Raw genomic sequence first — 51,182 nt, forward strand, 5'->3', positions numbered from 1 at the left:
TGCCTTCGGCCGCCAGCGACAGCGGGAACAGCCGGTCGGCGGATGCGGCGGCGTTTTGGATGTCGGCCAAAATACACCCGGCTTCGACGGTAATTGTGTCGTTGGCGGCATCGAGGCTGCGGATCTTGTTGAGGCGCTGCAGCGACAGCACGATCTCGGTGCCGGTTGCATGCGGGATACCGCCGCCGACCAGCCCCGTATTGCCGCCCTGGGGGACGACGGCAATGCCCGACGCGTTGCATTCGGCAAGAATTTCAGAAACTTGGGTCAGGTCTGCGGGCCGCAGCACGGCCGCCGCCCGGCCCACATAGAGGCCGCGCTCTTCCTTCTCGAAACGCACCATGTCGGCACGATTTTCGATCCAGCCGCTGGGGCCGACGATGGCGCGCAAGCGCGCCAGATTGTCGTGCGAAGGTGGGAGAGAAGCGCGGCGGGAATCGTCGGGCGGCGGGCTCATAAGAATCTCGCAGTCGATTGCATTTCACACTGGCGTATCGCGGTACGAAAAATTATACTCTTTTTTATCGGCGAGCCAGTCCGCGTTCGGATTTCGCCGACCTCAATCTCTTTCGTGCGCATGTTGGCTTTCGAGTCGACGGCGCGCGATCTGGGCCGTCGCTCCGGGGGGTGCGACGGCCCTTTGATTTTCAGCCGCTGTTTTTTCGACCCGCGACGATGTGTGCCACGAGCGTGATGCTCGCAAGTGCGGCCAGGGTCAGCGGCAGCCCGTCGCGCGGGGCGATCTCGAGGGCGGCCCCGATAAGCACCGGCCCCAGCGTGCCGCCAACCGTGTAGCCGAAAACGATCGCGGACGTCGCGCGCATCAAAGCGGCCCCCGAAAAACCGTGGCCGATTTGGATCATCGCGAGCGTGTAGAGCATGCCGCCGACCCCGCCCCAGATGACCGCGACCGTCAATGCGCCGATCGCATCGGTCGCGAGCACGGGGGCCGCAAACGACACGACGATCAAAAGCCCCAAGCCGCCGCGCACGACATGCGCAAGCTTCATATGGTCGGAGAGCCAGCCGGCCGGATACTGGGCCGCAAACGAGCCGAGCCCCAAAGCGGCCGAAAACATCGCAGCCGCATTGGTGCTGAGACCGAGTGTGACCCCCCAATAGCTGCCGATGCCGGAAAGGCCGACTTCGAACGCACCGCCGACCGTAGCGGCAATGAGGGCAGCCGATGCCACCGCGAGCACCGGCCCGAAGCCCGGCTCGTTGCGCCGTCCGTCATGCGCGCGCGGCGTGGGCTTGAGGCCGATCGAAAACAGCCACGCCGCAAACCATAGGCCGCAGCCGGCGAAGGCGGGTAGGTCGCTCGCGGGATCGAACAGCAGCAGGATCAGCGGGCCGGTCGCAAACGACGCCCCCATGAAGGTTTCGTAGAGCCCGACCACGCGCCCGCGCCGGTCGGAGGGGGCGATGTCCGCAACCCAGGCTTCCGACACGATCCAGCGGAAGGCGCCGGAAAAACCCATCGCGAGATTGGCGACACACCACAGTGCGTAATCGTCGCTGAACGCGAACACGAGCGGCATCGGGAAGGCGACGAACGCCCCGCCCACGAACAGCCGGTCGCCGCCGAAGCGCTTGACGCATGTTTCGACAAAGGGTGCGGTCAGCAGCACGGCAAGCCACGGCAGAGCGGAGAACACGCCGATCGCGGTCGCCGAATAGCCGAGCGCCTCGAGCCGGATCGCCGTGTAGGGGATCATCGAGGCGAAGCCCACGACCGACGCCACACCCGAAGCGCCGATGCGCCAGATATCTTTCGAGACCGGTTGCGGGGGGTGCGCGGACATAGGCCGCCTTGTAGAGTGCGTTGCGGGCAAACAGAAGGATTCATTTATGGCAATTTGGCGCGCCATGACAGCAGCAGACGCAGCGTTCGCAGCCAAGCTCGGGCTTGCCATCTATCCACATTTGCCCGAGAGCGAGGCTTCGTTTGCCGCCAAGTTTGCGGCTGTACCCGAGGCGTGTCGCGTTGCCTATGGCGACGACGGCACACGCGTGGGCTACTGCGTTGCGTTGTGGGCCGAGCTTGGTCGGCCGCCGAAACTCGACGATGCGGCATATGTGCCGCGCGCGCGCGAGTGTCTGCATCTGCACGATCTCGCTCTCGCCCCGTCCGCGCGCGGGCAGGGGTTGGTGGCGCAAGCCGTTGCGCATCTGCGCGGTGTTGCGGGTGCTTTGCCGCTCACGCTAGTTGCGGTCAACTGCTCGGCCAAGTTGTGGCGCCGCTTCGGCTTCGTGGAAATTCCGGGCGCTGCTGCCAGCTACGGGGCCGATGCGCTCTATATGCGCCGCGATTCTTAGCGCGGGGCCGCCGCACGCGCGAGGCGGTCGCGGATTGCGGCACCCAAGCCCGTCGCCGGGATGGGGGCGACCGCAATGGTCCTCACATGCGCGCGGTCGAGCGTTTGCAGATAGCCGAACAGATTATGCGCGGCCTCTGCCAAATCGCGCACCGGCGACAGGCTCAAGGCCGGAATGTCGGCCGCCAGTTTCGGCAATGGTCCAAAACCGAGATACGCTTCGCCTGGCCGCGCGTTCCCAGCGTCAAGGCGCAAGCGCGCGCGCGGCGCATAGTGGCTTGCGAGCATGCCCGGCGCTTTGATCGCCGACCCGCGCTGCGCCAGCTTCCCGATCAATTTTTCGATCGCGGCACGCGCGATGCCGCCTTCGCGCAGCAATGTCGCCTGCGCGCCGCTGAGATCGACAATCGTCGACTCAAGCCCCACATGGCATTGCCCCCCCTCGAGGATGAGATCGACGCGGCTCCCGAGCCCCAAGCGCACGGCTTGCGCGGTCGTCGGCGACAGGCGGCCCGAGCGGTTGGCACTGGGGGCGACGATCGCACGGCCGAAGTGCTGCAACAGCGCCAACGCCACGGCGTGGTCGGGGATGCGTACGCCGAGCGTGTCGAGATTGGCGCGGGCCAGCGCGCACACGGCACCGCCCGCCGTGCGCGGCAGCACCAAGGTCAGCGGCCCGGGCCAAAATTCTTTGGCGAGAATTTCGGCGCGCGCATCGAAGCGCACGAGGCGGCGCGCGGCCGCGATGTCGGCCACGTGCGCGATCAGCGGATTGAAACGCGGTCGGCCTTTGGCGGCATAGAGGGCGAGGACGGCGCGCGCATCGTCGGCGGCCGCCCCGAGCCCGTAGACCGTCTCGGTCGGAAACGCCACAAGCCGCCCGTGCGCCAGCAGGGCAGCGGCACGCGCAAGGGTGCGGGAGGAGGGCTTGGCGACCGTCATGATGGGCTTGCGCTATAGCATGCGGCCTCGTGCGGGTGCTATTGAAGTACGCATGGGCGGCAAGGTCGTAACGGTGGCGCAGCAGAAGGGCGGGGCGGGCAAAACCACGCTCGCCGCACATCTGGCCGCCTATTGGTCGCAAAGCGGGCGCAACGTCGCGGCCGTCGATATCGACCCGCAAGGCTCGTTCACGCACTGGACGGAGCTGCGCTTCCAAGCGCGCCCCAATAGCGGCCTCGGCTTCGGCTTTGCGCGCCTGTCGGGCTGGCGCCTGCCGCACGAGCTCGACCGGCTCGCACGCGAGCACGACGTCGTTGTCGTGGATTCAGCGCCGCATGCGCAAGCCGACTCGCGCACCGCGATCCGCTATTCGCATCTGGTGCTCGTACCGGTGCAGCCGTCGCCGATGGATCTGTGGGCGACCTTGCCCACGCTCGAATTGGCGCGCATGGAAAAGCGCCGCGCGATGCTCGTCATCAACCGCATGCCGCCGCGCTCGCTGCTGGCCGCCGAGATGGCGCAGAAACTCGCCGAGATCGACGTGAAGGTCGCCAATATCGTGCTCGGCAACCGCACGGGCTACGCGGCGAGCCTGGGCCACGGTCTCGGCGTCACCGAAGCCGAACCGGGTACGACGGCGGCACTCGAACTCTCCCGTCTTGCCGACGAAGTGGCACTCTACGCCGGCCTCGATTGATCCCAAGCACCCGTCGCGACGAAGTCCGGGTTCTTGAATCCCTTTTTGCCGTAATCGAGCAGGCGGCCGTCGGGGCGGGCCATGCGGCCGCCGGCGGCGAGGAGAACGGCTTCGCCCGCGCAAACGTCCCATTCCGACGTCGGCCCAAAGCGCGGATAGAGATCCGCCGTGCCCTCGGCCAGCAGGCCGAATTTGAGGGCCGAGCCCAGGCGGCGATGGTCTTTGATGCGGTAGCCGTCGAGGAACGCATCTTCGGCCGTGCTGCCGTTGCTGCGCGACGAAACAACGACAAGCCCGCCCGCCGGTTGTGGCCTTGCACGTATCGGCGTTTCGAGGCCGTCGCGCACTTGACGATAGGCACCGACACCGACCACGCCCGACCACAGGATCGCCTCGGCCGGGGCGAGGACAGCCCCCAGCACCGGTCGGCCTTTCGACACAAGGCCGATACAGACGGAAAACTGGCCGTTGCGCGCCACGAACTCGGCCGTGCCGTCGAGCGGATCGACGAGCCAGAACAGCGGCGGCGGCGCGCCATGGAACGCGACATGCCCTTGCGCCACCGCCTCTTCGGCGACGATCGGCACGCCAGGCGTGAGCTTGGCGAGTGCTGCTGCGATCAGCGCTTCGGCCGTCTCGTCGGCAAGCGTGACCGGCGAGGCGTCCTCTTTGCGGCGTACCTCGAATTTGCTGTCGTAGATCGCCATGATCGCGACCGCCGCGTCGCGGGCAATCGCACAGATAGGCGGGCGCAAAGCGGCAAGGTCGGAGACGTTCATCCTTTTTCTCGTAAGCGCAAGCTGGGCGATTTACAATAGCGCCATGTGCGGACGCTACACCCTCACCAGTGCCGTCGAGGCCTTGCGCCAATTGTTCGATTTTGCGGGGGCAGCCCCCAATCTCGAGCCGCGCTACAACATCGCCCCCACTCAGCGTGCACCGGTGATTCGCCTGGGTGCGGATGGCGGGCGCGAGATGCAGATGCTGAGCTGGGGCCTCGTGCCCTATTGGGCCGAAGACATCTCGATGCAGAGCCACATGATCAACGCGCGCGGCGAGACCGTGGCCGAGAAGCCCGCGTTTCGCCAGGCCTTCCGCCAGCGCCGCTGCTTGGTGCCCGCCGACGGTTTCTACGAATGGCCGACCGTGGGGGCCAAAAGCAAACAGCCCTTCCTATTTCGCCGCCAAGACAAGGTGCCGTTTGCGTTTGCGGGCCTGTGGGAGCGGTGGGTGCCGCCGCAAGGCGAAGTGTTGGAGACCTTCACGATCGTCAACATTGCGGCCAACGCGACGATGGCGCCGTTCCACGACCGTATCCCTGTGATCCTCGATCCGCTCGACTATGCGGCGTGGCTCGATCCCAAGATCGACGCGCGCGCCCTGGTGCGCGCTCCTGCCAACGAGGCCCTTGGTTATGTGCGCGTGTCTTCCTATGTGAACAATGTGCGCCACGACGATGCGGGCTGCCTCGAGCCAGCGGCTGCCGACGAAGAACCCGCATTGCCCAAACCCAAGCGCGGTCCCGACACCCGCCAGGGGAGCCTGTTTTGAAGAAAGCCTTTTCGGCATTGGCACTCGGTGCGGCGGCGTTCGCGGCTTGGCTTGCATGGCCGGCGGCACCCAAAGCGCCCGCGCCGCCGCCGATGGTGCTGCAGGCAAGCTTTGCGCCGGCGGCTGCGCTTGTCGTGTCGAAACTGTCGTTCGACGCCAAGTTCGAAACCGACACGAACCGAGCCGGCGAAAAGCTCGGCTTTCGCAGCTTCGTGACAGTACCCGTGACCGCACAAGCCATCCTCGATTTCGCCGAGCAGCCGTTGCTCGCCACGCGCACCGGCAATCGGCTCGAGATCGTGGCCCCGCTGCCGAAGCTCGATGCCGCACAGACGGCGGTCGCGATCGACGCCGCACGCGCCTTTCCGGTTCAGCGTAGCTTCTGGCAGATGCTGTTTTCGAACGAACGGCGCGTACTGGCCGAGGCGAGCTTGGCCGTTGCGGGCCCGGCCGCAGCACAAGCACAGTCGCATTTCGAAGCGAACCGCGCCTCGGTCGAGGCGGCGGCGCGCGCGGCGCTTGGCGATCTGATCGCGGCGGTCGCCCGCGAGGCTGGTGTTTCGCTCGAGGGCGTCGACGTCGCGTTCCGCGCCCTCACGCCCGAAGAGCGCGCCGCATTCGCGACCGCCCCTTCGCTCGATCGGCTGTTGCGGCCGGGTTCTTGAACGTGGCTGGCGCCGTGGCCATCGATCCGATCGAGCTGCGGATTTCGACGACGGACCAGCTGTTCCAATCGCTCGATCCGTTTCCGTTTCGCGAAAAGGATCTCGACGCGGCGGCCGAAGACTATATCGTCGGCTGGGCGCGCGAATTGCCGCGCGATGGGCCTTTGCGCATCGTCGTGCATCTGCCGCAGGGCGAGGCCCTGCTGCCGCGCGCGGCCGAGATCGGCGGGGCGTTTTCCCGTTTTTTCGCCTATCGCGCCGACCGCCAAAGCCGCGACTTGGCCGAATTGTTTCGCGTCGGAAGGATCGCCCTCGGCGTCGGCATTGCGATCCTGGTCGCGTGCCTGCTGCTCGCCCGCCTGTCGGCCGACTATGTGGCACCCGGCCCGCTTGCGAGCCTCGTGCAGGAGAGTTTTTTGATCTTGGGCTGGGTCGCCAATTGGCGCCCGCTCGAGATTTTTCTCTACGATTGGTGGCCCGTGGTACGCCGCCGCCGCCTCTATCGCCGCCTCGCCGAAGCGAAGGTGGAACTCGTCGGTTATTGATCGACCGGGCTATTGATCGCTCGGGCGGCGCAAGCCCGGCAGCATGCGCGTGAGGATCGGGTCGCGGCGTTTGAAATGGTGGTAGAGCGCCGCCCCGATATGGAGGGCGAGCAACGCCGCCATCGTGTAGGCGCACCACGCATGCGCCCACAAAAGCCAGCCGCCGAGCTTTTCGTTTTTGCCGATGGGATCGGGCAGTTCGACGAGGTTGAACCACACGACCTTGAAGCCGAACGCATTGGTGCCGAGATAGCCCAGGATCGGCAGCACGAACAGCAGCACGTAAAGGGCCGCGTGCACGGATGCGGCGGCCATCTCCTCGATCCAGGGTGTGGGCGGCAGCGGCGGGGGCGGGCGCAAGCGGCGCCAAATCAGGCGCAAGCCTGTGGCCACGAACACGACGAGGCCCGTCCATTCATGCCAGGAATAGACTTTGACCTTCCAGTCGGAAAACTCGAGCCGCGTCATGTAGAGGCCGACACCGAACAGCAACGCCACCAGCACGGCGGTCACCCAATGAAGGCCGCGTGCGACGGGCGTGTAGGCGGGGGCGTCGTGCTTTGTTACCATGGCGGCGATATCTGGAGGCAAAATGGGCGAGATCGTCAACCTCAAACGCGTTCGCAAATTGCAAGCGCGCGACGCGGCGGCGGCCGAGGCCGAGGCCAACCGCGCCAAGCACGGCCGGACGAAGGAACAGCGGCTTCAGGCCGAGGCCGAAGCCGCGCAGATTGCCCGCACGCTCGACGGGGCAAAGATCGGCGACGACCGCTGAAGATGCGCGCCGCCGCGAGGATCGGGACCGTCCCCGCGGCGGCAGCGTGTCGCGACTAGATCTGCGCGAACCCGCCATCAACGGCGATTTCCGCACCGAGCACATAGGTGCTGCGCGGCCCGGCTAGAAAGAGGGCGGCTTGCGCGACCTCGTCGGCCTCGCCGAAACGATGCAGCGGTATTGCACCCGCAATCCGCTCGGCAAAAGCCTTGAGGGCATCCGGCGCCATGCCGTTCTTGCCGTGGATGGGTGTTGCAATCGCACCCGGGCTAACGGCATTGACGCGGATGCGACGGTCGAGCAATTCGGCCGACATGGTGCGCGCAAACGACCGCACAGCGGCTTTGCTCGCTGAAAGCACGCCAAGCCGCGCCGTGCCCACGTCGGCAAGCCACGACGTGTTGAGAACGATGGAACTCCCCTCGGGCATTAGCGGCAGCAGCGCTTGAACCGTGAAAAACACGCCCTTAACGTTGATGTCCATCAGCGTGTCGTAGGTCGCCTCGTCGGTGGCGCCGAGCGGCGTGGCAAAGGCAACGCCGGCATTTGCAAAAAGAATATCTATCTTACAAAACGTCGCCTCGGCCTGTTTGCGCAAGGCATCGAGGTCGCCTCTCTTGGCGACGTCGGCAACGAAGCTTTCGGCCGCCGAACCGAGTGTGGCCTTGGCTTCGGCTAAGGCTTTGGCATCGCGCCCCACCAGGCCCACGCGGGCTCCTTCCCTTATAAAAAGGCGTGCCGTGGCGAGACCAATGCCGCTGCTGCCGCCCGTGACGATCGCTGTTTTTCCGGCGAGTTCCATGGTTCTGTTTCTCCGCTTTGAGGTTCGCGGATCGAGATTTGCGCTTCCGCAAGGCCATCGCCAACGCGTAAGATTGACCTTCACAGAAAAGAAAAACTATCTCATATGCGCGCTCTGTCTCGGCTGAAATCCCTGCAGGCCTTCGAGGCGGCTGCCCGATATGGCAGCTTCATCGGTGCCGCGCGCGAATTGAACGTGACCCCGGCTGCCGTCGGCCAGCTTGTGCGTACCCTCGAGGCGTGGATCGGAATGGCGCTGTTTTTGCGCCGTCGCTCCGGGGCCGCGCGGCTTGTGCCGGTGGCGCAAGCGCGTGCCGCCCTCGACGATCTGGCCGAAGGGCTCGATCGGCTCGATCGCGGCCTAAAGCGCCTGCGCGAACCCCAAACGGCCAATGTCGTGCTTGTGAGCGCTTCGCAGGCCATCATGGCGCGCTGGCTGGTGCCGGGGCTGCCGGATTTCTGCGAACGCTATCCGCAGATCGACATACGCCTTGACGTGACCGATCGCGTCGTCGATATCGCGGGCGGGGCGGCCGATATAGGCGTGCGCTGCGGCCCGGGACATTGGTCCGGCGTTACGGCCACACGCCTGATGTCCGAAGAACTCGTCGCCGTGTGCAGCCCGCGCCTTGTCGGGGCGCGCGGGGTTATACCTTCGGCCGACTGGCTGTCGCGGCAAACTTTTATCAACGACACGTCGGTAGCGGCGTTTCCCGATTGGGCAGCCTGGCTGCGGCGCGCAGGGTTTGGCACTTCTGTCGTCGCAAAGCGGCTCGACATCAATTCTTCGTCTTCTGCCATTCAGGCCGCAATTCGCGGCAGCGGCGTGGCTTTGGTTCGGCTGGGCTTGGCCGCGCCGGAAGTCGAGCGCGGCATATTACTGCGTCTTTATCCGAAAATTAGCCTGCCGCTTTCCTGGGCCTATTACGTGGTGGCCGCACCCGCTGCCTTGCGCCGCCCGGAGATCGCAGCGTTCCGTGCTTGGCTGATCGCGCATTGGCGCAGCCAGCGTTCGGATCCTGCGGCGGCGATCAGTAAAACGCGAGCGCGTAGTCGGCGACGGGTTTGAAGCCGAGGGCTTGGCTGCTGCGCAAAGCAGCCACGTTGGCTTCTGCCGCAAACAGCACGGCGCGTGCGACACCCTTCGCGCGTGCGGCCAGCAAAGCGCCGTGCAGCACGATGCGCCCGTAGCCGAGGCCGCGTTCCTCGGGCGGGCAATAGAGGCCGCCGACTTGCACGATCTCGGGCAAGGTCGCGTTGAAGGCAGCCGTCGCCAGCGCATTGTCGCCCATGCACAGGAGATAGAGGCGGCCCGCATCGATCGCGCGGTCGATTTCGTCTTGCGCCTGCGCAAGCAAAGCCGGACTTTCCTGCGCCCCCAGCGTTTCGCACAGATAGGCGTGGCGCCACGCGGCGACCGCGTCGCGGTCTTTGAGATTGGCGGGGCGCACGCGCGCGGTGTGCGCCGTGGGCGCGGGCAGGTGTGCGAGGTCGCAGGCGAGCAGCACCTGGCGGGCGGCCACGCGCAGATGCCGGTCGGCGAAGGCGGGCAGGCGCAGCACCTCGGCGACCGCGTCGGGTGCGCCCAGCACGCCCTGGCAGCTGCGCGTCGGCCGAGCGGCGAGGGCGGCGGCGGCCAATTCGGCCGCATGGTCCGTGGGGGCGTGCAGCATTACATTGCCGTTCCAGCAGAACGCGGCCACACCCACCAGCGCGTTGCCGTCGAAAGCGCCGACATAGGTGGCTTGATAGGGCTGGTCGTTGTCGGCAAGGCCGGCGGCCGCCAAATTGGAGCGCAGGAACATCGCCGTTTCCGGCGTCTTCGCCAAAAACGCCGACAGGGTCGCTTCGTCTTCGGGAGCCAAGATGCGCATGCGGCCTATACTACCGCCGCAAGCACCTTCGCTACAGCGGCTTTTTGAGCTTGGCCGCGATCTCGCCCACAATACCGCGGCGGAAGGCGAGCACGCACACGACGAAGATCACGCCCTGTACGACCGTAACCCACGAACCCAATTCCGCCAGATAGTTCTGCATCGCGATGATGACGGCAGCCCCCACGATGGGGCCGAACACGGTGCCGAGCCCGCCCACGAGCGTCATCAGCACGACTTCGCCCGACATGGTCCAGTGCACGTCGGACAAGGAGGCGAGCTGGAATATCTGCGATTTGACCGCCCCTGCGAGCCCGGCAAGAGCTGCCGACATCACGAAGGCGGCGAGTTTGTATTGGTCGACGCGGTAGCCGAGCGACACGGCGCGCGGTTCGTTTTCGCGGATGGCTTTGAGCACCTGGCCGAACGGCGAATGCACGATGCGGTAGATAAGCATGAAGGCGGCGAGGAAAATCGCCGCGACGACGTAGTAGAGCACGAGGTCGTTGCGCAGATCCAAGAACCCGAACATCGTGCCGCGCGGGACCCGCTGCAGCCCGTCTTCGCCGCCCGTGAAGGGCGCTTGCAGGGCGAAGAAATACGCCATCTGCGCAAGCGCCAGCGTGATCATCGAGAAATAGATGCCCTGGCGGCGGATGGCGAGTGCGCCCACCACGAGGCCGAGTACGGCACCGCACGCCATCCCCGACAGGATCGCGAGTTCCGGCGGAAAGCCCCAGATTTTGGCGGCGTGCGCCGAAACATAGGCGGCCCAGCCGAAAAACAACGCGTGCCCGAACGACAGGAGGCCGACATAGCCGATCAGCAGATTGAAGGCGCAGGCGAACAGCGCGAAGCACAGCACCTTCATCACGAACACGGGATAGAGCAGATGCGGCAGCACGAGCAGGACGGCCACCATCGCGACGACGATCGCGCGCTGGTGCGCGGGCATGCCGGTTTCTTTGGTGTGCGGGGCGGGGGAGCCTGCCATCAGCGGGCCCTCCCGAACAGACCGGCGGGTTTGATCAGCAGCACGATTACCATCACGACAAAAATCACCGTGGACGAGGCTTCCGGATAGAACACTTTGGTGAGCCCTTCGACGATGCCGAGCCCGAAGCCCGTGAGGATGGAACCCAGGATCGAACCCATGCCGCCGATTACGACGACCGCGAACACGACGATGATGATGTCGGCCCCCATCAAGGGACTCACCTGGTAGATGGGGGCGGCGAGCACGCCCGTGAAGGCGGCAAGGCCCACGCCGAAGCCGTAGGTCAGCATTACCATGCGCGGCACGTTGATGCCGAAGGACTGCACGAGCGCCGGGTTCTCGGTCGCGGCGCGCAAGTACGAGCCGAGCTTGGTCTTCTCGATCACGAACCAGGTGCCGAAGCACACCACGAGCGACACGACGACGACCCAGCCGCGATAGTTGGGCATGAACATGAAGCCGAGATCGGTGCCGCCGCGCAGTTCGGCCGGGATGCGGTAGGGCAGGCCTGTCGAGCCGAACTGGTCGCGGAACAGGCCCTGCACGATGAGGGCGATGCCGAAGGTGAGCAAGAGACCGTAAAGATGGTCGAGCTTGTAGAGATGGCGCAGCATCGTGCGCTCGATGAGGATGCCGAAGGCGCCGACGACAACGGGGGCGACGAGAAGCGCCCACCAATAGCCGAGGCCGAGCCAGTTCAGCAGCATCCAGGCGACGAAAGCGCCCATCATGTATTGGGCACCGTGCGTGAAATTGATGATGTTCAGCAGCCCGAAAATGATCGCAAGCCCAAGGCTCAGCTGCGCGTAGAACGCGCCGTTGATGAGGCCCAGCAGAAGCTGGCCGAACAGGGCTTGCGGCGGGATACCGAAAATGTCGGGCATGAAGCGGGGGATCCGGAGGGGGAGAAAGAAGAGGGGGCGACCGGCGGCCGCCCCCCTTTAGGCGATCAGCTGCCGGCGATCGGGCACTTGCCTTCGGCCAGCGGACGGAAGGCTTCGGCGGCCGGGATCGTGGCGCGTAGCTTGTAGTAATCCCACGGGCCTTTCGATTCCGACGGCTTTTTCACTTCGTAGAGATACATGTCGTGGATCTTGCGGCCGTCGGCACGAACGGTACCCTTGCCGAACAGCGGATCGTCGGTCGGCATGGCCTTCATGCGGTCGACGGTGGCTTTGCCGTCGGCGGCCGATTTGTTGGCCTCGACCGCCTTCAGATAGTGCGTGACCGCACTGTATACGCCCGCATGCACCATCGTGGGATGGATGCCGCGATTGGCAGCCGCCTGCCGGCGGGCAAAAGCGCGCGTGCCGTCGTTGGCGTCCCAGTAGAAGGCGTTCGTGAAGACGAGGCCTTGGGCGGCTTCGAGGCCGAGGCCGTGCACGTCGCTGATGAAGATCAGCAGACCCGCGAGGCTCTGGCCGCGGCGCACGATGCCGAACTCACCGGCCTGCTTGATCGTGTTGATCGTGTCGCCGCCGGCATTCGCCACGCCGATGATCTTGGCGCGGCTTGCCTGCGCCTGCAGCAGGAACGAGGAGAAGTCGCTGCCGTTGAGCGGATGGCGAACGCTGCCCACCACGCGACCGCCGAGCTTGTTGACGACGGCCGACGTGTCGGCTTCGAGCTGGTGGCCGAACGCGTAGTCGGCCGTGAGGAAGAACCACGTGTCCCCACCCTGCTGCACGATGGCTTTGCCCGTGCCGTTGGCAAGCGCCCACGTGTCGTAGGTCCAGTGCACGGTGTTGGGCGAGCATTGCTCGCCCGTCAGCGCCGAGGTGGCCGCACCCGACACGAGGAACGCCTTGTTCTTTTCGCGCGCCACGCCGTTGACGGCGAGGGCCACGCCCGAGTTCGGCACGTCGACGATCACGTCCACGCCGTCGCGGTCGAACCATTGGCGCGCGATGTTGGAGCCGACGTCCGCACGGTTCTGGTGGTCGGCCGACACGATTTCGACGCGCATGCCCTTTGCAGCCGCGTTGAAATCTTCGATCGCCAGGCGCGCGGCTGCGACCGAGCCCGCCCCGCCGAGATCGGCGTAGAGCGAGGACATGTCCGACAGCACGCCGATCTTGACGTTGACCTGCGCTGCCGCAGGCAGCGCCAAGCTTGCCAGTGCGACCGCACCCAGCAGCATCGATTTAAGGTTTCTCACGTTTGTCCCTCCCGGTTTTTGGGTTTTCAGACGCCCAGATATTCGTGCAGCTTGTCCATGTTCGCGTCGAGATCGCGGTTGGCGAACTCGTCGACGATATGGCCGTGTTCCATCACGTAGTGCCGGTCCGCGACGGTGGCCGCGAAGCGGAAATTCTGCTCGACCAGCAGAATGGTGAAGCCGTCTTTCTTGAGACGGCGAATGGTGGCGCCGATCTGCTGCACGATGACGGGGGCAAGCCCTTCGGTCGGCTCGTCGAGCAGCAGGAGTTTCGCACCCGTGCGCAGGATGCGGCCGATAGCGAGCATCTGCTGCTCGCCGCCCGAGAGCTTGGTGCCCTGGCTCGACAGGCGCTCGCGCAAATTCGGGAACAATTCGAAAATCGTGTCGACGCTAAGCCCGCCCGGGGCCACTTGCGGCGGCAGCATGAGATTCTCTTTGACGTCGAGCGAGGCGAAGATGCCGCGCTCTTCGGGGCAGAAGGCAAGGCCCAGGCGCGCGATCTTGTGCGACGGCATCCCGATCGTCTCGGTTCCTTCGAACGCGATCTTGCCTTTGCGGTTCGAAACGATTCCCATGATCGATTTCATGGTCGTGGTCTTGCCGGCCCCGTTGCGACCCAGCAGCGTGACCACTTCGCCTTTGGCGATGTTGAATTTCACGCCGTGCAGGATATGGCTCTCGCCGTACCACGCGTGCAGATCGTCGACCGCAAGCATCGGCGCCACCATCGTCTCAGCCATGGCCGGCCCCCATGTAGGCCTGGACGACGTCAGGGTTCTTCGAAACCGTTTCGTAGTTGCCTTCGGCCAAAACTTCGCCGCGCGCAAGGACGGTGATCGTGTCGGAGAGATCGGCCACGACCGAGAGATTGTGCTCGACCATCAGCACCGTGCGTCCTTGCGCCACGCGCTTGATGAGAGCGGCGATGCGGCCGACGTCTTCGTGGCCCATGCCGGCGGTGGGCTCGTCGAGCAGCATCATTTCGGGATCGAGGGCGAGCGTGGTCGCGATCTCGAGCGCGCGCTTGCGCCCGTACGGCATTTCGACGGCGATCGTGTCGGCAAATTCCGAGAGGCCGACCCAGTCGATCAATTCGCGCGCGCGGTCGTTGTACTGGTCGAGCACGCGCTCGGAGCGCCAGAAATCGAACGAGCTGCCGCGCTGGCGCTGCAGCGCCACGCGCACGTTTTCGAGCACGCTCAGATGCGGGAAGACGGCCGAAATCTGGAACGAGCGCACGAGGCCTTGGCGCGCAATGTCGGCGGGTTTGAGACGCGTGATGTCGCGGCCGTTGTAGCGGATGACGCCGCGCGTGGGATCGAGGAATTTGGTGAGCAGGTTGAAGCAGGTGGTTTTGCCGGCCCCGTTTGGGCCGATCAGCGCATGGATCGAATTGCGCTTCACCTGCAAGGAGACGCCGTTCACGGCGACGAAGCCGCGGAATTCCTTGGTCAAGGCTTCGGTTTCGAGAATGAAGTCTGCCACGTGGGGGGCGTCCGTTTCCCTGTGTGTCGTCCGCGCTTGCCTGTTATCCCGCGCGCGGTCCCATCGTGGTATCAGATGGCGGGGGCGCCATGCAATCGTGATAGACGCCTAAAAAATGGACAATCTTTCAAGCTGTAAAGAAGATTTGCGGCAAATTAATCTAATTTTAGACTTTTTGCGCTATTTGACGTTTAGACTGTCCTGATTCTTGGAATGGCAAAGGGAAACGAGGGCATGCCGCCGCAGTTCGAGACTTGCCGCGTCGGGCTGGTTCAGATCAACAACAGCTTCTCGGGCCAGAATTATCTGCCCTATGCGGCGGGGTTGCTCGAGGCCTATGTGCGCAAATATGCGCGCGCACCCGAACGTTTCGAATTCATGTTGCCGCTCTACAAGCGCCAGCGTGTGGAAGAAGCGGTCGATGCGCTGATCGCGGCCGACGTAATCGGTTTCTCGACCTATGTCTGGAACTTCAAATTGTCGCTGGCGATCGCCAAGCGCCTCAAGGAACGCAAGCCTTCGATCTTGATCGTGTTCGGCGGTCCGCACGTGCCCGATCGCTGCGAGCCTTTCTTGCGCGAGCATCCTTACGTCGACGTTGCGGTGAACGGCGAGGGCGAGCTTGCGTTCTTGAAGCTGCTCGAAGCCTGGCCCGCGCGCGAATGGGCCGGCATCGCCAACCTCTCCTACATCGCCGACGGCAAATTCACGGTCCAGGCCAAGGGCCCGCGCATCCGCGAATTGGCGGACGTGCCTTCGCCCTATCTCGAGGGCACGTTTGCGCCGCTGATGAAGGCCAAGACCGACGAGAACTGGATCGTGCTGTGGGAGACCAACCGCGGCTGCCCGTTCCAATGCACCTTCTGCGACTGGGGCTCGGCTACACAGGCCAAAGTGTTCCAGTTCGATTTGGCGCGTCTCGAAGCCGAGATCGCGTGGTTCGCCGAGGCCAAGATCGAGTTCATCTTCTGCTGCGACGCCAATTTCGGCATCCTCGCGCGCGACATCCAATTGGCCGAAGCCTTGGCGCGTTCGAAAGCGCAAGTGGGCTATCCCAAAGCCGTGTCGGTGCAGAACACCAAAAACGCGACGGATCGCGCGTATCTCACGCAGAAAATCCTGTCGGATGCGGGCATGAACAAGGGCGTCACGCTGTCGATGCAGTCGCTCGATCCGGGTACCCTCAAAGCCATCAAGCGCCAGAACATCGCGCTCGACACCTACGAAGAATTGCAGCGCCGCTTCACGCGCGACCGCGTCGAAACCTATTCGGATTTGATCCTGGGCCTGCCCGGCGAGACGTTCGACAGCTGGGTCGACGGCATTGTGTGGCTGATGGACAACGGCCAGCACAACCGCATCCAATTCAACAATCTCTCGATCCTACCCAATGCCGAGATGGGCGATCCCGCCTACCAGGCCAAGTTCGGCATGCGCACGGTCGAAACGCGCATCGTGAACATCCACGGCGCACTCGAAGTCGATCCCGACGGCATCTACGAAGTGCAGGATCTCGTCGTCGAGACCGGTGCGATGCCGGCGGCCGATTGGCGGCGCGCGCGCAGCTACGCCTGGATGACGGCCCTTGTTCACTACAACAAGCTGCTGCAGATCCCGATCCTGGTTGCGCACGAAAAATGCGCGGTCCCCTATCGGCGCCTGCTCGACGCGTTTTTCGAGGCCGACCGCGGTCTCTACCCGACCTTCGGCGCCATCCGCGCCTTCTTCGACGATTACGCGCTGCAGATCCAGAACGGCGAGGTCGAATACGTCTATTCGGCCGAATGGCTCGGCATCCATTGGCCGGCCGACGAATTCGTGTTCATCGACCTCGTCAAAAACGGCAAGCTCGACGCGTTCTACGAGGAGGCCGAGCGGCTGATCTTTGCGGCGATCGCGGGCAACCGCGCCCTTGTGCCGCGCGAGACGGTCGCCGATGCGCTGCGCCTCAACCGGGCCCTCGTCAAAGAACCCGGCGCGCTCGCCGACCTCGATGTGCGCCTCGCGAGCGATCTCTATCCCTATTACCGCGCGATCCTTGAAGGACGGCGCGAGGATCTTGCGGACGAGGCGGTCGTCTACCGCATCGCGCGCTCGCAGGAAACGTGGCCGCGCTTCGAAGATTGGTGCCGCGAGGTCGTGTGGTACGGCAACAAGAAGGGTGCTTATCTCTACGGCAACAAGGCGATGGCGCGCCATTTGGCAGGACATTTCTGATGCCGCATCTCGATCCCGAACAGGCCCTGCATCTCTTGGGCAAAGCACCCGAGGCCGAGGCCCTGCTCGATCTGCGCGGCCTCGAACTGCCCGAAGCGCTTGAAAAACTGCAGCGCCTCATCGTCGAGCCGGTCGCACCGGGGCCTACGCGCTTTGCCGTGCGCATCGATCCGCCGGTTCCGGGGGCGGGCGAAACGCTGTTCCTGCCGGTCGGTCGCTATCTGCTCGAGGCCAAACGCGCGGGCCGGATTTTCGCCTTTTCGCCGCTTGCGGAACCCGCCGGCGGTGGCTTTTTCGTCGATTTGGGTTTGGGGTGAGTTTGGGGAAAGTTTAACCACGGCGCATTCGGGTGTATGCTGCGCGCCGACCATGCCGACCGACACGCCGCTCCACGCGCTAGTTGCGCCCGAGATTCTAGCCGAGCTCAACCGCACGCTCTATTCGGTGTGGCGCTTCGGCTCGAACGCGCTGGTGGCGTGGCGCCCGACCTCCACGGGCTTTGAAATTCTGACGGTTCCGAAAATCCGCCTGTTCGAGGTCGCCGAGCCGCCGCGGCGGCTCTATTTCGGCGACCGGCGCATGGGCGACAAAGCGTTCGACGAACTGGCCGAACTTTTTCAGGCGCACCCGCTCGACGTGCGATTGTCCCAACCCATCGGCGACGGGCCAGGCATGACGCCGATGGCGCTTGTCGAAGCGTTGTTTGAGCCGTTTGCGGTCACCAAGACCGACCAGCGCGCGGTGCTGCTGCTCGACATCATCGGATTTTCGAAGCTGTTGCCCGAGCAGCAGGCAAGCCAGCTTGCCACGCTCGAATTCGCGCTCAACATCGCGGCCGAAACCGCCAACGCGCACGGCATCAAATTCGATATGCGCCGCTCGACTACCGGCGACGGGTTCTACGTGTGGAACAGCCGCGAAGGCCTCGAGGCCGATGTCGATCTCGTGCTGGGCTACGTGCTGTTTGCGATTTTCCATGCCGCCCTCAAGCGCACGGTTGCCTCACCCGTGGCCGTGCCCGAATTGCGCGCCGCTATAGGTATTGGCAGCCACTACAATTACGGCCAGCCCGAGCGCACCGGCGGCAGCCGCAACGATTTCATTGTCGGCGACGTAACGATCCAGGTCGCGCGCCTGGTCGCACAGTGCCGCACGCACCAGATACTGCTCGGCGCTTTCCATCGCTGGGACGCCGAGAACAATGTCTGGCTCGACGAGGAGCAGTTCGTCGAACGCGTGGCGACGGGCCTGCAGAAGCTGATCGGGCTGCCGGTCATGGGCAAGCGCATCGAGCGCACCGCGCTCTATCTCACCGGCCGTCGCCAGCCCGAGGGCCGCTTCCAGCGCCAGAAAATCCGCATCGTCGACAAACACGGTTTCGAGCATTTCTGCTTCAATTTGAAGATCAATGCGTTCCTCGACGGCGTCGAGCCCTATTTTTGCGGGCTGCAGCACATGGAACTGATGCCGGCCAAACCTGCGGGCTGACGCAAGCGCGTCTTCGGCCTTGATTGCGCGCCATGCGCGATGTATCGATGGCCAATGCACGGATTGCGACGCCGTATTCCGATTCTGCTGGCTCTTCTCCTGGCTTTTCAAGGTACGCTTCTGTCCTTGAACTACCCGGTGCTTTCGTCGCCGTTGCAGCATCCGATTCTCGACTATTCGGTCTGCGTTTCCGATCCCGACCAACCGCCGCTTGTCGCCGACGGCACCCAGCCGGCGCACGACAGCCGTCTCGACGTCGCCGGCTGCTTCGACTGCCATGGTTTGCCCGGCGGTCCCGTTCCGGTTCCGCCGACGGTCGGACTGCGCGTGGCCGTCGTTGTACGCGTCGCGGCCGTCGACGCTTTGCTGCTCGCACCGCACGCACCGCCGGCGGCCTACGCTTCGCGCGCTCCTCCCATCCTGGCCTGAACGCATACCGTGTTCGCGGGTGCGTTCTGGCACCCGCGTGTTGCCCGTTCAATCGCGCGCGTCGCCCAGAGTGCGGCACGCCCGTCGCCAGGAGTCCCAATTCATGTCCATGACCCGTCGCCACCTGCTCGGCGCCGCCGCCGCCGCGTCTTTCGCCGCACCCGCAATCGCCCAGTCGCCGCGCATCGTTGATGTGCTCGGCCGCGAGGTGCGGCTTACCGCACCGCCGCGCCGCGTCGTGACGATGTTCAACTACGAGGAATTCACCGCGATCGCCGGCGTCGAAGGCTGGCGGCGCGTCGTCGGCATGAACCGCTTCGTGTGGGAAGGATGGCGACCCGCGATATTCTCGCGCTACAGCGCCGTCATTCCAAATCTCGGCGGCCAACCCGACGTCGGCAGCACAGACGAGGGCACGTTCAGCGCCGAGAAGGTGATCGCATTGCGCCCCGATCTGCTGATCGTGCCGCAATGGAGCTGGGCGTCCATGGAAACCGCGCGTGCACAGATCGAGGCGGCCGGCATCGCGATCCTCGTCATCGACTACAACGCGCAGATTGTCGAGCGCCATGTTGCATCGACCTTGGCGATTGGGGCTGCGATGGGAACGCCCGAGCGCGCAGCAGCCTTGGCCGAGCGCTACCGCCGGAACATGGGCGACATCCAGACCCGCGTCGCGCGCGTCAACACCGGCGCCAAGCCGAAGGTCCATTTCGAGCTTGGGCAGGCGGGAGCGGAGATCATCGGCAATTCCTACGCCGGAACGATGTGGGGCAAGCTTGCAACCGACATCGGCGCCCAGAACATCGCCGAGGGCAAGCTCCCCGGACCTTGGGGGCCGCTCGCTGCCGAAACGACGCTCGCGGCCAATCCCGATTTCATCTTCATCGCCGGTTCGTCGTGGGTGAACCGCCCGAATGCGGTCAAGACGGGCTACGACGTGGCGCCGGAGGAGACGCGCCGCAGCCTCGCACCCTATGCAGCACGGCCGCTGTGGCAGAATCTGGCGGCGATCCGTCGCGGCGAGATCCATGCGATCGAGCACGGGCTGTGCCGCACGCTCTTCGACGACACGGCTGCGCTCTATATCGCCAAGCGGATCTGGCCAGGGGCCTTCGAAGGCATGGATCCAGTCGCGGTCTTTGCCGACTACCATGCCAAGTATCTGCCGGTCGCGTTCTCCGGCACGTGGATGCTGCCTTGGCGCGCCTAGAAGGGGCGAGCGCGGCGCGTGCGGCTTGGCGCGCTCTCGCGCTGCGCCGCACGGGGTTCTTCGCCGCCGGTGCGGGTGCGCTGGCGGCGAGTTTCCTGCTCGACGTCGCAACCGGTCCTGCGATGCTGTCCGTCAGCGACGTGGCGGCATCGCTGCTGGGCGCCAGCGCCGACCCTACCGCGAACGCGATCGTCTGGACGATCCGGCTCCCAGTCGCGGTCATGGCGCTGCTGGTCGGGGCGGCGCTCGGCATGACGGGTGCGGTCATGCAGACCATCCTCAACAACCCGCTTGCATCGAGCTACACGCTCGGCGTGTCGGCGGGTGCGGGCTTTGGTGCCGCCTTGGTGATCGTGATGGGCGCTTCTTTGCCGGTGCCGGAAGCCTACGCCGTACCGGTCTCGGCCTTCGTGTTTGCGGGCGTTGCGTGCGCGTGCGTGTGGCTGCTCGGCGGCATTCGCGGTGCGACACCCGAAACGCTTGTGCTGGCCGGGATTGCGCTCATGTTCCTGTTCCAAGCGCTCCAGTCGCTCCTGCAGTTCCTCGCGTCGCCCGAAGCGCTCCAGCAGATCGTGTTCTGGCTGTTCGGCAGCTTACAGCGGTCGAACTGGCAGAAGCTCGCGATCGTCGGTGCGACGCTCGCCGTGGCCGCACCGCTGCTGATGCGCGACGCGTGGGCGCTCACGGCTTTGCGCCTCGGCGACGAGCGGGCGGCCGCACTCGGCGTCGATGTGCGCGGCGTGCGGCTGCGCGGTTTCCTGTTCGTGTCCGTGGCGACCGGAATCGCCGTCGCGTTCGTCGGCACGATCGGGTTTGTCGGGCTCGTGGCGCCGCACGTGGCGCGCATGCTGCTGGGCGAGGATCAGCGCATCTTCCTGCCGGGTGCTGCCCTTGTCGGCGCCATCCTGCTTTCGGCCGCTTCGGTTGCGAGCAAGACGGTGTCGCCGGGCGCACTGTTTCCGATCGGCATCGTCACAGCTTTGGTCGGCGTGCCGTTCTTCGCAGCCCTGATCTTGACCGCGCGACAGGCCAGGTTGTGATGGCGGACGCCTTCGCCGCGCGCCTGCATCTCGAAGCGGTCGGCGTTCGCTACGGCGCCGAACGCGCGGTCGATCGCGTCGATTGCACGGCGCGCGCGGGCGAGTTCGTGGTGCTGGTCGGGCCCAACGGCTCGGGAAAGTCGTCGCTGCTGCGTGCCGTAGCCGGGCTGCAGCGGCACGAAGGCCTTGTTCGGCTCGAGGGCGCGCCTGCTGCCGCGATCGGCTTCATGCCGCAGGACAACGGCGCGCACGCAGCGCTCACCGTGCTGGAGGCGGCGTTGCTCGGCCGCCTGCGCGCGCTCGGCCTCGCGGTTCCGCCGGCCGAACTCGACCGCGCGGTCGCCTCGCTCGACCGGCTTGGGATCGCGCATCTTTCGGCACGCCGCTTGACGGAACTCTCGGGCGGTCAAAGACAACTCGTGTTTCTCGCGCAGTTGCTTGCGAGCGAACCAGCCGTTCTGCTGCTCGATGAGCCCACAAGCGCGCTCGACATGCGCAACCAGCTGTTGCTGCTGGACATGCTGGCGAAGCTTGCGCACGCGAACGGGCTCATCGTCGTCGCCGCCTTGCACGATCTGAATGCCGCGGCGCGATTTGCCGACCGGGTACTGGTGCTCGATCGGGGCCGCCTCGTTGCCGACGGTCCGCCGGCTGCGACGCTGACTTCGGAACTGATCGCGAGAACGTACCGTGTGCATGCAGAAATAGCGCGATTGCCGGGTGACGGGATCGCGATCATTCCTGTTGCGGCACTCGATGGGAGCGAACCGCGCTAACCGGGCCTGCGTGCCGGCGCGTCGTTAAGTTAAGGCAGCCGCGCGCCTTCGGTCGCGGCTTGCGACATGTCGAAGCCTTTGACCTTTGCGCCGGTCATGTCGGCGCCGACGAAGCTCGTGGGCTGCATGCGTGTCGAACTCGAGCCGTCGGCATTGGCGATCGGCAGCGGCAGGGCTTTGGCGCCTGCGAATTCGACCTCGCGTAGCTTCGCCCCGTCGAACATGGTGCCGTGTAGCTTGGCGCCGCTCAGATCGGCATGGAACATGTCGACGCCGCGCAGGTTGGCGAGCAGCAGCACCGCCCCGGCAAGATTGGCGCCGACGAATTTGGCGTTGCGCAAAACGGCGCCCGACAGGTCGATGCCGGAGAGGTCGAAATAGCTGAAATCGACTCCTTCGAGCAAGGCTTGGCAGCCGCTGCGCCCGACGCTTGCAAGCCACGCCGCATGGCCGTCGAGCGCGGTTTTCAGATTTGCGGGCAGCTGGTTGCGGCCCAGCAGCGGGGGCTTGGCCGACATGATCGAGCGCGCGAGATCGAAGCTTTTAGTGTCGACGTTGGTCATGTTGGCGCCGGAGAAATTGGCGCCGTCGGCTTTGGCGTTCGCGAATTTGGCGTTGGAAAGATCGGCGCCGATCAGCGAGGTTTTGCCGAGCCGCGCATCCGACAAGTCGGCCCCGCGCAGATTGGCGTAGGCGAGATTCGTGTTGGCGAGATTGGCGCCGAACAGGATCGCCCCTTCGAGATTGGCGCCCTGGAAGCTCGCCCCCGACAGATCCACACCCGTCATCTGCGCGCGCGAGGCGGTGGCGTAATCGGCAAGGCAATCGGTGAGGTCGGTGATTTCAAGCCCGACGCGCCCCGTACCCGATTGGCCCATCATCACGCCGCCGCGAAAATCGGCACCGGACAAGTTGGCGCCGTTCATGTTCGCGCCGCGCAGCGACGCGCCGCGCAGCACCGCATTCTGCAGATTGGCGCCGTTCATGTCGGCGTTGGTGAGATTGGCGCCGAACAGATCGGCCTCGAGCAGATCGGCGCGCGCCATGCGCGCCTCCGAGAGGTCCGTGCCCATCAGGCGCGCGCGCGCCATCGAGCGCCCTTCGAAATTTACTTTGGCAAGATTTCGGTGCGACAGGTCGTGCGGCTTGTTGGGCGCGCCGACCAATGCCTTTTTCGTCGCCGCGAGATATTTCCGAACGTCTTCGAGTTCGGTCTCCGAGCTCGGCGTGGAGGACATAACGCTTTAACTTCCGAATCTGGCAATGAAGAAGTGTAGATTGCCCTTGTTGCGCTGCACTGTCACGCACATTGCGTTCGCAAATCGCGAATCTATCGAGAATGTAGCGATATCGGGCGGCGATTTTTGCGCCTCCGGCAACGGGCAAAAAGGGGCCATTCAGCGGCCTGAATTTCGGTCACGCCCTAGGGGCGCGTTTGCGCAAGAATCTTAGGCCGCACTCGCACCGGTGCCGATCGGGCAGGAAACGCCCGTGCCGCCGAGCCCGCAATAGCCGTTCGGGTTCTTGGCGAGATATTGCTGATGGTAGGCCTCTGCATAGTAGAATTCGGGGGCGGACAGAATTTCGGTCGTGATTGCGCCGAAACCGGCTTTGGCCAGCACGGGTGCGAATGCCGCCTTGGCACGCTCGGCTGCCGCCTGCTGGGTCGGCGAATAGGTGTAGATGCCCGAGCGATACTGGGTGCCCACGTCGTTGCCCTGGCGCATGCCTTGGGTCGGGTCGTGGCTTTCGAAAAAGACCTGCAGCAGCCGCTCGTAGGCGATGCGCGCCGGGTCGAACACGACATGCACGACTTCGTTGTGGCCGGTCGCCCCGCTGCACACTTCTTCATAGGTGGGGTTCGGCGTGTAGCCGGCGGCATAGCCCACGGCCGTGACATGCACGCCCGGCAATTGCCAGAATTTGCGCTCGGCCCCCCAAAAACAGCCGAGACCGAACATCGCCGTCACGCTCCCAGCCGGATAGGGCGGCTCGAGCGCTTGGCCGTTCACGAAGTGCTTTGCCGGCACTTTCATGCGCGTGTCGCGCCCCTTGGGGGCTGTGTCGGGCGACGGCATTTCGGCTTTTTTGCGCGTGAAAAACATGGAGCTGCCCCCTCGGGTCGGCGTGTGACTTCGAGTTCGAAGTTGGGGCGGTCGAGGTTACGCGTCAAGCGCCAAGCGCCGGGTGCTCAGACCCGCAAATGGCGCTCGATGCACATGCGGTCGCCCGGGGTCAACGTGACTTCCAAGCCATGGCGAATCTGCATCATCGTTTCGAGCTGCTTGAGCGAAAAGAACAACCGCCCGCCGGTCAGTTTGCGGGCCACGATATTCATCTGTTTGGGCGCATCGACGAACACCTGATGAGCGATCAGGCACGGTTTTCCCTCGGACTGGCCCAAGGTCAAAAACCATTGGGCGACGGAATTGGACCCGATATAGATGCGGTCATTGATCAGTGTTTCGGACATTGTGGGCGACTCGCTGGCTGTTCGACGCAGTGATCTTCGCCGATAGGGGTGAATCATCGGTTAACTCGAAACAGAAAAATTTGCGGTGTTTAGGCGCGCCAGCTCGAAATTGGAGTAAAGCCGATGAAAGAGCCTGTAAAAGCCTGCGTTTTCGACGCATACGGAACATTGTTCGACGTCCACGCGGCAGTGCGCGCGTACGCGGGCCGCGTCGGTGCAGCGGCCGAGGCGGTTTCGGTCCTGTGGCGCACCAAGCAACTCGAATACACGTGGGTGCGCAGCCTCATGGGCCGCCATGCCGATTTTGCGCAAGTGACCGGCGAAGCGTTGGACTATGTGCTGGCCCGACACGCCATCGCCGATCCGGCCTTACGCGCCGATCTGATGGCAGCCTATCGCCGCTTGGCCGCGTATCCAGAAGTCGGCGCAAGTCTCGACGTTCTGGCAAAAGGCGGGCGGCGGTTGGCGATCCTGTCGAACGGCACACAAGCTTGGCTTGAAGATGCGGTTTCGGCCGCACGGCTCGGCGGGCGCTTTGCGGCCGTTTGGTCGGTCGAGGCGGTCGGCATCTACAAACCCGATACGCGCGTCTATCGCCTGGCGACCGATGGGTTCGGCTTGGACGCAAACGAGATCGGCTTTGTGTCGTCCAACCCGTGGGACGCGGCGGGGGCCGCCAATTTCGGGTTCCGCGCCGTGTGGGTAAACCGCACCGGCTTGCCCGGCGAATATGCGAGCGTTGCCGCCGTCCCGCAGGTCGCAAGCCTTACGGACTTGCAGGCGCATTTCGGCTAGCAATCGACCGCCGAAGATTGCTTTCGCGGCCGAATACCCCGACTTCGTATCCACGTTTTTTCACATATCTTCGGAATCAAGCTGGGGACGCCATGTCGCGATCGCCGATAGGTGCGATTGTCGCGTGCCTATTTTTCGATTGCGCCGCCGCGGCAAAGTGGATTCTAGGGGGGATGGTGGGCGCTGTAGGGATTGAACCTACGACCCCGGCCGTGTGAAGGGCGCGGGCTTGCGCCGCAAGGTTTTGTTTTTGCGCGCATTATCCGTTTGCGCGGAACGGCTGCACGGATGCTGCACGGGTCGCGGCGTGGTCGGTCTCCCACATGTCCGGGTGTGCAGCGCCCCACACTTGCGCAATCGCGGGCACGATCTCGGACGTCGCCAGATGCGCGTAGCGCTCGACCAGCTGCAGGCCCGACCAGTCGCCGCGGTGCATCAAGCGCAGCGCATCGCGCGTCGTCGCGTAGTACCAGGTCGCCCAGGTGTGGCGCAGCCCGTGCGGCGTGATCGCGGGCCGCCATTTGACGGCCGTAAACTCCGCACCCGCCGCCGCTGCAACGAGATCGGCCGAGGGCACCGCACGGCGCCAGCCGCCGAGGCCCGCGCGCCTGCACGCCCCCCGCCACGCGGTTTTGAACTGGCCGCCCTCTTGCCGCTCTTTGTCGGCATAGGGCTCGCCGTCCGGCCGGCGGAAAACCGCCCCCTTGCGGCCGTCGAGATTGGCGAGGGCGGCGACTGCGGCTGGGGCCAGGCGCACGATGCGGTCACGGCCGTTTTTGGTTTCGCGCAGCACGCAGGATCCGCGCTGCAGATCGACGTCGGCCCAATCGAGCTCGAGCGCTTCGGCCACGCGCGCACCCGTGCAGACCATGAACATCACGAGCGGGCGCAGCGCTTCGCCGGCGGCATCGTGCAGCCGCGTGGCTTCGTCGGGCGTGAGCCACGCCGTGCGGCCCTTGGGCTGGCGCGGCCGCTCAAAGCCGGGCCGGTCGCACCAGCCGCGCTTGGCGGCATAGGTCAAGATCGCGGTGAGCGGAATCAGCACGGCGCGAAGCTTCGTGCCCGGGGCCGCGTTCGGCCGGCAGATCGAAGCGACCGCGCGATCGGCGGCGACTTGGTCGATCTTGTGCAGCATCACGCCGCGGAAATGTTCGACGAGCCGCGCCACGCGCTTGGCGTCGCGCGGGCCCGGCGTGCGGTGCTCGAGATAGCCTAAGGCAGCTTGGGCGAAGGGGATTGCCGCGCGCTCGCCAAAGACAGCACGTTGCCACAGCTCGTGCTCGCGTTTCGCGCGGTACGCCTCGGCAAGGTCGCGCGCACCAGTGCCTGCACTTTCGTAAACAGTCTGGCCTCGGACGGTGCCGCGCACGTACCAGACGGCGCCGCGGCGCTTGAGCGTGAGGGGCATGGAGCGGATGTCTCCGAAAGGCTGACCTTGAGGGCAGCGATGTGATCGGCATCGAACCGATAGACCCGGCCGACCCGGCGATAGTGCGGGTGCGCGGTCAGGTGTTCAAGCAGCTTCGTGCGCCCGCAGCCGAGCGCGCGGCAGGCCTCGGCGAGGCCGAGCGGGGCGGTAGGTGGCGGCGATACGGGCGCGGCAGGCATCACATTCCAAACAGCATAGCGATGAAACGCGCGGCCCCTGCAATCGCAGCGCAGCACGCGGCGGCGCACACGACGGAAAAGAAAATGGACCAAAGATAGTTCTGGTGCGCCGATAGCTCGTCGTCGGTCACGTTCCCTCTCCCGTTATCGCATTTCATAAAACAGTTTCCGCTCTTTAAGAGACCATGGCCAATTCGGGTGCGACAGCGGGTTAGGCACCCATTTGATCTTGTTGGTCACGGCAAAACCTCGACCTGTTCGACCTCGATCGCGATCGGCGGGTGCGCTGTGCCCCAAACCGAAACGCGGACGCAGGCGCCGGCGGCAAGGGCCGCCAACTCGGCCGGGGTCGGCTTCCACATCGACTGCAGCAGCGCGCCACCGTCTGCATCGCGCGATGCGCGGATCGGCAAGCCGCCACATTGAACCTTGTCGGCGCTCTCGTTGAAGCCGCGTGGCGGGCCGAAATGGTGGGTCTGCCCGGAAAACTCGACGGGCCTCATGCTGCGACCTCACGTTGGTCAATTATCTTGTCAATATTGCCGCGCACCACGCGGAACGACACGGCGACGACCCACGGGTTGAAGTAGGTCGCACCTTCGCCGTGCAGACTGTCCCACAGCTGCATGAAGGCCGCGTAGTGCCGGTCAAGCGGAACGCCAGGCGTTCCCAGGACGGGCTCGACGCCCTCGGCCTGCGCATCGGCCTCGCTGATGTCGGTGAGACGTTCAACCTTCACGGCCTCGACGATCAGCGTGAGGCGGCTCGCCCAGCGCGGCATGTGGATCGATGGACAACTTTTAAAAGATTCTCCATCGGGCGATTGAAAGCCTTTTCCCGATTGCTCGTTGCCCACCGACGGCACGAAGGCGGTCTTTGTTTTAGAAATCCAGCCGCTCTCCCGCACCCACAGCCGGTCGCCGGGGGCGTAGCGCAGTTTCACATGTCCTTCGCCTGCAAAGCCTGGCTTGAAGGCAAACACTGTTCCGTCGATGATCTCGCGGACATCCCAAGTCGAGGGCAGATTGGGTAGAACGCGCCGGGTTTGCGTCTTGCGGCCGTCGAGCAGGGCGACGATCATCGGCGCGGAGAAAAGGATCGGTCGATCAGTCATGGCACGCCTCTCGGAAAATGCGCTTGCGACGCTGGACGATCTTGCCGCGACGGGCACGACCGGGCTGCGCGTGCGCTGCTTGGCCTGCGCGCGCGAGACGATCCTGCCAATGGCGGATCTGCTGGTGCAGCACGGCGGGGCCGCGACGGCCGTGCGGGTTGCCGAGCGCATGTGCTGCGCCAAATGCGGCGGCCGCCCGGCCTGGTGGTGGGAGCGCAAGACATCGAGCGGCACGCAGCAGGCCTACGGCTATCCGAAGGGCTAAGGTCATGCTTTCACGTCCTTCGGTTTCTTGAACCAATGCAGCGAAAAGCCGAGCAGCTTGATCTGCGCCTCTTTCGGTGCCGTGACTGGCGACCACGGGGTGTGCAGCACAAAGCCGAACGGCACAAAATAGACCAGCAGCCAGCCGGGATGCCGCAGGCCGCCGAATACGCTCGGCCACTTCATGGGCACACATAGGTGTCTGGGGTTGCGGGTGCAGCATCGTCCGGGGCGGCGGGGCGTTTGGCGGCGAGGGCTTGCGGCTGGCCGCGCGCGTCCCAGACGATCTCGACGTCGGCCCAATCGTGAGGGGCGCCGGCGGCATCGAGCGGCCAGGGCAGTACGCGCAGCAGCCCCGCCTTCTGCTTGGCGCGATCCCACTCGGCGAGTGCATGGCCCGGCGGGCATTTGGCGTAGATCGACCAGCCGTTGTTCTCTTCGCGGTTCTGCCGCAAGACATGGCCGGTCCAGAGGGCGGTGCTCATGCGGCCGCACTCTCGGCCAAAGCCTCGATCACTTCGTCGAACGAACCGCAGATATGGTTCGCCATCAGCGCCATCAGCTCGGGCTCTTCGTGGTCGCGCGTCAGGATGATCAAACGCTTGCCGCGACCGGCAAACCATCCGGCCTCAAGATGCGCGCTGCGCCCGCACGGCAGCACCAGCACGCATGTGTCGGCCCACTCCATTGCGCGGAAGTCCGACAGATACCCGGCCGCTGCGACCGGGTGCGCGAGCATTTGACGGTACTCTGCCAGCGTCGGCTGCCGATCCGCCGGCCCGCCGACTTGCTTCCAACTGAAGCCGGTGCGGCCCTCGGGGTTGCGAAAATCGTAGACGGCATGATTGCGTGCCCGCAGGCCGGCGACGATCTCGGGCTGGTAGGGGTTGCGCCACGACGACGCGACGTAAATGCGAGCCATTTCATTCTCCCACGTGTTCGATTGGGTTGCAGGTTCAAATCCCGACCGCTTGGCGGTACAGGTCGAGCAGTTCGTCCTGTTCCTTGCGGTCGGGTTCTTCGAGCTTTTTGAGGGCAATGATCTTTTTCATGATCTTCGTGTCGAAGCCGTTGCCCTTGGCCTCGGCATAGGTCTCGCGGATGTCGGTCGCGAGGTCGGCCTTCTCGGCTTCGAGCCGTTCGATCTTGTCGATGAACGCGCGTAGCTTTTGGGCCGCGATGCCGCCGACTTCGACGGGCGGCGGCGGTGCCGCCCCGCTGTTGTGGCCGATGTCGCTCATTCCTCGTGTTCCGGATAGGACAAATCGAAATCCGTCGTGTCGATTTCGATCTTGGTGCCAGCGGCGCGCATCATGAAAAGCTGCCGTTCGAAACCATAGACATGCCCGAAAAACAGCGTCTTTTTGTCGCCGATTTGAGCGATGCGCAGGCCGTGGACGGCGCCGTCGTCGGAAAGGTGAATGCGAAATTGGCACTCGTATTTCGACTTGTTGGCGCGCGGGTCCAGATGAAGCCAATAGGACCCGTAAGAGCCTTTTTCCAAATCGACGGTGATTTCGTGGTCGCTGTCGCGGCGGTCGATATCGCACGCTTGTTTTTTGAACTGCTCGACCAGATCGCTGATCTTGATCGTCGCGGGCACGTCGCCGCCCAGCAGCTTCTGCACTTGCTGCGACAATTCGGTGCGCGCGACCTTGTCGACGATGCCGGCGATTTGGCTTTCGAGAACTTCGAGCACGATATCGTTGTAGCTCCGCAGATTGGCGGTCTCGAAATCGATCGCCAGCTTCTGCTGCAGATGCGCTTTGAGCGACTTGCCGAAGTCCGAATACGGTTGCAGCAGCTCGCTCACCGTCCGCGTGACCGTCTCGGTCAACTGCTTTTCGATTATCGCGGCGCCTTTGCCGTTGGTGTGCAGTTTCGCGTAAGCGGTGTCGATCGCCGATTTGAAGTCTTCCATCACTCGGTTCTTTCCGGGGTTAGGGTTGCGGGGTGGTTTGCACGCCGCTTATGCGAGCCGCCTTATTTCGCGCGCGAGTTTGTCGGCGACGGCACTCGGGTTCGGATAGGCCATGCCGATTTCGTTCATCAGGCGCATCGCCTGCGGGCGGTTGAAAGCCGCTTCGGCTTCGGGCACGCCCAAATCCTGCGGGCGTTCGAACAGCACCGAGGCTTCGAACACGAGCGCCAGCCGGTCGATCTTGGCCACGGTCGCGACGATCGGCGTTGTGGGCATCGGGATGCGAAACGACGTGCAGATCGCCGCATCCCAGCGCGCGGCCAGGGCGGCGCGCACCTGGCGGAACGCGTCGGCCGGCAGGCCGGGGAATTTTTCGGCAAGCACGATGTCGAAAGCGTATTGCTGCGGCGTGGTCTGGTCGCCAATGAGCGCTTCGTGCGCATCGTGCAAACCAATGTAGAGATCGGCAGCGGGGTCCGCGTCGATCGCGCGCGCGATGCGCAGGCACAAGAGCGTGTGCTGGGCAACCGACCAGCACGCGCGGCCGAGCCCGTTGTAGCGGTTGATCGACGCCAGGGCTTCGCAGATTTCGTTGAGATTGATGTCGCCGGGGCGCGGGTCGGCGAGATTGTAGAGCCCGCCGCGCCACGTGGCGGTTTTGCCCTGGCGCGGTGTCGACAAGGGGATTGCGGCGAAGGACGAAAGCGGGCCGCTCATGCGCGCACCCACATCGGCTCAAGCGCCGGTTCCCAGCGATAGCCGTTGCCGACCAAAAAGGCGTGCGCATCGCGCAAGCCCAGGGCGGCGATCGGCTGCCTTGTGCCCGCATCGCGCAGCTCGACGCCGAGGCGCTGCGTGCGCGTGGCGGGGTCGTGCGCTTGCGCATCGAAGAACAGCACGATCGCCGCGGGCAAACGCTTGGCATCGGGCAAGGCGAACAGGCGGGTCATGCGGACTCCTGATCGGTTTCGAGTGCTGCGTGCGACCGTGAAGCATGGGTGGGGGCAGCATGATTGGGGGCGGGGCCGCGCGTGGTGTGCGTGCAGCCCGCATAGGCGGGCGTGCCGGCAAGGGCGCGGGCCATGTCGGCGGCCTGGGCGCCCGCCAGGCGCGGCGGCTCGCCGTGGCGGTCGAGCAGCAAGCGCACCTGCTCGTAGGAGAGGTTGAAGGCCCGCGCGAGCTCGTCGAAGGTGCGGCCGATCGCGCGATGCACCAGAAAGCGCGACAGCTGCTGGCCGATATCTGGGCAGGGCGGGTCGTTGGGATCGGTTTCGGAATCGGGGTCTGCGAGAAGCGTCTCCGTGCGACCGTCTGCGGCGGTCCACCAACGTCCCGGCGTCATTTTCGAGGCGCTCATGCGCGCACCTGTCGGGCCGCGCGCAATTGAGGCTGGCGCGGCTGCAGTTCGCGCGCTTGGGTTTGGCGGCGGGCGGCTTCTTCGCGGGCGTCGTCGCCCAGATGCTCGATCTCGGCGCGCGTGAAACCTTCGCGCTGCAGATCGGCTTCGCTGCAGGACCCGAGCTCGGCCGCGATGCGGCAGATCGTGTCGGCCATCTTTTCGCGCCGGTCGGCCATTGTCCGGGGGGCCTGGGTTCGGGGGGCAGGGGTGTGCGGAGAGCTGCGCATCGGATCACCTCGTGGGGTTGCGATGCGGCGTATCTAAAGATAAATCTGTAATGCCGTCAATAGAAAAATCTGTAGAGCGCTTTTTGGCGCATTTTTGCTAAGGTTTCATCTCAAGCGAGGTAGCGAATGATCGTTGTGCTGCGGATTCTTGGAATGTGTCTGCTCGGGCTCGGCCTAATGGCGTCGCTCGGCATGTTCTTGGGACCAAGCCAATCCACCGTATTTGCTGAGACCGCCTCGATTTCGGCGATCGGCTTCGGCGGGTTGCTGTTGGCCGCAGCAAGCGCGCTCGGTCGGCTCGACGGCATCGCGGCAGCGCTCCGCGCGCGCGACTCGTCGACCTAATCGGCGCATGGCAGATGCGCATTGAATGTTCTGTTTAACCAACTAGGACACCACGAATGATCCCTCGGGTCGACTCGCGCGAAGTTTTGATTTTTTCGCTTTCCACGGGTGCAGTGCCGGAGCCGGACGCAAACGAAGCCGCGCATGATCTTTCGTTGCGGAGCTATATGGCGCTGTTGCAGGCAGCAGTCTCGCGCGGCGAGGCATCTTCATCTCCGACCGACGGAGAATTGATGCGCGATCCGGAAGGCGGTGAAGAAGCGGACGATCGGGCCGCACCTCCTGAAGACGGGAAAAAGCGCAATATTTTGCTGCTCAAAGCAGTCGTCGAAGAAGACGATCATTTTGAGCTTTTCTTTCAGTCCGGCGACGCGCATGGCTCTGTGCCCGATTTTCTTGATCCGGAAACAGGTCGCGTCCGCCCTGCCGCCCGGCGCGGGCGCGAGTTGAACGCCTACTCTGCGCACCTGCTCCTGCGGAAGCAGCCACGTGTGCGGGGCAGCTATCCGGCTTTGCTGGAGCGGACCCATTTGCTCAGCCGCTCGATCGTGGTGCCCTTTCTTGCGCGCCTGATGCGGCAGCAGCTGCGCCGCATGCGTCAAAGTCCCGCCAACACGAGCGAAACCGCGCTCGCATCCCGTTTTACATTTCTAGACCCCGATCAAGTTCGCAAAAAGTTCAGGCCGCGTTTGTCGGCCACGATTCAGCAGTCGTACTCGCTCCAGCAGGCGCTGGCTGGCAACGAGGTGCAATACATCGAATTGCTCGACGACGATCCCGACGATGCCTTCGACTCCATCAACTTCACAGCTGCGCGCCGGACGATTAGGCTTGAAATCGCGCCGCGGCGGAATTGGGGCGAGGTTTTTGCGCAAGCGTTGGCCTTTGGAAGAGAGAAGGGGTATAAATCCGCGCAAGTGAGGATCCGCCGGAGCGTCACCGGCAAAGAGGAGTCCTCAAGTCGAATCCCGCTTGAGAGCGAAAATGCGGCGGAATGGCTCTTCGGTGGTCATGAGACGATCTCTGGTTTTAGGGAGGATCTGAAGCAATGCGCGGACGAGCCGCACCCCGAAACGATCGCGAAAATGCTGAGGCTGTTGCGCCGGCAGGCGCTGTGGCGCGCGCCGGGCTGACGCCGACCGCAATCGTCGAGGCTTTCGAACTCCTCGCCCGACCTTTCGGTTATCTGCGGATTCGGCATCGCGCCAAATGGGCGGTCGATATTTGGTTTCCTGCGGCTGCCGCCGTCGTCATGACGGCACTTTACGTCTTCAGCCCTGCTCCTCCGGGCATTCTGGGCGATGGCGGCTTGCTCAAGGAGATGCGCGACGTCATCGCAATCATGGTCGCGTTCTATGTTGCTGCACTCACGGCAATCGTCAGTATCCAAAGTCCGTTTCTCGATGCCGCCATGGACGGTAAGACACCGCCCCGGATGCCGCGCACGTATCACGGCCATACCACTTGGGAAATACCGATTCGTCGGCAGTTTCTCGGTGCGCTGCTGGGCTATCTTGTCTGCGTTCAGATACTGGTAATCGTTGCGTCGTTCGGCATTCGCTTCGTAGCACCTTTGGCTGTCGCCGCGTTGCCGGATGTGTGGCTACTCGTATCCAAGGCGTTTGTCGTCTTCATCTGCGTGTTCGCGTTTGCGCAGGTTTCGCTAGGCACGATGATCGTGGTGCATTATCTCGGCTCTCGGCTCAATTCGCCACAGCGCGCAGCGCCACAAGATTGACTGTCAGCCGGTCAATCCTCTTGCGCTGATCTTCGTATAGAGCGACTTCTTTTCGAGCGCTACGGCACGATCGCGCGCACGCGCGCGGCCCAATCGAGACGCACATCCTCGCGCGGGCTGGCGTTGTGGCTCACCAAGCGCCAGAGGTTCTTCCGGCGGCCGGGTTCAAGTTTTTTCACGAGCAGCGGGCCGTCGTGCACCTGCACGACCGACAGCCGATTGACCGCATCTTCCATCACGCCGGCCGATTGATCGACGGCGTAGTAGAGGGTCCAGCCGTCTTCGAGCTGCGGCAGCATGGAGTCGCCGCGCACGCGCACGGCATTGACAGGACCGTCTTGGCCGGGAAACGGCGGCACGTCGTCGATCCGTTGTCCTTTGGAGAGGTCGTCGACGAGGAATATCTCGGCGCCGGCCCCGACATATCCCACGAGGGGCACGACCGATTGCATCGATTCGAGCGCCAGCTTTTGGCCTATGCCGGTTGCGAGCCAATCCGGGTTCACGCCCAACGCGCGCGCGATCTGCGGCGTGAGGCCGGATTTCTGCGCTTCCGGCTGCAGCAGATGCCAAATGCTTGCCTGCTTCACGCCGACGCGGCGCGCGAGATCGGACTGCGTGACGCCGCCCGCGTTCTTCATCGCCCAGTTCAGCCTGTCGGCATATCGTTCCATTGTTTTAAACTACAAAAGTCCCTGTAGATGGGCTCTACCGAATTACCTGTTGACGAGCTACAGGTTTGTCTGTAAATCGGGGGCATGGAGACGACATCGCCCCTGGAACGCGCCGTCCAAAAGCTCGGCGGCCAAAGCGCCACCGCCCGCGCGCTCAATGTGAGCCAAGCGTCGGTTTGGTATTGGCTCAAACACGGCAAGGTATCGGCGGAATACACGCCAAGGCTTGCCCAGCTTGCGGGCCTTGCCGCGCACGAGCTGCGCCCCGACATTTTCCCGCCGCCGGTCGCGCAATCCGAAAAAGCAGGTGCCGCATGAGCGTCGAAAACCGCGTTGCCGCGGCGCTGCCCCTGGACGGTGTGTCCCGCTGCATTTTCGCGATCACCGAGAAGATGATCGCCGAAGATCAGGCCAAATCGCGCAGCACGCGTGTTCGGATTTCGGCGGGCATGACGTCGGCTGGCATCGATTCGGCGATCGCGCGAGCTGCCTGCTTGATTTCGGCGATTGCCGACTCCGGCAGCATTCCGTCGTCCACCAAGCGCAGTATCAAAGCGTTTGTGAAGCAGATGGCCACGGTCGATTGCACCATCGATTTTACAGCCAAGGTCGATACGTCGGAAGGCGTCATTGAAAGCGTCTCCTTTGTGGTTAAACCCGCAAGGATTGCACGCGGGTCGGTTCTCGGCAAATCGCGCAAAGAGGCCGGTCAATGAAGGTTCCTCCGCTGCATCCGTTGCCGGGCCACAAGCTTCACCCGATCGCCAAGCTGTCGCAGCGCTATCGCCCGACGGCGCGCGGCATCGAGGCCCGGGTCTTCGAGGCCAAGCTCGTCGCCAGGCTCGGAAGTTCGAACATCGATTGCATTGCCGCGTCTGCGGTTTTTCGCGCGTGCAAGGCGTTCGAGATCGAGCGTTTTTTTGGTCATGCGCGCTACTATGCGCCGCACAACCCCGCCAATTCCGTCCGCGCGGGGGCCCGCTAATGGCCGATACGGTCGCCGCGTTTTTCGCTGCCCTTGCCAAGCGGCGGCTCAATCTCAAAACCGCTGCCTATCTGGGCGACGGGCATCCCAAGATGCTTGAGCGGCTGCAGCGCGGCGAAACGCGCACGCTCGATGCGGCGTTTGTGGCGCGGTTGGCGGCGAAGCTTGAGGATGGTGCTGCGTTTGTTGGCGAGATTTTCGCCACGCCGAAGGCCGATCCGCTCGCCGCACTCCGCGCCGATTTGGCCGCGATCAAACAGGCCGTGGCACCGGGCGCACCGGCCGCGTGCTGGTGGTTCGACGAACACGGCCGGCGTTTTGCCGCGGTGCCGGATCTGGAAACCGCCGCACGGCTTGCCCTCAATCTGCCGCCGGCCATCGGTGCTGCCGCATTTGCCCAGCGCAATCTCGGCTGGGTCGCGGTGCAAAACGGCGCCCTGGTGCCGAATGAAGCTGCTGCCGAGGACGCCGCGCAAGCGGCGCGCGCGTTTTTGGGTGCCAGCACCCCTGATGCCTTGCCGCGCGGCTGGCGGGCAGATGCCGCACCGATCGGCAGCGATGCACGCCCCGAGATAAGGCGCCTCGTCTCGGCCGCCGGGATAGGCGACATCCGCGATGCGCTGCAGGGTGCGCAGCTGCTGGACCGGGCGAGCGTTTACGCCGTCGAGCCCGACCGCATCACCACGATCTGGCTGGGTGCGGCCCTCAAAACCTCGGCCGATGCGATCGGCAGCACGCTCGCCGCGCGCAACGACCGGCCCTTTGCCGGCATGCTCGAGCGCCAGATCCGCAACACGGCGGCGGTCGGCGCGCAGCTGTGGCACCTCGCCGACATCCAGACCTGCGGCGTGCGCGCCACCTACGACCGGTTTGCCGTGCCCACGCAAGATCGGCGCTTTGTGGCGCATGTGGTCGCGTTCAAGGCGATCGAGCGCGCGCCCGCGACCATGCCGACAGGGGTGAAAGCATGATTGCGCTGCCGCAGGGCGCCGTGCTTTGGGGCAATGCGCTGGACCTTTCGGCCTGTCCGCAGGTCTCGCGCGATCATGCCGGGCGTGCGGCGGCCGCCTATCTTGCGCGCGCGGCCGAGTGCGGCTGCGACGTGCACTGGACCAACGATCTTGACTGGCTGCAGACGCTGCACGTCAAGACCGATCTGCCGCATCTGTGGGCGCCGATGCGCGCGCAGCATTGGCCGAACTTCCGCAATACCACATCGATCCTGGTGCTCACGCCTGCCGGCAGCCGCCAGGCCGTGGCCACGATCTGCGTGCGCCGCCTGTGGGTGGAAGGGCCGCTCGACAGCTGGCTGCTCGCCGCGTTTGGCACCTACAGCTACAACGAAATCCTGTCGTTCGGCGGCGATCTGGCGGCCGATGTGGCGGACTGCCATGTCGCCTGGGCTTGCGGCCTGTGGCGCGCCGACCAGCTGCGCGGCCAGCGCATCGGGCGCGATCTCGTGAGCATGGCGGCGATCGACGCGCTCGCCCGCTGGCATTGGTCCTGGTTCATGGGGCTGCGCCGCGACCAGGCGCACGAGCGGCTCGGCCTTGCCCCGTTCGACCGGCTCGAAGCACCCGTGCTGCTCGAAGAGGGCAAGAAAATGCTTGCCTGCCTGATGCTGGTCTCGGCCCGCCGCGCGCGCATCCGCCATATCCAGGCCGAAACGGCGGGTGCGGCATGAGCAAGACCATGGGCATTGTCTGTGAGCGGTTGCGCCATCGACGGCCCTGGATGCCGCATCGCGAAGTGAGCGTCGGTGCGGTGCGCGAAGCGGCCGCGCGCGGCCTGCGCCTGGGCGAGATCGCCGATTATTTCAATGTCGAGCGCATCTGCATGGCCGAATTCTGCGCGCACCATCGCATCGAAGTTTCCGTCGGGGGTGTCGCATGATTCGCAACCGCGCCGGGCATCGCATTTGGACGCCCGAAGACGATGCGATTCTGCGCGCCGGTTGGGCGGCCGGGCGGCCCGTGCGCGCGATCGCCGAAGAGATCGGCATCACCAAGAATGCCGCCATGGGCCGCGCGCATAGGCTCAAGCTTGAAGGGCGCCCCAGCCCGATCAAGCGGGCGCGCCCGTCGAGCGCATTCAATCATTCTGCAGCCGCCGTAAGGCGCGGTTTGCAGCAACAAGCTTCGCCGCGCGTGTCGCCGGCGAAGACGGCACGCGCGCCAGAGGCCGCGCGTGCCGGGGGCGTTTCCTCCCTAAACTTGCCGACGCCGCCGGGCAGTCCCCCGCTCGGCGGTGTCGGCGTTCTTTTTGGGGAAGCGAAATCGACCCAGTGCGCCTATCCGCTGTGGGGCTCGGAAAAGCCCATGGGCGGTGTCGTCGTCAAAAGATACACCTGCGGCCAACCCACGACGCGGTGTGTCGACGGCAAGCCTTCGCCCTATTGCGCCGGGCATCATGCCCGGTGCTTCGTGCGGCGTGCGGCACCGGCAGCTTCATCCGGGGCAGCGGCGGCATGAACGGCGAGCTTTTTCCAGATATCGATCGAAGCCCCGCGTCGCGCACCGGCTATGCTTCGCCGGTCGCCTGGCGCAGCTGGCCGTTCGGCGATCTTGCGCCCGCAAGCTTCGGCATGATCATGGCCGATCCGCCCTGGGCCTATCGCATGCGCGGCAAAACCGGCTACGGCAAAAGCCCGCAGGCGCACTACGATTGCATCGACATCGACGATCTTTGCGCCTTGCCCGTGGATCGGTTGGCGGCGACGGATTGCCTGCTGTTCATGTGGACGACGTGGCCGTTTTTGGCGAACGGTGCGGCGCACAAGTTGATCAAGGCTTGGGGCTTTGAGCCCAAGACCGGCTTTCCGTGGAAGAAGCTGACCAAGAAGGGCAAGATTGCCTTCGCCACAGGCTATATCCTGCGCAGCTGCACGGAAGTGGTGATCGTGGCGGTGCGCGGCGCGCCTGCCTACGACGATTTCTATCGCGCGCGGACGCGCGGGCTGATCGAGGCCCAGGCGCGCGAGCATAGCCGCAAGCCCGATTGCGTCTACGAGATGGCGGAACGGCTTGTGCCCGCCGCCCGGCGGCTCGATCTGTTTGCACGCGAGCGGCGGGCGGGTTGGTCCGCGTGGGGCAACGAAACGACCAAGTTCCAACCCCCGGTTCCAACCCCTGCCAACCCCTACCAACCCCTTCCAACCACGCGCGCCCTCGCTTGCGAGGCCGCTTCCCGCCCGGACGATTCCGTCGCAGCGAATCGATCGCGGGAGAGTGCTGCAGCGAGCCCGGTCAGCTGCAGCGTTTCTTTGCCGAGCGACGACGATCTGTTGGAGATCCCGCGCTTTCTGAAACGCGGGCCCGACGGGCGGCTGCTCTATCCGCAGGATACGGCCCCAGCAGGTCGGGTGTTTCCGTGACCGTCCGCGTACTGGCGCGCGGCGTGCCGCGCATGGATTTTGGAGATATCCATTTTTTGGGCGACGCACCGCCGCATGGCGAAAGCCTTTCGGGGGCTTCGGCGACTTCGCTGCTGCTCGCCGACTATCGCCGCTGGCTGCGCATGCTCAAGCACCGGTTGAAGCGCAAGCGGCTGGCGACGGCGCGGGCTTATCGGTCCGAGCTGTTCGCGATGACGCCGGTCGAAGCGTTGCGCTCGCGCAGCACGGATCCGCGGTCGCTGTTTCTGGGCTATGCGCCGCGCGGGCTCGATGCTTTGGCGGCCGAAGCGCATTGCAATGCGTTCTTCGCACCCGCCGTGGCGCAATGGCTCGATGCCGCGATCGGCACGCCCGCCTGGCGGGTGGCGGGCTGCGGCATTGCGCGCGCGGACACGTTTGCCGACGGCACGTGGGACCATTGCGCCACGCACGATATCGACGGGCCGAAGGCGGGCACGGCCGTGCTGACCATTCCGGCGTTCGACGGGCCGGATATCGTCGAGCTTTTTGCGCTCGAGCTCGCCCCGCAGGCGACGCAGCGCCGCGCGGGCCGCGTCTATCTGCGCACGGGCCATGCGGTGGGGCTCGGCACGCACAGTTTCGAGGCGCGCGAATGGCGCGAAAATTCGACCAGGCTCGCTCTCGTGGCGCATCCGCTCGACTGGCTGCGGCGCTTTGCCGTCGCCCCCGAGACGGGGGCCTGCGTGCCGCTGCTCGACGGGCAGCCCTGTGCGTGGATCGCCGGGATCGATCCCGCACAAGGGATCGCGCTCGACACGCATTTGCAGCGGGAGGCCGACGATCTTTTGTGCGCGGCTGCACCGGTTCTGGCCGACGGCAGTGTCGATCCCGATTTTCCGCTGTGCGTGCAAGCGGCCCTCGATCGCGCGCGGCGCCGGCGCATGCCGCCCAAGCCCGAGGTGCTGCTGTGGACGCCGGACACGCATTCAAACAAAGAGGAACAAGCGGCATGAGCGACGGCGATTTCGAGACGGCGATGCAGGCGGTCGCGGCGCGCCAGGCGGCCGACGTGCCGAAGGGCGAGACCGGCATGGGCTGGGTCGCGGTCGAAGCCGTGCAGATCGTCGGGCGGCTTGTGGGCGACGCGGCGTGGTGCCGGCGCGCTTCCGTGCTCGACGGGCTCGTGCAGCTGGCGGCTTTGGCCAAGGTGGCGCACGCGCACGCCAAGCGGCAGTTCGACAAGCAGACCGGGCGCGGGTGATTCTTGCCCGTCTCGAAGCTTGATGCGAAATCCGCCCGCGCGAAGGCGCGGCAGAAATCGCCCAAACAGGTTGCCGATCTGATCCTGGAAGAGATGGCCGAGCCGAATTGCTTCGAGCGCGGCCAGCTTTTTGCCGGGCTCGTGCAGGGGCGCTCGGGCCTCGCCTATGGCTACAATGGGCGCTATTGGGAGCCGGCATCGCCCGCCACGCTGAAGCGCATCGCGTATCTGGGCGACATTGCTTCGTGTGGCACCACCAAGCGCAGCCGCATCACCGACATCGTCGCCGTGCTCGAGGCTTCCGTGTACAAGCACGATCTCGAATTCGTGCGCACCAACGACCACGAGATCCCGGTGCGCAACGGCGTGGTCGATGTGCTGACCAACAAGATCCGGCCGCACCGCAAGGCCGACTGGCTCGACAGCGTGTTGCCGGTCGATTTCGACCCCGATGCCGTGGCCGAAGACTTCCTCGAAGCGCTCAAGGATTGGTTCGGCAACGCGTTCGGGGCGGCAGACGATCGCGCGGAAGCGCTGATCGATTTTTTCGGCTATGTGGCCTTGCCGCATGCGCGCTTCAAAAAGGCGCTGTTCCTGCACGGCGAGGGCGACAGCGGCAAATCGGTGCCGCTGAAGCTGCTGCGCAAATTCGTAGGCGACGAATTCAGCTGTTCGCTCGGCGTCGACGAGATGGACGATCCGGTCAAGCGCGCCGTGATCAAGCACAAGCGGCTCAACATCCTGACCGAGCTGTCGAGCGACGCGATGATTCGCGACGGCGGCTTCAAGACCATGGTCTCGACCGAAGAGCCGATCCTGCTCAACCCGAAATACGAGAACCCGCACACCTACGTGCCGATCGCCAAGCACGTGATCGCGGCGAACTCGTTTCCGCAGGTCAACGACCGCTCGGCCGCGACCTTCAACCGGCTGCTGCCGATCCCGTTCACGCGCGTGTTCCAAGCGCACGAGCAGGATGAAGGGCTGTTTGTGCGCCTCACCACGCCCGCGGCGATGAGCGGGCTCTTGAACCTCGCCATCGTGGGTGCGCGCCGCGTGATTGCGCGCGGCGGGAAGTTCGTCACGCCCAAGGCTGGGCTCGATCTCGCCCAGACCATGAAGGAAGAGAGCAACCCGTTCTACCAGTTCCAGGCGGCACGCCTCATTGCCGATGCGACAGGCAGCGTGCGCGCGGGCGAGCTCGCCGACGAGTTCAACGCCTGGCGCAAGGGCGGCAAGAAGATCGACACGCGCACGATCGGCAAGCTGGCGCGCGGGGCCGGGCTGCCGTGGGGCGACATCTGGAACCAAGTCAACGGCGGCAACGACAAGGGCATCAAGGGATGGCGGTTGCGCGTGGCATCGGACGGCGGGGAAGACCCGACCGCGGGCGATATCGGCTGAAGAAAGGGGCGACGGGGCGTGAGCCCTCTCGCCGGATTTTTTGGGGTGACGCGCTGAACCTGCGTGTCGCCGCCGGGCCCGCGCGCGCGGCTCGGCGAGGTTCGGCGCGTGGCGCGCTTTTCCGCGCTGAACCTCGCCGAGCCTCGGCAAACGCTGGCGAGCTTCTTTTCTTCGCGCGCGCAAGGGCTTGAGTGGCGCGCGCGCTAACGCGCCGGTCTTTTTCTTTTAGGAGTGTAGAAAAATGGCACCAAAAGCGGAAACGGCAACGTCAACAATGGGTGTCAGCGCGGCGCGTGGGCGAGGGGGGCTGGCGACGTCGACCGACATCGAGGATTTGCTGGTGTGGGTGTATCAAAAGCAGCAGGCGCACAAGGTGGAACCTGTGGGGCTGCATCGGCCGGGTTGGGGCAGTTCGTCGCGCGACGGGTGTGCGCGCGTGGCCGAGATCGCGGCGTTGGGCTGTGCCGTGGATGGCGGGGGGTATGCGAACGGGGCGTTGGCCGAGGATGCCGAGATCGTGCATGGTGAGGTGGTGCGGCTCGATGCGCTCGATGTCGGGCTTGTGATCTCGCATGCGGTCGCGGGCACCAGGCCGGAGCCGCATGTGGGCAAGGTGGCGACGCGCGAAGCCGTGATCGAGCGCGGCAAGCCTGTGATTATCTGGACCGATGCGAAGTGTCGCTACGGGTATTGCAAGCTGCGATGGCGCCTGTCCGAAGACACGATCGTGCTCGACCGATACCAGTATGTGGTGTGGTGGCAAGCGCTCGACCATCTCGCGCGCGTGCTGAAGGGGCGGCTCGTGGGGCATCGTGTGGCACCGCCTTCGGCACCCGCTCAACCATGGCTCTTGACATCTGGGGGCGAATGATTGACAAAGCTTCGAACGGTGAAATGCGCCTGCGCGAGGGATAGACCCTCGACGCGGGCGCTTTTCGTTTGGAGACGTGCTTATGCCCAGCGCCCCGCCCAAGCATCGGCCGGTGGGGTGGGTGTCGCCTGAAGAGTATGACCGCACGCGCGGTTCGGCTGCATCGCGTGGCTACGATGCGAAGTGGCGCATCATTCGGGCAGCACATCTGAAGCGGCATCCGGCCTGCGTGTGGTGTGCGGATCGCGCAACCGAGGTCGATCACATCGACGGCAACGCGCGCAACAACGTGGCAACGAACCTGCGTTCGGCGTGCAAGCCCTGCCATTCGCGCCGCACCGCCCGCGACCAAGGCTTCGCCTCGCGCTGACGACATGCCTCGCCCCTCGGCTCCCGCGTCGCACGCAGGGGGAGGGGGGGGTGTAAATCTCTACAGCCTTTCATCCCTTAGACCGTTTCGGGCTCAAATTTTGGTGGGCGCGAATTTCGGCGAACTTTTTTTTGCTGGACCGAGAGAATGCCGCGAGGCCCCAAACCCCAATCGGCCGAGGTCAAGCGCGCCAAGGGCAACCCTGGCCGCCGCCGTCTCGTCGATGCGCCGGCCGTTCTGCCAGGCTTGGCGATCGCACCGCCGCAGCGCTTGGCGCTCGCCGCGCGCAAGATCTGGGCGCAGCTCGCCCCCGAGCTCGGCCGCCTCAATTTCTTGCGCGAGAGCGACCGCCCGGCCTTTGAGCGCTACTGCGAACACTTGGCCAAATGGTGGGAGTTGACGCGCGCCCTTCGCAAAGAGGGCATGACGTATTTCTCGAAGTCCGACCACAACCCCGACGGTCTCTACCGCGCCAATCCGAAATTCCTGATTCGCGAGCGGATCGAAAAGCGCCTCGAAGTTTTGGAAGACCGTTTCGGCCTGTCGCCGGCCGCCCGCCAGCAGATCCTGCACCGCGCCGCGATGCAAGCACCGCAGCTCCCCCCCGGCGGCCTGTTCGGCGACCAGACCGATCCCGCAAACCCCGACCAGCCGCCGCCGCCGTCGCCCGCCGGCGAAGCCAGCCCGATCGGCCTCTTGAACCGCTCCGGCGGCCTGCACTGATCCCATGACCGCAGCCCTCGCCGCCCCGCCGCCGCCGCACCTGCCGCTGCCGGAAGCGGCCGCATGCGAAATGCCGCGCGGCGGCGAAAAACACGGCGCCTGGTTCGACGCCAAAGCAGCCCAAGCTGCTGTCGATTTTTTCCACACCTACCTGCGCCACACCGAGGGCGAATGGTGGGGCCGCCCGTTCCGCCTGTCGCCGTGGCAGGAAAAGATCGTGCGCAGCGTCTTCGGCTGGAAGCGCGCCGACGGCACGCGCCTGGTGCGCCAGCTCTATCTCGAAGTGCCGCGCAAGAACGGCAAGACCGAATTCGCCGCGGGCCTCGCCTTGCTGCTGCTCGTCGCCGACGGCGAGCCCGCAGGTCAAGTCTATTCGATGGCCGTCGACAAAGACCAGGCGAAGATCGTCTTCAACAAAGCGGGCGTGATGATCTCGCTCTCGCCCGCCCTCTCGAAAGCGGTCGAAGTCTACAAAACGGCCCTCTACGTCGCCGAGCTCATGGCGTCGTTCAAGCCCTTGTCGGCGCGCCCCGGCGGCAAACACGGCTTCAGCCCCTCGGGTGCCGTCGCCGACGAGCTGCACGAATGGCCCGACGGCGAGCTGCACGACGTGGTGCACAAGGGCACGGTCGCGCGCCGCCAGCCGCTCGAAATCCTGATCACCACGGCGGGCGAGCCCGGCATCGGCTACGGCTGGGACCGCCACGAATACGCCCTTGCCGTGCTGCGCGGCGACGTCGAAGACCCGACCTTTCTCGCTTTCATCTTCGCGGCCGACGCGGAAGACGATTGGCGCGATCCCGCCACCTGGGCCAAGGCAAACCCGAATTTCGGCATCTCGGTCAAGCGCGACTATCTGGAAACCGAAGTCGTGCAGGCCGCCGGCAACCCGGTCAAAGAAGCCGATTTCAAGCGCTTCCATCTGAATATCTGGAACGAGCGCAAGGCCGGCGGCATCGACATGGCGGCGTGGGACGACGCACCCAAGCGCATCGTCACGCTCGAAACGCTGCGCGGCCGCCGCGTGTGGGCGGCCCTCGATCTTTCGAGCACGACCGACCTCACGGCGCTGGCGCTTGCGGCCGATGCGCCCGACGGCGGCATCGACATGTGGTGGCGCTTCTGGCTGCCGGTCAAGTCCGACCGCGATTTGCGCGAACGCGCCAAGCGCGACCGCGTGGACTATCCGCGCTGGATCGCCGAAGGCTGGATCGTCGCCACGCAAGGCGACGTCGTCGACTACGACGCGGTGCGTGCCTGCATCACCGGCAAGGTGGCGCACGAAAGCCATGTCGGCCGCCCGCTTGTGGAAGAAGTGGATATCGTGCAGCTGGCGATCGACCGCTGGAACGCGACCGCGACGGCCACGCAGCTGATGGGCGACGGAATCGACGTGGTGCAGTTCGGCCAGGGCTTCGCCTCAATGGCCGCCCCCACCAAGGAGTTCGAGCGCCTGGTGCTGGGCCGCGCACTTGCGCATGGCGGCAACCCGGTCGCGCGCTGGATGGCGCAATGCGTGAGCTTCATCGCCGACGGGGCCGACAACGTGAAACCCGTCAAGCCCGACCGCCGCCGCACGCCCAAGCGCATCGACGGCATCGTCGCTGGCATCATGGCGCTCGGCGTCAAGGGCGTGGCGACGCCTGAAACCGGCATCACGTCGGATGCCATCCTTGCGCGCGGCGGGTTCGTCTGATGGGCCTGCTCGCGCGCATCTTCGGCCGGGAAAAGCGGGCCTCGCTGCCGCCGCGCGACCCGCGCTTGGCCGATTGGTTCGGCGGCGCCAACACATCGGCGGGCCTGCGCGTCAGTGTCAAAACCGCGATGCAGTGCCCGGCCGTATACGCGCCCATTCGCCTTCTCGCAGGCACCATCTCGATCATGCCGGCCGAGCTGTTCCGCCGCCTGCCCGAGGGCGGGCAAGATCGCGCCGACGGCCTGCCGCTCTACGATCTCGTCAACGCCCGCCCGAACGCCTGGATGACCTCGGCGCAGTTCCGCCGCACGCTCACGGAGTGGATGCTGGGCTACGGCAACGCCTATGCCCGCGTCGTCAATCCGGGTGCGCCCACCTCGCTCGATCCGCTGCACCCGCAGCGCGTTATGCCGTTCCGCGACAGCCAAAACCGCGTCTGGTATCGCGTCACGCCGCGCCAAGGCCCCGTCGCCACGCTCGCCAGCGACGAGATCCTGCATCTGCGCTACGGCCAGATCAAAGACGACATGGCCGAGGTCGAAGCCGAAAGCGTCATCGAACTGCACCGCGAAACCATCGGCCTCGCGATGGCCGCAACCGAGTATCTGGGCCGGTTTTTCTCGAACTATGCCGTGCCGAAGGGTGCGATCGAGGTGCCCGGCGTGCTCGACGATAAAGCCGCCAAGATGCTGCGCGAAAGCTGGGAACGGCGCCATGCCGGCCTCGAAAACGCGCATCGTTTGGCCATTCTCGACGGCGGCATGAAGTTCCACGAAATCGGCATGACGAACAAAGATGCCGAGTTTTTGGGCCTTTATCGGCATATTTCGTCGGAGATCGCCTCGAAACTGTTCGGAATCGCCCCGCATCTGGTCGGCGACACCGAAAAACAGACGAGCTACGGCACGGGCGTCGAGCAGCAGAATCTGGCGCTGATCGCCTACACGGTCGGCCCCATCGTGCAGGAGTGGGAAGAAGCGCTCAACGTCACGCTGCTCACCGACCGCACGCGCCGCCGCTATTTCTTCGATTTCAGCGAAGACGGGCTTCTGCGCGGCGATTTCAAATCGCGCATGGACGGTCTGCAGATCGCTGTGCAGTGGGGAATCATGACGCCCAACGAAGCGCGCACGAAGCTCAACCTGCCGCGCATCGACAACGGCGATTCGCGCCTGCACCCGCTCAACATGGTGCCCGCCGAGCGCGTCATGGACGTGCTGCTCAAGGGTGCTGCCGCACCCGCAGACCAGAACGCTTAGGAGAAAAACATGGATCGCGAAATTCGCGCCTGGGCCGTTTCGGGCTTGGGGCTGGAAACGCGTGCCGATAAGGCGCCGATGCTGCGCGGCCACGCCGCTTTGTTCGACACGCTGTCCGAAGACCTCGGCGGCTTTCGCGAGAAGATCGCCCGCGGCGCGTTCGCCGAGGCCGTCGGCCGCGACGACGTGCGCTTTCTCGTCAACCACGAGGGCCTGCCGCTCGCGCGCACGGCCAGCAAAACGCTGCGCCTTGCCGAAGATGCGCGCGGCCTCGCCTTCGAAGCCGATCTCGATCCGGCGGACCCCGACGTCGCGCGCCTGATGCCGAAGATCGCGCGCGGCGACCTCACGCAGATGTCGTTTGCTTTCCACGTGATGCCCGATGGCCAGGATTGGGGCCAAGACACCGACGGCACGGTCGTGCGCACGGTCAAAAAAGTGCGCCTGTCCGATGTGTCGGTCGTCACCTTCCCGGCCTACACGGCCACCGACGTCGCGCGCCGCTCGCTCGACGACTGGCGCAAGATCCATGCGCGCCCTTCCGCACCTTTGAACCTTCTGCGCGCCCTGCAGGCGCAAGCCTCAATCTAACCGAACACCCGCCGATCCTCGGCGGGCCGCCCCAAATCGCGCCTTGGGCAAGCGCGCCCTCGCAACGCCGCCACGGCGATGCAATCCAGAGATGGAGCCCCTAAAATGTCCGAAGCAGTGAAAAAGCACCGCGAAGAGCGCGCGCGGATCGTCAACGAAATGCGCGCTCTCACCGACAAGGCCCAGACCGAAAAGCGCGATCTGACCGGCGAAGAGCTGGCCCAGCACGAAAAGCTTTTCGGCCAGGCCGAGAACGCGCGCAAGCAGATCGAAGCCGCCGAACGCCAGCTCGAGGTCGAGCGCCAGACGGCGGCCGCGATCGGCGACGAAGAGGCCCGCAAGCGCGGCAATGGCGCCGAGACGGCGGTCTCGGGCAAGCCGACGGCAACCGAAGAGTATCGCAGCGCGTTCAACGCCTACATCGCGGGCGGTCGCGCGTCGCTCACTGCCGATCAGGTGCGCGCTTTGTCGGGCGGTGTCGGCAACCAGGGCGGTTTCACGATCGCGCCGGAGCAGTTCGTCAACCAGCTGATCAAGTTCGTCGACGACAACGTCGTGATCCGCGCGAAGGCGACGAAGCTGCGCGTGCCCGGTGCCATGTCGCTCGGCGTGCCGGAACTCACGACCGACATCTCCGACGCCGATTGGTCGAACGAGCTCTCGATCGGCTCGGAAGACAACGCGATGGCCTTCGGCAAGCGCAAGATGCAGCCCACGAAGCTCGCGAAGAACATCAAGATCAGCCGCGATCTGCTGCGCTATTCGGGCCTTGGCATCGAAGCGCTCACGGTTCAGCGCCTGGGCTACAAGTTCGCGATCACCGAGGAAAAAGCATTCCTCACCGGCCACGGCGCCAACCAGCCGCTCGGCCTGTTCACGGCGTCGGTCGACGGCGTCACGACCGGCCGCGACGTCTCGATCGGCAACACCACGACTGCGATCGGCTTCGACGGTCTGATCAACGCCGTCTACGGCGTCAAGGATCAGTATCGCCGCAACGGCGAGTGGCTCTTCCACCGCGACGCCATCCGCCAGATCGCGACGCTGAAGGACACGACCAACCAGTATCTGTGGCAGCCCTCGAACATCGTCGGCCAGCCCGACACGATCCTGGGCCGCCCCGTGATCTCGTCGGAGTACGTGCCCAACACGTTCACCACCGGCCAGTATGTCGGTCTGTTCGGCGATTTCAGCTTCTACTGGATCGCCGACGGCTTCGACATGGAGATCCAGCGCCTCGAAGAGCTCTACGCCGGCACCGACCAGATCGGTCTGATCGGCCGCATGAGCTGCGACGGCGCGCCGGTCCTGGCCGAAGCCTTCGCGCGCGTGCGCTTGGCCTAAGCCACCCCCTAAAACCGAACAGAGAAGGATAGCGCGTCATGATTCCCTCCCATCGCGAACAGCTGATGTTCCAGCCGGCCATCGCGCCGGCTGTCCGCACGAACGGCACCGTCAACGGCACCGGCGTCGATTTGGCGCCCTGCAGCTCGCAGACCGTCGTGTTCCATTTCGGCGCCTACACCGACGGCACGCACACGCCGTCGGTCCAGGAGTCGAACGACAACTCGTCGTGGTCGAACGTCGCCGCCGCCGATCTTGACGGCACGCTCACGGCCGTCGCGGCGGGCGGCGGCGCCAACACCACGCAGAAGGTCGGCTACATCGGCACGCGGCGTTTCATCCGCCCGGTGATGACGACCGCCGGCGCCACGTCCGGTGCGGCATCTGCCGCCATGGTCGTGCTGTCCGACATCAAGAAGGCGCCGAAGTAATGCGCGTGCGCATGCTCACGCTGATGGCCGGGCCGGGCGGGACTTTCCCGCCCGGTTCCGTCCGCGATCTGCCCGACGGCGAGGCCTACGAATTGATCGAAGGCCGCTACGCCGAGCAGCTCGATTTCGCCCCGCCCGCGGTCGAACCGAAGCCGGTCGAACCGCCCGCCCTCGAAACCCTGACCAAGGCTGAACTCGTCGCCTTGGCCAAAGCCGAGCTCGAGCTCGATCTTGATCCCGAGGCCAAAAAGGCCGCGATGGTCGCCGCGATCGAAGCCGCGCGCGCCGAAAAGGCAAAGGCCTAAACCGCCATGGCGATCGAAGGCATTCTCGTCAAAGATTCGGACGGTGTCGCCCGGTTGATCTTGGCCGACAAAATCGGCGCCGGCGAGGAATACGCGCAGGTTTTGAAAATCGGCTACGGCGCCGACGGCGCGTTGACCCTGCTCGACGAGAAGCCTTCGACCGCTGCGGCGCAAGACACCGCCAATGCCGCCCTCGGCGCCCCCGCCGACGCCGAGGCGGGCGGCACGTCGGACGGCTCGATCGTCGGCCTGCTCAAGCGCGCCCGCACGCTGCTCGGCAATATCGCATCGTTGCTCGCCGGCACGTTGAACGTCGGCGGCACGGTCGCGATCTCGAACCTTCCGGCCACGCAGCCCGTCTCCGGCACGGTGGCCGTGTCGAATTTCCCCGGCACGCAGCCCGTGTCGGGCCCGCTCACCGACACGCAGCTGCGCGCGGCCCCCGTGCCGACCGTCGAAAACGCGACGGTCTACACGGGTGCCGCTGCGCAAACGGCTGTCGTCAACAATATCCTTGAGAGTGTCGCCGGCGCTGGCTGGACCGATGTCCGCAATCTGCGCGCCGCCTCGGTCCAGGTCGTTTCGACGGGCACGGGCGGCACGTTCATCTTCGAGCAGTCGAACGACGGCGTGAACGCCGCCACCCTGCCTGTCTTCAACGCCGCCCAAGTCACGGCCGCCCCCACCACGGCAGCCATCACGGCAACCGCCTCGCAGATCGTCTACAGCTTCCCGATCCGCTGCAATTTCGTCCGTCTGCGCATCGTATCGGCGATCACGGGCGGCTCGATCCAGGCATTCTCGCGCTTCTCGAGCGAGCCTTGGACGGCGGCAGCCCAGCTCGTCGCCTCGAACACGGCGGCAAACTTCAACGCGACGATCGCGGCGATCCCGGCCGGCGCCAACCTCATCGGCGATTTGGGCGTGCAGTATCGCGCGAACGCGACGGGTGCGGGCACGCCCGCAAACGTCAACAGCCCGGCCACGCCGGCGGCCCAATCGCTGAAAGCCAGTGCGGGCAAGATCGTGTCCTACGATCTTGCCAACGTCTCGGCCTCGGCCCGCTACGTCAAAGTGTTCAACACGGCTGCCGCCGTCACCATGGGCACCACGGCCGCCGCGTTCGAGATTGCCATCCCGGCCGGCCAGTCGAAAACCATCGGCCCCGCCGGCGGCATCGCCATGACGGCCGGAATCCAAATCGCCGTGACGGGTGGCCGTGGTCTCACGGACAACACGGCAATCACGCTCGGCGATGTCGTCGGGCACATCGAAACCGCATAAGGAGCAAGCGCCATGCCGACCGAAACTGTCGCCGTCGACGCCTATATCCGCGACGAAAACAACGAGATCGTCACCGTCCAGTCCGCCCAGGGCACCACGGAAGACGGCGGCGTCACCGTCGTCGTGCCGAACGGCACGCTGCCGAACATCGACACCGTGCCCGCCGCCGACATCCGCATCATCGTCTCCCCGCCGCCCGTCGAATACCAGCCGGCGGCGTTCGTGGCGCGCGTCAACGACGCCGAAGCCAATATCTCGACGCTCACCTTCAACCTGGCGCCGTGATGTCGCCCCGCCCGCGCGCGATCCGGCGCGCGGGCGGGCTTCGCGCGCAACAAGGCGCCCCGCCATGAGCCTGCTTCTGCTGCTGCGCGTCCCGGTTTCGGCGCCTGTCTACCGCCCCGATCCGCCCGCGCGCCCGTCGCGCCCGCTGGCCGCCGAACACGCGGCCCTGGTCGGCCCCGAAATTCGCCCGGCGCGCCCCGCCGCCGTGGCCCGCCCGAACTGAGACAAGCGCCCCGATGATCCAGACGCTCACCGTCACGACAGCCGCCGCGACGCGCGATTTGACGCGCTTGGCGACCGTCAAGACCGAACTCTCGATCGGCGACACCACGCAGGATGCGTGGCTCACCGATGCGATTCGCCAAGCGTCGGATGGCATTGCCGCCTATTGCCGCCGCCCCGAGGGGTTCGGGCGCGAGACGGTCGAAGAAACTTTCCGCGCGCGCTATGCCGGCCAGGCGGTGTCGAGCCTGATCCTCGGCCGCG

73 protein-coding genes (2 of these 73 cut by a window edge) are annotated in these 51,182 nt (G+C 65.2%); 44 read left to right on the forward strand and 29 right to left on the reverse strand.

All coding sequences use genetic code 11. From position 1 onward, the window contains the following. Both O9320_08470 and O9320_08475 read right to left on the reverse strand, forming a co-directional pair. Positions 1–457, reverse strand: the 5' portion of a protein-coding gene (locus tag O9320_08470; GenBank protein ID MCZ8310874.1) for an FAD-binding oxidoreductase. The gene continues 1,007 nt to the left of window position 1, outside the view; the window shows 457 of its 1,464 coding nt (coding positions 1–457); the start codon lies at positions 455–457; its stop codon lies off the left edge, out of view. Positions 458–647: 190 nt separating this feature from the next. Further along, a complete protein-coding gene (locus tag O9320_08475) occupies positions 648–1,805 on the reverse strand; it encodes an MFS transporter (GenBank protein MCZ8310875.1) in 1,158 nt (385 codons plus the stop codon). A 64-nt stretch (positions 1,806–1,869) separates the two neighbouring features. Here O9320_08475 and O9320_08480 point away from each other — a divergent pair, with 64 nt between their 5' ends. Then, positions 1,870–2,319, forward strand: a complete 450-nt coding sequence (locus O9320_08480; GenBank protein ID MCZ8310876.1) for a GNAT family N-acetyltransferase — start codon at positions 1,870–1,872, stop codon at positions 2,317–2,319. Here O9320_08480 and O9320_08485 read toward each other — a convergent pair. Then, the gene (locus tag O9320_08485; protein ID MCZ8310877.1) at positions 2,316–3,260 is read right to left on the reverse strand and encodes an L-threonylcarbamoyladenylate synthase; all 945 of its coding nucleotides are present in this window, start codon (positions 3,258–3,260) and stop codon (positions 2,316–2,318) included. The two genes, O9320_08480 and O9320_08485, sit on opposite strands and share 4 nt — an antisense overlap. A 52-nt stretch (positions 3,261–3,312) precedes the next feature. Here O9320_08485 and O9320_08490 point away from each other — a divergent pair, with 52 nt between their 5' ends. Further along, complete coding sequence (locus tag O9320_08490; GenBank protein ID MCZ8310878.1) at positions 3,313–3,957, forward strand: ParA family protein; 645 nt, start codon at positions 3,313–3,315, stop codon at positions 3,955–3,957. Here O9320_08490 and cysQ read toward each other — a convergent pair. Beyond that, positions 3,939–4,736, reverse strand: a complete 798-nt coding sequence (gene cysQ / locus O9320_08495) for a 3'(2'),5'-bisphosphate nucleotidase CysQ (GenBank protein MCZ8310879.1) — start codon at positions 4,734–4,736, stop codon at positions 3,939–3,941. The two genes, O9320_08490 and cysQ, sit on opposite strands and share 19 nt — an antisense overlap. A gap of 43 nt (positions 4,737–4,779) precedes the next feature. Here cysQ and O9320_08500 point away from each other — a divergent pair, with 43 nt between their 5' ends. From O9320_08500 to O9320_08510, 3 genes are read left to right on the forward strand one after another with little or no spacing between them, the layout of a single operon-like run. Next, the gene (locus O9320_08500) at positions 4,780–5,508 is read left to right on the forward strand and encodes an SOS response-associated peptidase (protein ID MCZ8310880.1); all 729 of its coding nucleotides are present in this window, start codon (positions 4,780–4,782) and stop codon (positions 5,506–5,508) included. Further along, positions 5,505–6,173 (forward strand): hypothetical protein, encoded by a 669-nt coding sequence (locus tag O9320_08505; GenBank protein MCZ8310881.1) that lies wholly within the window; start codon positions 5,505–5,507, stop codon positions 6,171–6,173. The genes O9320_08500 and O9320_08505 overlap by 4 nt, the downstream gene beginning before the upstream one ends. 2 nt (positions 6,174–6,175) lie before the next feature. Then, positions 6,176–6,718 carry a hypothetical protein gene (locus tag O9320_08510; protein MCZ8310882.1) on the forward strand — a complete coding sequence of 181 codons (543 nt, stop codon included), beginning with the start codon at positions 6,176–6,178 and terminating at the stop codon, positions 6,716–6,718. 9 nt (positions 6,719–6,727) lie between these two features. Here the strand turns inward: O9320_08510 and O9320_08515 are convergent, their stop codons facing one another. Beyond that, entirely contained in the window at positions 6,728–7,288 is a 561-nt protein-coding gene (locus tag O9320_08515) for a cytochrome b (GenBank protein ID MCZ8310883.1), read from the reverse strand. A gap of 22 nt (positions 7,289–7,310) precedes the next feature. Between O9320_08515 and O9320_08520 the strand changes: the two genes are divergently transcribed. Then, a complete protein-coding gene (locus tag O9320_08520) occupies positions 7,311–7,493 on the forward strand; it encodes a DUF4169 family protein (GenBank protein MCZ8310884.1) in 183 nt (60 codons plus the stop codon). A gap of 55 nt (positions 7,494–7,548) precedes the next feature. On the opposite strand, the gene O9320_08525 is transcribed toward O9320_08520, so the two are convergent. Continuing rightward, entirely contained in the window at positions 7,549–8,295 is a 747-nt protein-coding gene (locus O9320_08525; GenBank protein ID MCZ8310885.1) for an SDR family oxidoreductase, read from the reverse strand. A 105-nt stretch (positions 8,296–8,400) separates the two neighbouring features. Here O9320_08525 and O9320_08530 point away from each other — a divergent pair, with 105 nt between their 5' ends. Continuing rightward, complete coding sequence (locus O9320_08530) at positions 8,401–9,363, forward strand: LysR substrate-binding domain-containing protein (GenBank protein MCZ8310886.1); 963 nt, start codon at positions 8,401–8,403, stop codon at positions 9,361–9,363. Here O9320_08530 and O9320_08535 read toward each other — a convergent pair. From O9320_08535 to O9320_08560, 6 genes are all read right to left on the reverse strand, one after another. Next, on the reverse strand, positions 9,326–10,168 hold the full coding sequence (locus tag O9320_08535) for a hypothetical protein (GenBank protein ID MCZ8310887.1): 843 nt from the start codon (positions 10,166–10,168) through the stop codon (positions 9,326–9,328). The genes O9320_08530 and O9320_08535 overlap by 38 nt on opposite strands. A 31-nt stretch (positions 10,169–10,199) precedes the next feature. Then, positions 10,200–11,123, reverse strand: coding sequence for a branched-chain amino acid ABC transporter permease (locus tag O9320_08540; GenBank protein ID MCZ8310888.1), 924 nt, complete (start codon positions 11,121–11,123; stop codon positions 10,200–10,202). A 38-nt stretch (positions 11,124–11,161) separates the two neighbouring features. Further along, entirely contained in the window at positions 11,162–12,049 is an 888-nt protein-coding gene (locus O9320_08545; GenBank protein ID MCZ8310889.1) for a branched-chain amino acid ABC transporter permease, read from the reverse strand. A gap of 65 nt (positions 12,050–12,114) precedes the next feature. Beyond that, positions 12,115–13,305, reverse strand: a complete 1,191-nt coding sequence (locus O9320_08550) for an ABC transporter substrate-binding protein (GenBank protein MCZ8310890.1) — start codon at positions 13,303–13,305, stop codon at positions 12,115–12,117. A 44-nt stretch (positions 13,306–13,349) separates the two neighbouring features. Then, the gene (locus O9320_08555; protein MCZ8310891.1) at positions 13,350–14,066 is read right to left on the reverse strand and encodes an ABC transporter ATP-binding protein; all 717 of its coding nucleotides are present in this window, start codon (positions 14,064–14,066) and stop codon (positions 13,350–13,352) included. Then, complete coding sequence (locus O9320_08560; protein ID MCZ8310892.1) at positions 14,059–14,811, reverse strand: ABC transporter ATP-binding protein; 753 nt, start codon at positions 14,809–14,811, stop codon at positions 14,059–14,061. The genes O9320_08555 and O9320_08560 overlap by 8 nt, the downstream gene beginning before the upstream one ends. A 234-nt stretch (positions 14,812–15,045) precedes the next feature. Between O9320_08560 and O9320_08565 the strand changes: the two genes are divergently transcribed. From O9320_08565 to O9320_08595, 7 genes are all read left to right on the forward strand, one after another. Further along, positions 15,046–17,028 (forward strand): cobalamin-dependent protein, encoded by a 1,983-nt coding sequence (locus tag O9320_08565; GenBank protein MCZ8310893.1) that lies wholly within the window; start codon positions 15,046–15,048, stop codon positions 17,026–17,028. Further along, positions 17,028–17,345, forward strand: coding sequence for a hypothetical protein (locus O9320_08570; GenBank protein ID MCZ8310894.1), 318 nt, complete (start codon positions 17,028–17,030; stop codon positions 17,343–17,345). The genes O9320_08565 and O9320_08570 overlap by 1 nt, the downstream gene beginning before the upstream one ends. A 52-nt stretch (positions 17,346–17,397) precedes the next feature. Further along, on the forward strand, positions 17,398–18,516 hold the full coding sequence (locus O9320_08575) for a hypothetical protein (GenBank protein ID MCZ8310895.1): 1,119 nt from the start codon (positions 17,398–17,400) through the stop codon (positions 18,514–18,516). Positions 18,517–18,642: 126 nt separating this feature from the next. Continuing rightward, positions 18,643–18,945 (forward strand): hypothetical protein, encoded by a 303-nt coding sequence (locus O9320_08580; protein ID MCZ8310896.1) that lies wholly within the window; start codon positions 18,643–18,645, stop codon positions 18,943–18,945. Positions 18,946–19,048: 103 nt separating this feature from the next. Next, entirely contained in the window at positions 19,049–20,158 is a 1,110-nt protein-coding gene (locus O9320_08585) for an ABC transporter substrate-binding protein (protein ID MCZ8310897.1), read from the forward strand. Continuing rightward, positions 20,146–21,198 (forward strand): iron ABC transporter permease, encoded by a 1,053-nt coding sequence (locus O9320_08590; protein ID MCZ8310898.1) that lies wholly within the window; start codon positions 20,146–20,148, stop codon positions 21,196–21,198. The genes O9320_08585 and O9320_08590 overlap by 13 nt, the downstream gene beginning before the upstream one ends. Beyond that, the gene (locus O9320_08595) at positions 21,198–21,974 is read left to right on the forward strand and encodes an ABC transporter ATP-binding protein (protein MCZ8310899.1); all 777 of its coding nucleotides are present in this window, start codon (positions 21,198–21,200) and stop codon (positions 21,972–21,974) included. The genes O9320_08590 and O9320_08595 overlap by 1 nt, the downstream gene beginning before the upstream one ends. A 29-nt stretch (positions 21,975–22,003) precedes the next feature. On the opposite strand, the gene O9320_08600 is transcribed toward O9320_08595, so the two are convergent. From O9320_08600 to O9320_08610, 3 genes are all read right to left on the reverse strand, one after another. Continuing rightward, positions 22,004–23,212 (reverse strand): pentapeptide repeat-containing protein, encoded by a 1,209-nt coding sequence (locus O9320_08600; GenBank protein ID MCZ8310900.1) that lies wholly within the window; start codon positions 23,210–23,212, stop codon positions 22,004–22,006. A gap of 210 nt (positions 23,213–23,422) precedes the next feature. Further along, positions 23,423–24,079 (reverse strand): peptide-methionine (S)-S-oxide reductase MsrA, encoded by a 657-nt coding sequence (gene msrA / locus O9320_08605; protein ID MCZ8310901.1) that lies wholly within the window; start codon positions 24,077–24,079, stop codon positions 23,423–23,425. An 86-nt stretch (positions 24,080–24,165) separates the two neighbouring features. Next, positions 24,166–24,447 (reverse strand): hypothetical protein, encoded by a 282-nt coding sequence (locus O9320_08610; protein ID MCZ8310902.1) that lies wholly within the window; start codon positions 24,445–24,447, stop codon positions 24,166–24,168. A gap of 123 nt (positions 24,448–24,570) precedes the next feature. On the opposite strand from O9320_08610, the gene O9320_08615 reads away from it, so the two are divergent. Then, a complete protein-coding gene (locus O9320_08615; protein MCZ8310903.1) occupies positions 24,571–25,242 on the forward strand; it encodes a haloacid dehalogenase type II in 672 nt (223 codons plus the stop codon). 259 nt (positions 25,243–25,501) lie between these two features. Here the strand turns inward: O9320_08615 and O9320_08620 are convergent, their stop codons facing one another. The 4 genes from O9320_08620 to O9320_08635 form a co-directional block, all read right to left on the reverse strand. Next, on the reverse strand, positions 25,502–26,650 hold the full coding sequence (locus O9320_08620) for a tyrosine-type recombinase/integrase (GenBank protein MCZ8310904.1): 1,149 nt from the start codon (positions 26,648–26,650) through the stop codon (positions 25,502–25,504). 199 nt (positions 26,651–26,849) lie between these two features. Next, on the reverse strand, positions 26,850–26,981 hold the full coding sequence (locus O9320_08625) for a hypothetical protein (protein ID MCZ8310905.1): 132 nt from the start codon (positions 26,979–26,981) through the stop codon (positions 26,850–26,852). 105 nt (positions 26,982–27,086) lie between these two features. Further along, positions 27,087–27,353 carry a hypothetical protein gene (locus tag O9320_08630; protein ID MCZ8310906.1) on the reverse strand — a complete coding sequence of 89 codons (267 nt, stop codon included), beginning with the start codon at positions 27,351–27,353 and terminating at the stop codon, positions 27,087–27,089. Beyond that, positions 27,350–27,964 carry a hypothetical protein gene (locus O9320_08635; GenBank protein ID MCZ8310907.1) on the reverse strand — a complete coding sequence of 205 codons (615 nt, stop codon included), beginning with the start codon at positions 27,962–27,964 and terminating at the stop codon, positions 27,350–27,352. The genes O9320_08630 and O9320_08635 overlap by 4 nt, the downstream gene beginning before the upstream one ends. Between O9320_08635 and O9320_08640 the strand changes: the two genes are divergently transcribed. Then, the gene (locus O9320_08640) at positions 27,963–28,229 is read left to right on the forward strand and encodes a hypothetical protein (GenBank protein MCZ8310908.1); all 267 of its coding nucleotides are present in this window, start codon (positions 27,963–27,965) and stop codon (positions 28,227–28,229) included. The genes O9320_08635 and O9320_08640 overlap by 2 nt on opposite strands. 2 nt (positions 28,230–28,231) lie before the next feature. On the opposite strand, the gene O9320_08645 is transcribed toward O9320_08640, so the two are convergent. Genes O9320_08645 through O9320_08685 form a run of 9 tightly spaced genes read right to left on the reverse strand, consistent with a single transcriptional unit; the run spans position 28,232 to position 31,724 of the window. Continuing rightward, entirely contained in the window at positions 28,232–28,414 is a 183-nt protein-coding gene (locus O9320_08645; GenBank protein MCZ8310909.1) for a hypothetical protein, read from the reverse strand. After that, entirely contained in the window at positions 28,411–28,713 is a 303-nt protein-coding gene (locus O9320_08650; protein ID MCZ8310910.1) for a hypothetical protein, read from the reverse strand. Before O9320_08650 ends, O9320_08645 begins: the two co-directional genes overlap by 4 nt. Then, entirely contained in the window at positions 28,710–29,150 is a 441-nt protein-coding gene (locus O9320_08655) for a hypothetical protein (GenBank protein ID MCZ8310911.1), read from the reverse strand. Before O9320_08655 ends, O9320_08650 begins: the two co-directional genes overlap by 4 nt. 34 nt (positions 29,151–29,184) lie before the next feature. After that, the gene (locus O9320_08660; GenBank protein ID MCZ8310912.1) at positions 29,185–29,469 is read right to left on the reverse strand and encodes a DUF2312 domain-containing protein; all 285 of its coding nucleotides are present in this window, start codon (positions 29,467–29,469) and stop codon (positions 29,185–29,187) included. After that, complete coding sequence (locus tag O9320_08665) at positions 29,466–30,149, reverse strand: hypothetical protein (protein ID MCZ8310913.1); 684 nt, start codon at positions 30,147–30,149, stop codon at positions 29,466–29,468. Before O9320_08665 ends, O9320_08660 begins: the two co-directional genes overlap by 4 nt. A 48-nt stretch (positions 30,150–30,197) precedes the next feature. Further along, on the reverse strand, positions 30,198–30,866 hold the full coding sequence (locus tag O9320_08670; protein ID MCZ8310914.1) for a hypothetical protein: 669 nt from the start codon (positions 30,864–30,866) through the stop codon (positions 30,198–30,200). Further along, positions 30,863–31,099 (reverse strand): hypothetical protein, encoded by a 237-nt coding sequence (locus O9320_08675; GenBank protein MCZ8310915.1) that lies wholly within the window; start codon positions 31,097–31,099, stop codon positions 30,863–30,865. Before O9320_08675 ends, O9320_08670 begins: the two co-directional genes overlap by 4 nt. Next, the gene (locus O9320_08680; GenBank protein MCZ8310916.1) at positions 31,096–31,506 is read right to left on the reverse strand and encodes a hypothetical protein; all 411 of its coding nucleotides are present in this window, start codon (positions 31,504–31,506) and stop codon (positions 31,096–31,098) included. Before O9320_08680 ends, O9320_08675 begins: the two co-directional genes overlap by 4 nt. Continuing rightward, positions 31,503–31,724, reverse strand: coding sequence for a hypothetical protein (locus tag O9320_08685; GenBank protein ID MCZ8310917.1), 222 nt, complete (start codon positions 31,722–31,724; stop codon positions 31,503–31,505). The genes O9320_08680 and O9320_08685 overlap by 4 nt, the downstream gene beginning before the upstream one ends. A 177-nt stretch (positions 31,725–31,901) precedes the next feature. Here O9320_08685 and O9320_08690 point away from each other — a divergent pair, with 177 nt between their 5' ends. Genes O9320_08690 through O9320_08700 form a run of 3 tightly spaced genes read left to right on the forward strand, consistent with a single transcriptional unit; the run spans position 31,902 to position 33,858 of the window. After that, entirely contained in the window at positions 31,902–32,120 is a 219-nt protein-coding gene (locus O9320_08690) for a hypothetical protein (GenBank protein MCZ8310918.1), read from the forward strand. Between the two features lie 56 nt (positions 32,121–32,176). Continuing rightward, on the forward strand, positions 32,177–33,253 hold the full coding sequence (locus O9320_08695; protein ID MCZ8310919.1) for a hypothetical protein: 1,077 nt from the start codon (positions 32,177–32,179) through the stop codon (positions 33,251–33,253). Further along, positions 33,235–33,858 carry a hypothetical protein gene (locus O9320_08700; GenBank protein ID MCZ8310920.1) on the forward strand — a complete coding sequence of 208 codons (624 nt, stop codon included), beginning with the start codon at positions 33,235–33,237 and terminating at the stop codon, positions 33,856–33,858. Before O9320_08695 ends, O9320_08700 begins: the two co-directional genes overlap by 19 nt. 59 nt (positions 33,859–33,917) lie before the next feature. On the opposite strand, the gene O9320_08705 is transcribed toward O9320_08700, so the two are convergent. Then, positions 33,918–34,532: a hypothetical protein gene (locus tag O9320_08705; protein ID MCZ8310921.1), complete on the reverse strand. Its 615-nt coding sequence runs from the start codon at positions 34,530–34,532 to the stop codon at positions 33,918–33,920. 84 nt (positions 34,533–34,616) lie between these two features. Between O9320_08705 and O9320_08710 the strand changes: the two genes are divergently transcribed. The 25 genes from O9320_08710 to O9320_08830 all read left to right on the forward strand — a co-directional run. Then, positions 34,617–34,850: a YdaS family helix-turn-helix protein gene (locus tag O9320_08710; GenBank protein MCZ8310922.1), complete on the forward strand. Its 234-nt coding sequence runs from the start codon at positions 34,617–34,619 to the stop codon at positions 34,848–34,850. Continuing rightward, on the forward strand, positions 34,847–35,248 hold the full coding sequence (locus O9320_08715; protein MCZ8310923.1) for a hypothetical protein: 402 nt from the start codon (positions 34,847–34,849) through the stop codon (positions 35,246–35,248). Before O9320_08710 ends, O9320_08715 begins: the two co-directional genes overlap by 4 nt. After that, positions 35,245–35,517 carry a hypothetical protein gene (locus tag O9320_08720; protein MCZ8310924.1) on the forward strand — a complete coding sequence of 91 codons (273 nt, stop codon included), beginning with the start codon at positions 35,245–35,247 and terminating at the stop codon, positions 35,515–35,517. Before O9320_08715 ends, O9320_08720 begins: the two co-directional genes overlap by 4 nt. Continuing rightward, on the forward strand, positions 35,517–36,488 hold the full coding sequence (locus O9320_08725; GenBank protein MCZ8310925.1) for a hypothetical protein: 972 nt from the start codon (positions 35,517–35,519) through the stop codon (positions 36,486–36,488). Before O9320_08720 ends, O9320_08725 begins: the two co-directional genes overlap by 1 nt. Next, a complete protein-coding gene (locus O9320_08730) occupies positions 36,485–37,201 on the forward strand; it encodes a hypothetical protein (protein ID MCZ8310926.1) in 717 nt (238 codons plus the stop codon). The genes O9320_08725 and O9320_08730 overlap by 4 nt, the downstream gene beginning before the upstream one ends. After that, positions 37,198–37,410 carry a hypothetical protein gene (locus O9320_08735; protein ID MCZ8310927.1) on the forward strand — a complete coding sequence of 71 codons (213 nt, stop codon included), beginning with the start codon at positions 37,198–37,200 and terminating at the stop codon, positions 37,408–37,410. The genes O9320_08730 and O9320_08735 overlap by 4 nt, the downstream gene beginning before the upstream one ends. Beyond that, positions 37,407–37,988, forward strand: coding sequence for a hypothetical protein (locus O9320_08740; protein MCZ8310928.1), 582 nt, complete (start codon positions 37,407–37,409; stop codon positions 37,986–37,988). Before O9320_08735 ends, O9320_08740 begins: the two co-directional genes overlap by 4 nt. Further along, positions 37,985–38,890, forward strand: a complete 906-nt coding sequence (locus tag O9320_08745; GenBank protein MCZ8310929.1) for an MT-A70 family methyltransferase — start codon at positions 37,985–37,987, stop codon at positions 38,888–38,890. Before O9320_08740 ends, O9320_08745 begins: the two co-directional genes overlap by 4 nt. Next, a complete protein-coding gene (locus O9320_08750; GenBank protein MCZ8310930.1) occupies positions 38,887–39,885 on the forward strand; it encodes a hypothetical protein in 999 nt (332 codons plus the stop codon). Before O9320_08745 ends, O9320_08750 begins: the two co-directional genes overlap by 4 nt. Further along, positions 39,882–40,133 (forward strand): hypothetical protein, encoded by a 252-nt coding sequence (locus O9320_08755; protein ID MCZ8310931.1) that lies wholly within the window; start codon positions 39,882–39,884, stop codon positions 40,131–40,133. Before O9320_08750 ends, O9320_08755 begins: the two co-directional genes overlap by 4 nt. 3 nt (positions 40,134–40,136) lie before the next feature. Continuing rightward, on the forward strand, positions 40,137–41,537 hold the full coding sequence (locus O9320_08760; GenBank protein ID MCZ8310932.1) for a phage/plasmid primase, P4 family: 1,401 nt from the start codon (positions 40,137–40,139) through the stop codon (positions 41,535–41,537). Between the two features lie 63 nt (positions 41,538–41,600). Next, entirely contained in the window at positions 41,601–41,744 is a 144-nt protein-coding gene (locus O9320_08765) for a hypothetical protein (protein MCZ8310933.1), read from the forward strand. Positions 41,745–41,811: 67 nt separating this feature from the next. Beyond that, positions 41,812–42,408: a hypothetical protein gene (locus tag O9320_08770; GenBank protein MCZ8310934.1), complete on the forward strand. Its 597-nt coding sequence runs from the start codon at positions 41,812–41,814 to the stop codon at positions 42,406–42,408. Between the two features lie 82 nt (positions 42,409–42,490). Continuing rightward, positions 42,491–42,778, forward strand: a complete 288-nt coding sequence (locus O9320_08775; protein ID MCZ8310935.1) for an HNH endonuclease signature motif containing protein — start codon at positions 42,491–42,493, stop codon at positions 42,776–42,778. A gap of 147 nt (positions 42,779–42,925) precedes the next feature. Further along, positions 42,926–43,501: a phage terminase small subunit P27 family gene (locus tag O9320_08780; protein ID MCZ8310936.1), complete on the forward strand. Its 576-nt coding sequence runs from the start codon at positions 42,926–42,928 to the stop codon at positions 43,499–43,501. Positions 43,502–43,505: 4 nt separating this feature from the next. Then, positions 43,506–45,197 carry a terminase large subunit gene (locus O9320_08785; GenBank protein ID MCZ8310937.1) on the forward strand — a complete coding sequence of 564 codons (1,692 nt, stop codon included), beginning with the start codon at positions 43,506–43,508 and terminating at the stop codon, positions 45,195–45,197. After that, positions 45,197–46,456, forward strand: coding sequence for a phage portal protein (locus O9320_08790; GenBank protein ID MCZ8310938.1), 1,260 nt, complete (start codon positions 45,197–45,199; stop codon positions 46,454–46,456). The genes O9320_08785 and O9320_08790 overlap by 1 nt, the downstream gene beginning before the upstream one ends. Before the next feature lie 9 nt (positions 46,457–46,465). Further along, positions 46,466–47,047: an HK97 family phage prohead protease gene (locus O9320_08795; protein ID MCZ8310939.1), complete on the forward strand. Its 582-nt coding sequence runs from the start codon at positions 46,466–46,468 to the stop codon at positions 47,045–47,047. 105 nt (positions 47,048–47,152) lie between these two features. After that, the gene (locus O9320_08800; GenBank protein ID MCZ8310940.1) at positions 47,153–48,391 is read left to right on the forward strand and encodes a phage major capsid protein; all 1,239 of its coding nucleotides are present in this window, start codon (positions 47,153–47,155) and stop codon (positions 48,389–48,391) included. A gap of 38 nt (positions 48,392–48,429) precedes the next feature. Next, positions 48,430–48,822: a hypothetical protein gene (locus tag O9320_08805; protein MCZ8310941.1), complete on the forward strand. Its 393-nt coding sequence runs from the start codon at positions 48,430–48,432 to the stop codon at positions 48,820–48,822. Continuing rightward, a complete protein-coding gene (locus O9320_08810; protein MCZ8310942.1) occupies positions 48,822–49,127 on the forward strand; it encodes a hypothetical protein in 306 nt (101 codons plus the stop codon). Before O9320_08805 ends, O9320_08810 begins: the two co-directional genes overlap by 1 nt. A 6-nt stretch (positions 49,128–49,133) precedes the next feature. Further along, entirely contained in the window at positions 49,134–50,411 is a 1,278-nt protein-coding gene (locus O9320_08815) for a hypothetical protein (protein MCZ8310943.1), read from the forward strand. A 12-nt stretch (positions 50,412–50,423) separates the two neighbouring features. After that, positions 50,424–50,696, forward strand: coding sequence for a hypothetical protein (locus tag O9320_08820; protein ID MCZ8310944.1), 273 nt, complete (start codon positions 50,424–50,426; stop codon positions 50,694–50,696). 64 nt (positions 50,697–50,760) lie between these two features. After that, entirely contained in the window at positions 50,761–50,919 is a 159-nt protein-coding gene (locus O9320_08825) for a hypothetical protein (protein ID MCZ8310945.1), read from the forward strand. A gap of 13 nt (positions 50,920–50,932) precedes the next feature. Then, positions 50,933–51,182: the 5' portion of a phage head-tail connector protein gene (locus tag O9320_08830; GenBank protein ID MCZ8310946.1), read on the forward strand. The gene runs 377 nt beyond the window's last position; 250 of the gene's 627 nt are visible here — the first part of the coding sequence; its start codon is at positions 50,933–50,935; its stop codon lies off the right edge, out of view.

This window comes from Magnetospirillum sp. (assembly GCA_027532905.1).
GTDB lineage: Bacteria > Pseudomonadota > Alphaproteobacteria > CACIAM-22H2 > CACIAM-22H2 > Tagaea.

What these genes read in the sequence shown, in the direction of transcription:
- O9320_08725 (MCZ8310925.1), top strand. Translation starts at nt 35,517, where the DNA reads ATGGCCGATACGGTCGCCGCGTTTTTCGCTGCCCTTGCCAAGCGGCGG.
- O9320_08665 (MCZ8310913.1), bottom strand. Translation starts at nt 30,149, where the DNA reads ATGGAAGACTTCAAATCGGCGATCGACACCGCTTACGCGAAACTGCAC.
- O9320_08800 (MCZ8310940.1), top strand. Translation starts at nt 47,153, where the DNA reads ATGTCCGAAGCAGTGAAAAAGCACCGCGAAGAGCGCGCGCGGATCGTC.
- O9320_08500 (MCZ8310880.1), top strand. Translation starts at nt 4,780, where the DNA reads ATGTGCGGACGCTACACCCTCACCAGTGCCGTCGAGGCCTTGCGCCAA.
- O9320_08695 (MCZ8310919.1), top strand. Translation starts at nt 32,177, where the DNA reads ATGATCCCTCGGGTCGACTCGCGCGAAGTTTTGATTTTTTCGCTTTCC.
- O9320_08640 (MCZ8310908.1), top strand. Translation starts at nt 27,963, where the DNA reads ATGGCACGCCTCTCGGAAAATGCGCTTGCGACGCTGGACGATCTTGCC.
- O9320_08770 (MCZ8310934.1), top strand. Translation starts at nt 41,812, where the DNA reads ATGGGTGTCAGCGCGGCGCGTGGGCGAGGGGGGCTGGCGACGTCGACC.
- O9320_08655 (MCZ8310911.1), bottom strand. Translation starts at nt 29,150, where the DNA reads ATGGCTCGCATTTACGTCGCGTCGTCGTGGCGCAACCCCTACCAGCCC.
- O9320_08710 (MCZ8310922.1), top strand. Translation starts at nt 34,617, where the DNA reads ATGGAGACGACATCGCCCCTGGAACGCGCCGTCCAAAAGCTCGGCGGC.
- O9320_08810 (MCZ8310942.1), top strand. Translation starts at nt 48,822, where the DNA reads ATGCGCGTGCGCATGCTCACGCTGATGGCCGGGCCGGGCGGGACTTTC.
- O9320_08585 (MCZ8310897.1), top strand. Translation starts at nt 19,049, where the DNA reads ATGTCCATGACCCGTCGCCACCTGCTCGGCGCCGCCGCCGCCGCGTCT.
- O9320_08745 (MCZ8310929.1), top strand. Translation starts at nt 37,985, where the DNA reads ATGAACGGCGAGCTTTTTCCAGATATCGATCGAAGCCCCGCGTCGCGC.
- O9320_08755 (MCZ8310931.1), top strand. Translation starts at nt 39,882, where the DNA reads ATGAGCGACGGCGATTTCGAGACGGCGATGCAGGCGGTCGCGGCGCGC.
- O9320_08660 (MCZ8310912.1), bottom strand. Translation starts at nt 29,469, where the DNA reads ATGAGCGACATCGGCCACAACAGCGGGGCGGCACCGCCGCCGCCCGTC.
- O9320_08675 (MCZ8310915.1), bottom strand. Translation starts at nt 31,099, where the DNA reads ATGACCCGCCTGTTCGCCTTGCCCGATGCCAAGCGTTTGCCCGCGGCG.
- O9320_08715 (MCZ8310923.1), top strand. Translation starts at nt 34,847, where the DNA reads ATGAGCGTCGAAAACCGCGTTGCCGCGGCGCTGCCCCTGGACGGTGTG.
- O9320_08645 (MCZ8310909.1), bottom strand. Translation starts at nt 28,414, where the DNA reads ATGAAGTGGCCGAGCGTATTCGGCGGCCTGCGGCATCCCGGCTGGCTG.
- O9320_08480 (MCZ8310876.1), top strand. Translation starts at nt 1,870, where the DNA reads ATGACAGCAGCAGACGCAGCGTTCGCAGCCAAGCTCGGGCTTGCCATC.
- O9320_08520 (MCZ8310884.1), top strand. Translation starts at nt 7,311, where the DNA reads ATGGGCGAGATCGTCAACCTCAAACGCGTTCGCAAATTGCAAGCGCGC.
- O9320_08820 (MCZ8310944.1), top strand. Translation starts at nt 50,424, where the DNA reads ATGCCGACCGAAACTGTCGCCGTCGACGCCTATATCCGCGACGAAAAC.
- O9320_08780 (MCZ8310936.1), top strand. Translation starts at nt 42,926, where the DNA reads ATGCCGCGAGGCCCCAAACCCCAATCGGCCGAGGTCAAGCGCGCCAAG.
- O9320_08690 (MCZ8310918.1), top strand. Translation starts at nt 31,902, where the DNA reads ATGATCGTTGTGCTGCGGATTCTTGGAATGTGTCTGCTCGGGCTCGGC.
- O9320_08730 (MCZ8310926.1), top strand. Translation starts at nt 36,485, where the DNA reads ATGATTGCGCTGCCGCAGGGCGCCGTGCTTTGGGGCAATGCGCTGGAC.
- O9320_08575 (MCZ8310895.1), top strand. Translation starts at nt 17,398, where the DNA reads ATGCCGACCGACACGCCGCTCCACGCGCTAGTTGCGCCCGAGATTCTA.
- O9320_08670 (MCZ8310914.1), bottom strand. Translation starts at nt 30,866, where the DNA reads ATGAGCGGCCCGCTTTCGTCCTTCGCCGCAATCCCCTTGTCGACACCG.
- O9320_08600 (MCZ8310900.1), bottom strand. Translation starts at nt 23,212, where the DNA reads ATGTCCTCCACGCCGAGCTCGGAGACCGAACTCGAAGACGTTCGGAAA.
- O9320_08685 (MCZ8310917.1), bottom strand. Translation starts at nt 31,724, where the DNA reads ATGGCCGACCGGCGCGAAAAGATGGCCGACACGATCTGCCGCATCGCG.
- O9320_08540 (MCZ8310888.1), bottom strand. Translation starts at nt 11,123, where the DNA reads ATGCCCGCGCACCAGCGCGCGATCGTCGTCGCGATGGTGGCCGTCCTG.
- O9320_08535 (MCZ8310887.1), bottom strand. Translation starts at nt 10,168, where the DNA reads ATGCGCATCTTGGCTCCCGAAGACGAAGCGACCCTGTCGGCGTTTTTG.
- O9320_08555 (MCZ8310891.1), bottom strand. Translation starts at nt 14,066, where the DNA reads ATGGCTGAGACGATGGTGGCGCCGATGCTTGCGGTCGACGATCTGCAC.
- O9320_08530 (MCZ8310886.1), top strand. Translation starts at nt 8,401, where the DNA reads ATGCGCGCTCTGTCTCGGCTGAAATCCCTGCAGGCCTTCGAGGCGGCT.
- O9320_08545 (MCZ8310889.1), bottom strand. Translation starts at nt 12,049, where the DNA reads ATGCCCGACATTTTCGGTATCCCGCCGCAAGCCCTGTTCGGCCAGCTT.
- O9320_08550 (MCZ8310890.1), bottom strand. Translation starts at nt 13,305, where the DNA reads ATGCTGCTGGGTGCGGTCGCACTGGCAAGCTTGGCGCTGCCTGCGGCA.
- O9320_08650 (MCZ8310910.1), bottom strand. Translation starts at nt 28,713, where the DNA reads ATGAGCACCGCCCTCTGGACCGGCCATGTCTTGCGGCAGAACCGCGAA.
- O9320_08515 (MCZ8310883.1), bottom strand. Translation starts at nt 7,288, where the DNA reads ATGGTAACAAAGCACGACGCCCCCGCCTACACGCCCGTCGCACGCGGC.
- O9320_08620 (MCZ8310904.1), bottom strand. Translation starts at nt 26,650, where the DNA reads ATGCCCCTCACGCTCAAGCGCCGCGGCGCCGTCTGGTACGTGCGCGGC.
- O9320_08720 (MCZ8310924.1), top strand. Translation starts at nt 35,245, where the DNA reads ATGAAGGTTCCTCCGCTGCATCCGTTGCCGGGCCACAAGCTTCACCCG.
- O9320_08705 (MCZ8310921.1), bottom strand. Translation starts at nt 34,532, where the DNA reads ATGGAACGATATGCCGACAGGCTGAACTGGGCGATGAAGAACGCGGGC.
- O9320_08795 (MCZ8310939.1), top strand. Translation starts at nt 46,466, where the DNA reads ATGGATCGCGAAATTCGCGCCTGGGCCGTTTCGGGCTTGGGGCTGGAA.
- O9320_08570 (MCZ8310894.1), top strand. Translation starts at nt 17,028, where the DNA reads ATGCCGCATCTCGATCCCGAACAGGCCCTGCATCTCTTGGGCAAAGCA.
- O9320_08815 (MCZ8310943.1), top strand. Translation starts at nt 49,134, where the DNA reads ATGGCGATCGAAGGCATTCTCGTCAAAGATTCGGACGGTGTCGCCCGG.
- O9320_08565 (MCZ8310893.1), top strand. Translation starts at nt 15,046, where the DNA reads ATGCCGCCGCAGTTCGAGACTTGCCGCGTCGGGCTGGTTCAGATCAAC.
- O9320_08805 (MCZ8310941.1), top strand. Translation starts at nt 48,430, where the DNA reads ATGATTCCCTCCCATCGCGAACAGCTGATGTTCCAGCCGGCCATCGCG.
- O9320_08635 (MCZ8310907.1), bottom strand. Translation starts at nt 27,964, where the DNA reads ATGACTGATCGACCGATCCTTTTCTCCGCGCCGATGATCGTCGCCCTG.
- O9320_08615 (MCZ8310903.1), top strand. Translation starts at nt 24,571, where the DNA reads ATGAAAGAGCCTGTAAAAGCCTGCGTTTTCGACGCATACGGAACATTG.
- O9320_08785 (MCZ8310937.1), top strand. Translation starts at nt 43,506, where the DNA reads ATGACCGCAGCCCTCGCCGCCCCGCCGCCGCCGCACCTGCCGCTGCCG.
- O9320_08485 (MCZ8310877.1), bottom strand. Translation starts at nt 3,260, where the DNA reads ATGACGGTCGCCAAGCCCTCCTCCCGCACCCTTGCGCGTGCCGCTGCC.
- msrA (MCZ8310901.1), bottom strand. Translation starts at nt 24,079, where the DNA reads ATGTTTTTCACGCGCAAAAAAGCCGAAATGCCGTCGCCCGACACAGCC.
- O9320_08630 (MCZ8310906.1), bottom strand. Translation starts at nt 27,353, where the DNA reads ATGAGGCCCGTCGAGTTTTCCGGGCAGACCCACCATTTCGGCCCGCCA.
- O9320_08525 (MCZ8310885.1), bottom strand. Translation starts at nt 8,295, where the DNA reads ATGGAACTCGCCGGAAAAACAGCGATCGTCACGGGCGGCAGCAGCGGC.
- O9320_08680 (MCZ8310916.1), bottom strand. Translation starts at nt 31,506, where the DNA reads ATGAGCGCCTCGAAAATGACGCCGGGACGTTGGTGGACCGCCGCAGAC.
- O9320_08735 (MCZ8310927.1), top strand. Translation starts at nt 37,198, where the DNA reads ATGAGCAAGACCATGGGCATTGTCTGTGAGCGGTTGCGCCATCGACGG.
- O9320_08790 (MCZ8310938.1), top strand. Translation starts at nt 45,197, where the DNA reads ATGGGCCTGCTCGCGCGCATCTTCGGCCGGGAAAAGCGGGCCTCGCTG.
- O9320_08490 (MCZ8310878.1), top strand. Translation starts at nt 3,313, where the DNA reads ATGGGCGGCAAGGTCGTAACGGTGGCGCAGCAGAAGGGCGGGGCGGGC.
- O9320_08825 (MCZ8310945.1), top strand. Translation starts at nt 50,761, where the DNA reads ATGAGCCTGCTTCTGCTGCTGCGCGTCCCGGTTTCGGCGCCTGTCTAC.
- O9320_08595 (MCZ8310899.1), top strand. Translation starts at nt 21,198, where the DNA reads ATGGCGGACGCCTTCGCCGCGCGCCTGCATCTCGAAGCGGTCGGCGTT.
- O9320_08610 (MCZ8310902.1), bottom strand. Translation starts at nt 24,447, where the DNA reads ATGTCCGAAACACTGATCAATGACCGCATCTATATCGGGTCCAATTCC.
- cysQ (MCZ8310879.1), bottom strand. Translation starts at nt 4,736, where the DNA reads ATGAACGTCTCCGACCTTGCCGCTTTGCGCCCGCCTATCTGTGCGATT.
- O9320_08740 (MCZ8310928.1), top strand. Translation starts at nt 37,407, where the DNA reads ATGATTCGCAACCGCGCCGGGCATCGCATTTGGACGCCCGAAGACGAT.
- O9320_08775 (MCZ8310935.1), top strand. Translation starts at nt 42,491, where the DNA reads ATGCCCAGCGCCCCGCCCAAGCATCGGCCGGTGGGGTGGGTGTCGCCT.
- O9320_08475 (MCZ8310875.1), bottom strand. Translation starts at nt 1,805, where the DNA reads ATGTCCGCGCACCCCCCGCAACCGGTCTCGAAAGATATCTGGCGCATC.